Raw genomic sequence first — 56,340 nt, 5'->3', positions numbered from 1 at the left:
GCGCGAGAGACGCCGCAGCGCGCCCGCAATCGTCCGCGCCCGCTCCTGCTCCGGTCCCTCGGGCAGCTCGGCCATGAGGCGCTGGGTCTGGGCCAGGGCGGCCGCGATGGGCGTGCGCAGCTCATGGGCGCTGTTGGCGGCAAAGCCGCGCTCCGCCTCTAGCGCGCCACGCAGCCGTTCCAGCAGCGCGTTCACCGCGCCGGCGACCGGCGCCATCTCCTCGGGCAGTCCCTGCTCTGGCACCGGCGCAAGGTTGCCGCGCCCGCGTTCCGCGATGGCATAGCGAAAGGCGAGCACCGGCTTGAGAGTGAGGCGGAGCGTGAGCCAGACACCGGCGAGCGCGATGGGCACGAGGGCGATGAGCGGCCAGATCAGCGCCATCACCGCCCGCTGCACCGCGGCGGCGCGATGGCTGAGCTCCTCGGCTGCCGTGACGACGATGGTGCCCCGGACCGCGGCTTCGGTATAGGTGCGCAGGCGCGCCGTGGTGTGAAAGCCGGGGGCGAGGCCCGCGGGGATCGCCATCTGCTCCGCATCGCTGGATTGGAGCAGCACGCGGCCTTCGGCATCGCGCACCACATAGGTAATGTATTCCCGGTGCGGGCCAACCGGCGCCATGTGTTGGGCGCCGGCGCCGTCCTCGCGGGAGAGCAGTTCAGAATAAGCGAGCGGCAGCACCCTCTGGGCCACCTCCTGCAGAGCGCTGTCGAACACCTCGTCGATCTCTTGCCGCAGCACCAGCCCCGCCACGGTGGCCGCGGCAAGCCACAGAGCCGCGACCGACAAGGCGAGCCACAGGCCGAGGCGCCGGCTCAGGCTCCACCGCCGCGGCCCGCTCATGCACCGCCTCCGGGTGTGCCGAGGCGATAGCCCATGCCGCGTACGGTCTCGATCACGTCGGCGCCGAGCTTCTTGCGCAGACGGGCCACATAGACCTCGATGGCGTTGCTCTCCACCTCCGCATCGAAGGAATAAAGCCGCTCCTCCAGTTGCGGCTTGGACATGAGCTGGTGCGGCCGCTGGACGAAGGCCTCGAACAGCGCCCATTCCCGCGCCGTGAGGGCGACCGCCTGCCCGGCGCGCCGCACCGAGCGGGCGGCGAGGTCCACCTCGATATTGCCGAGCGTGACCAGCGGGTTGGGATTGCCCGCATAGCGCCGGCCCACCGCGCGGATGCGCGCCGACAGCTCGCACAGGTCGAAGGGCTTCACCAGATAGTCGTCGGCGCCGGCATCGAGGGCGGCGATGCGGTCGGAAATCTGGTCGCGCGCCGTGAGCACCATGACCGGCGTCGCTGCGCCCGCGCTGCGCAGAGTCCTGAGGAAATCGGAGCCGCGCCCGTCGGGGAGCATCAGGTCGAGGAGGATCAGGTCGAAGGCCGCGACATGGACGGCGTCGGCGGCATCGGCGAGGCGCGTCACCCAGTCGGTGCCGTGCCCGTCCGCGACGATCTGGTCGCGCACGGCCACGCCCAGGACGGGATCGTCTTCGATCAGCAAGATACGCATCTGTCACCTCGGCGCGCCGCATGGCAATCTAGCGCGGCCGGAGGTGGAAGGGGCGAGGGAATGCGTCCGGGCGTTCAGCTGGGCGTCAGCTTGGCGTGCTGTTCATGGGCGCCGGGGCGGAAGGAGGATGCGCTGTGAGACGCCCAGGGTTCGCATTTCAGCTTTTCTACGCCAGCCTCTTGGCGGCCAGCCTTGCCGCGACGCCGGCCGCGGCGGATCGCGACTGCAACGTGCCGCTCGCCGACTGGCAGCCGCGCGAGGCGCTGCAGAAGAAGCTGGAGGCCGAAGGCTGGACGGTGCTCTCCATCCGCTCGGACGACGGTTGCTACAAGGTCCGCGCCACCAACGCGCAGGGCGCGCGCCTGAAGGCGAAATTCGACCCCGCACGTCTTGAGCGGGTCCCCGGCCGGGATGAGGACGATTGATCGGGCCGCAGGGATTCGAGCGCTGCAGATCGAAGAGGGCAGGAAGCGATGCTCGCTACTCCCATAGGGCCGCGAAATCATTGAGTCTCCTCCTGTGGTCGCAAACGCTGTTTGAGCGTTGCTGACCCCTAGATGCCGTAATGGGCCGGCGTCTTGCGAGTAGCCATTTTGGGTGGCTGTCCCTCAGAATGATGGTGTTGGAACGGGGTCCGAGGGATCGGCCCCAAGCCTCATGAGAGGAACAGCCATGAACTATTATGCAGGGATCGATGTTTCGCTGAAAGAGAGCAGCGTGTGTGTGGTGGATGCCAAGGGTAAGGTCGTCCGAGAGGTCAAGGTTGCCAGCGAGCCAGAGGTGCTTGTTCGGTTTTTTGGCGGGCTGGGCTTTCCCGTGAGTTGCATTGGGCTTGAGGCGGGGCCCTTATCGCAATGGCTCCGCGCCGGGCTTGTCGTCGCCAGCTTCGAGGTGGTGTTGCTGGAGACGCGCCATGTGAAGGCGGCGCTGTCGGCGATGACGGTGAAGACCGACCGGAAGGACGCGCGCGGGATCGCGCAGCTGCTGCGGATGGGCTGGTATCGGCCGGTTCATGCGAAGTCGATCGACGCCCAGGATACCCGTGCGCTACTCGTTGGCCGCAAGTTGCTGCAGGGCAAGCTGCTCGACGTCGAGCTCAGCATCCGCGGTATCCTGCGCGGCTACGGGCTAAAGGTTGGCGAGGTCAGCCGTGGCCGGTTCGAGGCGCGCATCCGGGAATTGGCGGCGGGCCACGTCATGCTGGAGACGGTGATCGGCGCCATGCTGACCGCACGAGCGACGTTGTGGAGCGAGTTCACGAAGCTGCATCGCCAGATGTTGAAGATCGCACGCGCCGACAGGATTTGCCACCGGCTGATGAGCACGCCCGGGGTCGGCGCGCTCGTCGCCTTGACGTATCGCTCGGCCGTCGATGATCCGACGCGGTTCAGCAAATCCAGTACGGTCGGCGCCTATTTCGGGCTGACACCAAAGAAATATCAGTCCGGCGAGACCGACCGGGATGGCGGTGTCAGCAAAGTCGGCGACGCGATGGTGCGAACCGCGCTCTTCGAGGCAGCGCACATCATGCTGACGCGGGCGACGCGTTTTTCCAGCCTGAAGCGCTGGGCGCTCGGAGTGGCGCAGCGTCGCGGCATGAAGCGCGCCAAGGTCGCTCTCGCGCGCAAACTGGGTGTTGTGCTCCACCGCATGTGGATGGATGCAACCGACTTCCGCTGGGGGGCAACCGCAATGGCGACTTGAGGACAGAAACGTGATGGCGGCGGGTCGACAACAATACCGCCCCTACTGAGGTCCCGTCGCTGGGACGCGGGCTTGGCAAGGTCGTGTGTAGTGCTGTGAATGCTTCGGCAAACCACGCTTCCTAGATTGACCTGCCGGCTCGGGATCTGATGGCATGGTGTGGCGGTCTTCGTGCCGACCACGGACAGAAGCATGATCCTGGCGATGAGATATCGTTCGGAGGGACTTGACGAACGAAGGCCCATTACAGAAGGCTACCCCTTGGAGTGTCCGTTTCGCGGCGCAATCGACGAACGCTTGGTGGGCGCCTCAGGCGGTCTGAAGCAGCACGGCTCGGACCGTCTGACGCCAGTCGGCATGAACGAGCCGGCCCTCGAGCACGCTGGCCTTGAAGTGAAGCGTGCGCGGTGCTCTAATCGTTCTAACCAGCCTCGATGGACGCTTCGCCCCGAAGCTTACTGGCCGCATCGACGACAAGCCGGGCCTCGCCGTCGGAAGCGACGGGATCGCACCATTTGACACCGCGATGCCACGGCTCACCCGCGAGGCTCAGGCACCTCTCGCCATCGCGGATGAAAAAGAGGCGGGGCGTGAAGCCGACGGCGTCATCGTCGGCGGTGGGGATATCCTCCAATGATGCCAGTTGTTCGACACAGGCGATGGCCTCGGCAAGCGAGGTGCATTCCGCCAGCTTGAGCGTGTCCGGGACGCTGTAGGTCCTGTAGACGGGATTGTCCTGCGGATATTCCATTTCGCCAAGGCAGGCGACGCGGAGCGGGAGCTTCCGGGCAGAGGCGAAAGGGCCGATCATCGGCGCGATGACCTGGGGGATCGGGGTGGCGGTAGATACGGGCGTGCGGATTCTTCGCCAGCCAAAGTTCGGCGGCCTCGCGGCTCTCGACGAGGTGCAGCAGCTCGACATTTTCGCCGAGATGCTGGAGCACGTACACCATCCCGATGGCAGGTCGTTCGATCACCTTGAAGATCAGGTCACTGGTGACGGAATGGGTGCGCATCACGGAGCCCGTTGCAGAATAGGTCGGGATTGGCGGCATGAAGCGGTCCCTGGCTGGTTTTCGCTGTCGATGGCCGCGTTCCCCGCCCAATAGCCTCAATTCCGAAGCCATTTTCCGCCTTTCCGGCCACGGCGGACGGACTCCGAGTGTAGTTTCTTGATGTTGTGGGCGGAGCAGTGCAGGCTCCATTCGCCCTTGGTCTCCTGCTCGCCGCGCATCATGAAGCGGTCCGCGCCCTGGGTCTCCTTCATCTGTCCGAACACCGGTTCCACGGTCTGGCCGCGCAGGCGGTAAAGCGCCCGGCCCCGTTTGGTCAACAGCTTGCGCTCCATCCGGTCACGGGCGCTCATGTCCGCAGGACACCGCCCCCGTGGAGGCGGAGCATCACGCATCGCCTTGCGCTGCTTCCAGTCTTTGGTGGTGGCGATCAGGTATTCGCACTCCGCCGTCTGCGCGGCCGCGTTCTCGTCGGACCAGTAGCCCGCGTCGAACAGGCCCACTCCCAGCGCCACCTCGTCGCCGGTCACCGCTTCCATCATGGCCAGGGTCCTGGCGATCATCGGCGCCAGTTGGCGAACGTCGTTGGCCTGGTTCGTCACATCGGGGGCGAGGATGATCTGGTCGTGTCGCGAATGCTGTGGAAATTCCCTGGCGGCGCGCTCCGGGCATGTGGATGCTCGGTTTTTCAGGCGGCGAGGTCAAGGGGCATCGGTTCGATGGGCTGAGAGAGAGTTTCCCAGCCATCAACCTTTCGCATCTGGATCTGGCCGGAGGCGAGCAGCGCCCAGAGTAGCATCGGCACGGTCTCGGCACAGGGCAGGACGGTTTGGGTCTTGATGCGGCGGCGGAATTCCTCGTTCAGGCGCTCGATGGCGTTTGTGGTCCGGGCGGACTTCCATTGCGATGGATCGAGGCGGGTGAAGGTGAAGAGCCGCGCCCCGGCTTCTTCAAGGCTGTCGGCCACCGCCCGGCACTTCAGGCGCCACTTGCGCAGGAAGGCCTTGCGCTTCTTCTCGATCTCGGCCGCGGTCTCGGCGTAGATCATGTCGCGATAATCCTCGGTCAGCTCATCCTGCATGTGCTTCGGGGCGTGGGCCAGGAGGTTGCGGTGCTTGTGAACCGTGCAGCGCTGGATGGACAGGCCGTCGCCCCAGAGCGCCACCAGCGCGGCCTCCAGCCCCGGGGCACCGTCGACGATCACGAATTCGGGCCGCTTCAGGCCGCGTGCGTCCAGATCGTCGAGGAACTGCCGCCAGGCGGCCGTGCTCTCCCCGCCCATGTTTCTGATGGATAACAGCACCTTCTGCCCATCCCGGCGCACGCCGATTGCGGCCAACACCGAGATGTTCGTGGCCTTGCGGTCCAGCCGGGTCTTGATCACGGTGCCGTCGAGGATCAGGCGGACGATGTCCTCATCGGCCAGACTGCGGGCACACCAGGCGTCCCAGTCCACCTTCACCTTGCGCCAAGCGCGGCTGACCACGTCCTTGCTGACGGCCCCCTCGAACAGCCCAAACAGCGCCCGCTTGACGCGCCGGGTGTTGGTGCCAGCAAGATAGACCGCCGCGATCAGCGCCTCGGCCTTCTTCGTCAGCCGCTGATAACGGGGCAGCGCCTTCGACCGCCATTCCGTGACCTTGCCAGTGTCGCCCTCGATCCGGGCGCGCGGCACCCGCACCGTCTCGGTGCCGAACGTGCCGGTGATCTGACGCTCTCGGTGCCCGTGGCGATAGCCTTTCGCGGGACCATCGCCCCGGTCGTACCGAAGGCGGCCGAGAAAGCTGGCGAGTTCCTCTTCGAACACGGCTTCGATGGTCGCACGGACGTTGACCCGCAGCCGCTCCTCGATCGGGTCAAACCCGGCCTCCCCGGCCAGTAGCGCAAAGCTCAAAGTGTCAGTAATCTGGTTCATGGCGTGATCTCCCTGGCGGTTCCAGCCGCCGGTTGGGTGGTTGCAAGTCACCCGGAGATTACGCCGCCTTCAAATTTCCACCACTTCCGAGACACGACCCGACCGCAAGAGCCTGCGCAAAGCGACCGTCCATGCGGACCGCACGGACCTCTCACATGCGGCCGGTGAATGGGCCGCCTCGGTCCGGGAATGGGAAAGCGTGCGATATGGGGAGGGAGCATGACCACCGGGCTGCATGAAGCCGTCTCGGACGATCTCAGCGAGGTTGCGCCCGGCCTGCTGCGCGTACGCGTGCCGCTGCCCTTTCCGCCGAGCGAGGTCAACGCCTGGCTGCTTTCCGGATCGGATGGGTGGACCCTCATCGATTCCGGCATTGACGACGCCCCGACGCGGGCGCTTTTCGCGCGGGTGCTGGCTGATCCGCTGCTCGGCGGACGGCCGGTGGCGCGGCTCCTCGGGACCCATTTCCATCCGGACCATGTGGGGCTGGCGGGTTGGCTCCATGCCCGCACCGGCGCCGACATCCACATGAGCCGCCTGGAGTGGATGCAGGCGCGCCTGCTCCTCAACGAGGATCCCGTGGAGGTGATTCCTCAGCTCGTGGCCCACAACCGGCTGTGCGGCGCGCCCCAGCCGTTCCTGGACCTGGTGGAACGCCGGGGCATGCTTTATCCCAAATGGGTCGGGCCGCTGCCCCGGCGCTATATGCGGGTGAAGGAGGGGGACGAACTGACGCTCGCCGGCAGCGCGTGGCGGGTGATGATCGGCGAAGGCCACGCGCCGGAGATGATCTGCCTCTATTGCGCGGAGAGAGACCTGCTGATCGCGGCGGACCAGATTCTCGCACGAATCTCGCCGCACATTGGGACGCACCCTTCGGACCCATGCGCCGATCCGCTCGGCGCGTTCCTGGGATCGCTCCTTCAGTTCGAGGCGCTGCCCGAAGGCACTCTGGTCCTGCCTTCCCACGGCGACCCGTTCTACGGCCTCCATGGGCGGATCGCCGCGCTCAAGGCGCATCACGACGAGCGGCTGGAACGGCTCATGGACTTTTGCATCGAGCCGCGCACGGTGATGGAGACGCTGGAGGTCCTGTTCCGGCCTCTGCCGCTCGATCAGACCGGCTTCGGGCTCAGCGAGGCTCTGGCGCACTTGCGTCATCTGGTCGTCCGCGGGGAACTGGGGCACGGGATGGACGCGCAAAGGTGGGTGTTTGCCCGGCGCTAAGACACTTCGGAGCAGACACATGCAGTTTGCACGGCAAGCGGCGACAGCTCATGAGGGTTGCATCTTGTCATCCGAGAAGAGCGACCATGCGGCAACGAACAGGGCGACGATCAGCGGGCCGAGGACAAATCCATTCATGCCGATCAGCGAGAGGCCGCCCACCGTGGAAATGAGCACGGCGTAGTCCGGCAGCATGGTACCCTTCCCCACCAAAGCTGGCCGCAGGACGTTGTCCACCGTGCTGATCACCAGCGTGCCGATCGCGAGCAGGATGGCGCCCTTCAGATAGGCGCCGGTCAGCAGCAGATAGGCTGCCGCCGGCACCCAGACCAGTCCGGCGCCCACAGCGGGCAGAAGTGACAGGACGGCCATCAGGACGCCCCACAAGAGCGCGGCCTGGATCCCCAGCATCCCGAAAGTGACCCCTCCTATGGCGCCCTGGATTGCGGCAATGGTGACATTGCCTTTGACCGTGGCCTTCACCACAGAGGTGAACTTCTCGAGCAACTGGTCGGTTTCGTGCGCGCCGAGGGGGCTGGCTTTGCGGATACGGGCGGCAAGGGCTACGCCATCGCGGAACAGGAAGAACAGCAGGTAAAGCATCACCCCGAGGCTGATGATGAACTGGGCCGTGTTCTGCCCGATGATGACCGCCCTGTTGGCGAGGGTCTGGCTGAATTCGAGGAGGAACGATGTCAGCCGGGTCTGGAGCTGAGCCATGTTGCCGAGATCGAGCGCGGCAAGGGCCCTCCAAACGAAGGACGGCAGCACCCCCTGGAGCTGCGCGAGCATTGTGCCTGGATCGAATTCGCGCGTGCCGATGCGGGTGTAGAGGCTGGCGGCTTCGTTGGCGAGGGCGGCGAGGATCAGTGTGCCGGGGATGACGACGACGCAGACGCAGGCCAGGACGCTGAGTGCCGCCGCGAGGTTGCGCCGGCTGCCGAGCCGGTTCTCGAGCCCGCGTTGGAGCGGATCGAACAAGATCGCCAGGATGACCGCCCACAAGATCGCGCCGTAATAGGGCGATAGCAGCCAGAGGAACGCCACCGTCACGAGGACGATGGTGGCGAGAAAGGCGAACTCCTGGATCTTCGTCCGCGACATGAGCGGTACAGGCCCCATGGTTGCAGGTCCCCTATCTCGCCTGTTCCGGCCCGGCATGTCCAAGCAATCAGGGCATTGTCCCGCCTCCCGCCGCTCGGATTTCGCCGCCGGCTCCGAGGTTCCGCGTCCGGCGGCGGGCGTCGAGATCGTACAGGATCGGGACGACGAACACGGCGAGCGCGGTGGACACCACCGTTCCAAAGATCAGTGAGATGGCAAAGCGTGCCGGCGGACGGATGCGATCCGTGAATTCCTGAAAGGTCGGGCCGGCAGTGCGACGGCGGCGCAAGTTGCCGAACTCGCTGCCGAGATGGAAGTTAGCCAGGCGATGGCGTTGCAGTATCCCTCCGACGGCGGCCGTCTTGCGAATTGAGGCTTGGTGGTGAGAATTCGTCTGTATGGACGTCTATACAGACACGCCGATCAGTCGGCTTGAGATCGTTGAGAGCGGCGGCCGGCGGCGCTTCAGCGATGAGGCGAAGCTGCGGATCGTCGAGGAGAGCTATTCGGGTCGACGCCTGGGCTCGACGACGGCCCGCAAATACGGGATCACGCGCACGCAGTTAACGAGTGGCGTGACGCGGCGCGGGCCGGGCGGTTTGGTCCGGCTTCGAGAGCGGGGTTTGTTCCGGCTGTGATCGTGCCGGAGGTCGCGGCGGCGACCCGCCCGCTGATGGCCGACGGCAGCGGCCGGATCGAGATCGTGATGGCTAACGGGCGGCGGGTGCTTGTAGATCGCGATGGCGACGTCGAGGCTCTGATCCGGGTCGTGCAGGCGGGCACAATTACGTGCTCCTTCCGCGCCGACTCCGCATAATCATGGTCGGCGCATAGTTGCGGAAGTCCACCGGCCGCGTCGCCACCATGACCCGGACCGCGCCGCTCGGGCCGATCATGATCTACCCTTCAGCGCGCCGATCACCGCCTCAATGGTGGCCGGTGAAGCTCCGCTCTCGATCGTCACCCTGACCCCGCCGACGTCGACCTCGATGGCCGCCGCGCGGCGTTGCCGAGTGCGCCGCTTCGGCCGTGACCGTGTGGCCGAAGGCTCCGATGCCGGACCAACCTCCGGCGCGACCACCGCCGGCACAAACGCCGGCACCGTCTCCGCCGTCCTCCGCGCCTCGCGGCGCCAGGTGAACAGCTGTTAGGGTGTCAAGCCGTGGCGGCGAGCAACCACCGAGACCACGGCGCCGGGAACGAGAGTCTCTTCCAGGATCCATGCCCGGTCGTCCGCCGTCCAGCGCCGACGCCCCATCGCGCCGTTGATCACCTCGAAGCGCCGGACCTCAACCTCCGGCTCAAGTCTATGGTCAAGCCCAAACACAAAACGATCCTCCAATCAGGATCATCAAACTGCGCTCTCACGCCCGACCTATAAAGGTGCGCCCGGGACGACGCTTACCAAAAATGAGGGCCGTTGGTATTAGGTGGAAACCTGCGGCAGGGTCCCCCTCGACAGACCCTGCCTCAGGTCCGCAGAGCTGTCCTCAAGGCGATGACCTTGCCGTTGACGCTGCGAAACCCGCCCCAACTGGCGTAGGCTCTTCTGGAGACCGCCAATCTGATCCTGCCAAAGTCGGCTGGTCGGCGACCGGCATGACGGCGACTCGGCTCAATCTTGTGCGGGTGCGTTCGGCGGCACGTTGATCTGGAACCACGCGACATACAGCGCCGGAAGAAACAGGAGGGTGAGCACCGTGCCGACGATGATCCCGCCCATCATGGCGTAGGCCATGGGCCCCCAGAATACTTCGCCGGCGATGGGGATGAGTCCGAGGCTCGCGGCGGCGGCCGTCAGCAGGATAGGCCGCATGCGGTTCTCGGTTGCTTCCACGACCGCCTCCCATGGCGGACACCCTTCCCCGCGCAGATGCTCGATCTGCACGATGAGGATCACGGAATTGCGGATAAGGATGCCGATCAGCGCGAGCACGCCGAGAATGGCGACGAAGCCCAGGGGTGCGCCGCTCGGCAGGAGCGCGGCGACGACACCGATCACCGCGAGGGGCGCCACCGCGAAGACGATCACCAGCCGCTGGAAGCTCTGAAGCTGGAGCATCAGGATGGCCGCCATGATGAACAGCATCAGCGGCATCACCGCGAGGATCGGGGCCTGGCTCTTGCCGCTCTCCTCGACGGCACCGCCGATCGCCACGTGATAGCCGGCCGGCAGCTTCGCATTGAAGGCGGCGATCTCGGGCTTCAACTGCTCGACCACCGTGTTGGGCTGGGTCGCATCCAGAATGCCGGCCTTGAGCGTGATGGTGGGAAGCCGCGACCGCCGCCAGATGGTCGGCTGCTCCAGCTCGTAGCGCAACGTGGCCACCGCCGCCAGCGGCACCGGCTGGGTGCCCGATCCGGTCAGCTGCAGGTTGCGCAGGGTTTCGAGGGAATGGCGTTCCCCCGCATTGGCGCGCGCCATGACATTGACCAGATAGATGTCGTCGCGCACCTGCGTGATCGAAGCTCCGTCCAGCACGCTGTTCATGGTTGCGGCGATGTCTTCGGAGGTGACGCCGAGCTGGCGGGCCTTGTCCTGCATCACGTCGACCTTGATGACCCGCGCCGGCTCCATCCAGTCGAAGACCACATTCCCGAGATGCGGGTTGCGTCGGACCACGACGGCGAGTTCGAGCGCTTGGGCGCGGACGGACGCGATATCGGGACCGCTGACGCGGAACTGCACCGGGCGGCCCACCGGCGGGCCGATGTCGAGCAGGTGCACGAAGGCATCGGTGCCAGGAAACGTGGCCTTCAGGTAGTCCTGCAACTCGGCCTTGAGGCGGTCGCGCGCCTCCAGATCCTTGGTGACGATCACGGTCTGCCCGAACGAGACATCCGACGGCTGCACGTCGAAGGTGAGGACGAAGCGCGGCGCGCCGGTCCCCACATAAGTCGACCAGTGATCGAGGCCGGGATTATCCTTCAGCGCCTCCTGCTCGAAGCGCGCCATTTGCGCGCTGGTCTCGGCGATGGAGGCATTCTGGGGCAGGTTCCAGTCCACCACCAGTTCGTTGCGGTCGGAGGACGGGAAGAACTGTTGCTGCACGAAGCCCATGCCGACGACGGAGACGAGGAACACCAGGATTGTCACCGCGATGGTGATCCAGCGCCGGCGCATGCAAAGGTCGAGAACCCGGGAGAACAGGCGGGAGAAGCGTCCCATTTTGTCGTGATGGCTCTTCATCGTCGCCGGCAGGATGGTGACGCCGAGCAGCGGCGTGAACAGCACGGCCACCACCCAGGACACGATCAGCGACACCGCGATGACCACGAACAAGGTGAAGGTGAACTCGCCGGCATTGCTGTTGTTGAGCCCGATGGGAATGAAGCCCGCCACCGTCACCAGCGTTCCGGTCAACATGGGGAAAGCCGTCGACGTATAGACGTGGGTGGCCGCCTTCCGCAGGGTATCGCCGGCTTCGAGCCGCGCCACCATCATCTCCACGGCGATCATGGCATCGTCCACCAGCAGGCCGAGGGCGATGATGAGCGCGCCGAGCGAGATGCGCTGCAGAGAGATGCCGGAACTCGCCATTACCAGGAAGGTGATGGCCAGCACCAGCGGGATCGAGATTGCCACAACGAGCCCCGCCCGCATGCCCAGACTGACGAAGCTGATGGCGAGCACGATGATCACGGCTTCTAACAGGGCCCGAGTGAAGCCGCCCACCGCCTCCTCCACGATCTGCGGCTGGTCCGACACCAGGTGCACGCCGACGCCGATGGGCAGGTCCGCCTCGATCTTCGCCATCTGCGCCTTCAGCGCCTCGCCGAATTCGAGCAGGTTGGCGCCGGCCTTCATGCCGATGGCGAGGCCGATGGCTGGCTCACCGTTGAAACGAAACAGGGAAATGGGCGGGTCAACATAGCCGCGGGTAATGGTGGCGACGTCGGTGAGCGGGAAGAACCGGTCGTTGATCCGCAGATTGATAGCCTTCAGGCTCTCGTCAGAGGTGAACTGGCCGTTCACCCGCACGCTGACGCGCTCGGGACCGGCCTGCAGCACGCCCGACGGCGTGATGGCGTTCTGCGCCTGCAATGAGGACAAGATGGCGCGCTGGTCCAGCCCCAGCGCGGCGAGCTTGCGCGTGGAGAACTCCAGATAGATGACCTCGTCCTGCGCCCCGATGACCTCGACCCGGCCGACACTGGGCACGGTGAGCACCTTGGCGCGCACGTCCTCGACCTGGTCGCGCAGCTCGCGCTGACTCAGCCCGTCGCTCGTGAAGGCGTAGATGTTGCCGAAGACGTCGCCGAACCGGTCGTTGAAGTTCGGCCCGACCACCCCTTGCGGAAAGGACCCCTTGATGTCCCCGATCATGTTGCGCACCAGGACCCAGGTGGGAGGAACGTCCCGGGCCTTCGTGGTGGCGCGCAGATTGACGAAGATCGTCGTCTGGCCCGGCACCGTGATGCTCTTTGTGTAGTCGAGGGATTCGAGTTCCTCAAGCTTCTTCTCGATCCGGTCTGTGACCTGACGCGTGACGTCTTTGGCGGAGGCGCCGGGCCACTGCGCCTGGATCACCATGGTCTTGATGGTGAAGGCGGGATCTTCCTCGCGTCCCAGCTTCAGGTAGGAGAATGCTCCGGCCAGAATGAAGGCGATCATGAAGAACCAGACGAGCGAACGGTGATCGAGCGCCCAGTCGGAGAGATTGAACGGCTTCACGGCTGGGCTTCCTGCTCGATGCGGACCTTTTGGCCGTCGGAAAGAGAGTGGATGCCGGCCGTGACCACTCGCATGCCGGCCTCGACGCCTGAGATCACGCGTCTGCGCCCGTCGCTGACGTCTGCGACTTGGACATGCTGCAGGACGACCGTCTGGCTGGACGCCTCGACGCGCCAGACGAAGGTCTTCCCGTCGCGAACGAAGACGGCGCCCGCCGGCACGAAGAGGGCGATCGCGCGCACGACCGCCGGCTTGGCGGTGATCGTCGTGCCGAGCCGAAAACTGTCCGGCGGTTGGTCGAGCCCGATACGGATACGGCGTGTGCGGGTCGCCGCGTCGGCTTGAGGCGCGATCTCCCGGACCTTGCCGTTGGCGGTGACGGACGCATTGCGTCGCAGGCTCACGATGAACGGGGTTCCGATCCTGAGCTCGCCCACCAGATCCTCGCCCACGTCGATCACGGCCTCGCGCACATCTGGCCGCGCGACGGTGACGATCCGTTCGCCTGGCGCCACCACCTGGCCGACTTCGGCCCCCACCGTCGTGACGACACCGGCGAAGTCCGCCTTCAGCTGCGCATAGCCGAGCTGCTCGCGGGCCTTGACGAGATTGGCCTGAGCCTTCGCCATCGAGGCCTGGGCGGCGGCACGCCCCTGCTCGGACGTCTCGAACGTGGCGCGGCTGGTGGATGCGGTTTCGAGGAGCGTACGCTGACGATCCTCCACACCGGAGGCGTTGGCCAGCTGGGACTGGGCATTGGCGACTTCGGCAACGGCAGAGCGCACGGCGAGCTTGAGCGCGGCATCATCAATCGCCGCGACGACCTGATCCTTCTCCACCCGGTCGCCGACACCGACCGGCCGCGCGACGAGCCGCCCCAGCGAGCGAAAGCTCAGCTCCGTCTTGAACTGGGGCTCGATGGTGCCGACGGTCACAACGTTCCCGGTGGCGACGGGCCTGACGACGGTCGACAAGACCGGCCGCGGAGGCTTAGCCGGCGAGGTCTCTTCGTTGCAGCCGGCGAGGGCGGAACAGGCGACGAGAATGAGGAGGAGCGGCATCTTTTTCACGACCGGCTCTCCGCGTCATATGTAACAATCTGGCCGGGGCTCAGCAGCTTGCCGCCTTCGACAACGACCACATCCCCGGGCGCGAGCCCATGGGAGATCACGATCGTCCCCGTTCCGTAATCATCGACGGTCACCGTCTTCAGGGAGACCGTCTTGCTGGCCCGGTCCAGGCGCCAGACGGCGGGCGTGGCACCCACCGCAGCGAGCGCGCTCCATGGCAGAACGATCCGTTGCTCCGGCTTCCAGGTCGCGGTGCCGGTGACCGGGCTGCCCAGGGTCATCGCCGCAGGCGGGTTCTCGATGGCCACCTTCACGTGCACCGTGCCGGTCTTGGGATCCACGGTCGGCGAGATTTCCCGCACGTGCCCCGTCGCGGTCACCGCAGGATCGGAGACGAGGGCCAGCGCGATCCTGTCGCTCTCCGCTTCCCGGAAGAATGTCTCGTGCACATCGAACACGGCGTCCCTGTCCCCGTCCTGCGCCAGCGTGAAGACCGAAAGCGCCGCCTGCGCCACCTGTCCTGCTTCGAGATTGCGGACGGTGATGACGCCGGCCGCGCTTGCCCGCAGTTCGGTGTAGGTCAGCGCGTCCTTGGCGGTGCCGAGCTGCGCCTTGGCCACCTCGAGTGCGCTTTTAGCGCCGCCCAACGCTTCCTGCGCCTGATCGTAGGCCGCACGCGTGGTGAAGCCCTTGGCGAGGAGCGTCTTCTGCCGCTCGAAATTGGCGGTGGCGACCTTGAGCCGGGATTCGGCTGCTGCGACCGCCGCGGTAGCGGCGGCGAGATCGGCCTGCTGTTCCGTGGGAGCGAGGCGCGCCAGGACGTCGCCGGCCTCAACATGCGCGCCCACGTCCACCAGACGTTCGGTCACCCGCCCGGTCACGCGGAAGGAGAGTTGCGCAAGGGTTCGGGCCTGCACGTCTCCGGTCAGGACGATCGAGATCGTTCTGTCGACCATCTGCACGGTCTGGACGCGAACAAGAATAGGCTGCTTCGCCGTCGCCACGGAGTCCGCGCGGTCGCAGCCCGCCAGGGCTTGCATGAGCACCAACATCAATACCAGCGGCCCTGCGGGTCTCGCAACGGGCCACGCGCTCGACCATCGATCGGAGCGGCGGGCGGGAATGGGGTCGATCATGGATGCAGGCTCACAACAAGGCGCATGCCGAACCGCCTCGTCCCTGGGCGATCCGAACGTTAGGCCTTCGTGGATATTATTGACTAACTCGTAAGTCAATAGATAGATTGGTTTCCGGCGAAACGTCGCGTCGCTTGCATGCGGCCAGGCACGCTCACGAATGGGTAGACAAGCCATGAACGCACCGACCAAGGCCCGGATGCGCCGCAAGGCGGACCGACCGGGCGAAATCCTTGAGGCGGCATTCGAGGAATTCGCCAAGCACGGCTACGCCGCGACCCGGCTCGAAGACGTGGCGAAACGCGTCGGCGTGACCAAGGGCACCATCTATTTCTACTTCGAGACCAAGGAACGCGTCTTCGACGAGATGATCCGTCACGTCTCGCGGCCCATCTTCGACGAGGTGACCAGCTTCGTTGCCGCGCTCGAAGGTCCGTTCGGGGTCCGGCTGCGCGCTCTGCTCGACTTTCTGTTCCGTTTCATCGCCGAGGAGCGCGTGGGCCGAGAGGTGATGCGGTTCCTGATCGCTGAAGGCGCGCGGTTTCCCGATCTCGTCGAGCGCCACCACCGGGAGTTCCTGGTGCCGTTCCTCGAACGCCTGCGCGAGATGATCGCTGCCGGCATCAAAGCCGGGGAGTTTCGCGCCACGCCGGCGCTCCGATACCCCGAGCTCATCTTCAGCCCGGCGCTGCTCCTGAACGTCTGGTGGCTTCTGTTCGACGACCGGCATCAGATCGACGTAAAGATGTTCATCGATGCCCAGTTCGACCTTCTCATGGATGGTCTGTCGATGGGCGGTCTGGAGTCGGAGCCCAAGAGGCTTTCAGCAAAGTTGCCCCGCTCCGGGCGCTCCAAGGCATAGGCATAGGCTCATCGGCCGTCAACATCACGCTGCTGCGGCACGACGCTGACATATGCGAAGCTCCTCGCGCCGATCATGGGCCGGCGCGAGGAGGCATGCATCTATTCAGCGCTCACTTCATGGCGTCGGAAAGGGAGTCGCGGATGGATTGATAGGTCTCGACGACACGCGTGCGCACATCCTCGTAGGCCTGCTTCGCCTTGTCCCATGAGCTCGCACTGGCCTTCTTCAGGCTGGCCGCCCGCGCCTTGAGCTCCTCAACCTTCTTCTCCAGTGCCGCGATCTGCTTGTCAACGGCCGCGCGCTGGTCCTGGGCGAGCTTGCCGGCATCGGCCTTGAGCTTGGAGATGGTGCTTTCCAAGGCCTTCTGGCGGGCTTCGACCTGAGCGAGAAGCACCGCCTTGCGCGTGTCGAAATCGGCGTGGACCTCATCCAGATAGGTATCGACCTCCTTCTGGAAGGTCTTCCAGCTGTCGTCCAGCGACTTGCGGGCGTCGGTGATCTGTGCCGCCGTCCACGTGCGGCTGTTGTCGAGCATCGCCTCGGCCTTGGCCCGATAGGCGTCGCGCGTCTCCTGCAGCTGTTTGACGGCCGCATCCGCCTTCGCCTTCACGGCGCCCTTGAGCTCGGAGGCATTCTTCTCCACGACCAAGACGCTGGCATCCAGTTCGGCAAGCCGCTCCTGCGACCAGGCGATGGCCTGTCGGGTCAGGGACGGATCGGCCGGCACAGTCGTGGAGGAGGGGGCGGCCGCCGGAGCGGGTGCCGGTTTCACCTCAGGAGCCGCGCCCTGTGCTGGCTCGGCCGCAGGAGCAGGGGTGGTCGCGAGGTCTTCTGCGTGGGCGGTGGCCGCCGGCAGGATCGCGATCCAGCCGAACAGCGCGGCACCCATCTTCCAGGCGCGAAAGGGCATCGTATTTCTCCCTGATATTGTCGACGTTTTCGTCAAATGGAACGGGGCGCCGAAAGCCGCGCGCCGCCGGGCGCGCGGATCAGAACAGCTTCGCCAGTGCTTCGGTGATCTTTTTGACGGTCTTTTCGTGAACCGCCTTCGTCTCGGCGATGCCAGCCTTGATCGCCTCCCAGGTCTCTTCGCCCGCGCTCGGTGCCTGGCCGAGCTTCACCTTGGCCTTCTCTGCTCCTTCGCTGAGTCGTGTCATGGCGGCATCGAATTCGATGCTCGCCTTCTCGACGGCGGCTTCAGCCTGCGCCTTCAGACCGTTCAGCGCGCGCTCCCAGGACTTGCGCTGGGCTTCGACCCGCGCGGAGATGGCCTTGCGGGCCACATCGGATTGCTCGCCGGTGGAGGCGAGGAAGGCCTGGAAGGCGGACTCCACTTCCACCCATTCCTCTTCCACGGCCTTCTGCGCTGTCAAGACCGCGCTCTTCGTTTCGTCCGCCTGGGCTTGCAAAGACGCGACCTGCTCCTTCAGCTTGGCTTGGGAGTCGCGCAGGCGGGAGAGCGCCAGATCGGCCTTGCCGCGGGCTGCCTGCTGAAGCTCGCCGGCGGCTTTCTCGGTCTGAGCGACCATGGCGTCGACTTCGTCGAGCCGTTGCTTGGCCCAGGCGATGGTTTCGTGGGCGAACGATTGCTCTGTCATGATCAAACTCCCTAAGTTTACGCGTGGGGGCGTCTTCCCGGCGGGAATTTGGCGTGGCGCTGCGGATTATGGCGTACCGGTCAACAGGTCACTGCGGGTCAGGTCATGGATAAGGACATCGACCATCGCCATGTGCGCCGACTTGAGCTCCGTCCAATCCATGCCACGCAGGAGGATGCCGCGCAGCAGCCGGAATCCGGCCATCCCAGTGACGATGGCGGTCGTGCGGAGCCGGACGGCTTCATCATCAATGGATGCGGGTGCGATCATCCGCACCGCCGCGACGAGTTTTTTCTGAAAGGGGGCAATGGCCTGATCGTGGATGAGCTGGAGGGCTTCGTCATTGTCATAGGCGCAGCGGGCGAAGAAAGAGGCCCAGGTGCGGGGTTCGGCATCGTCGAGCAGGACGCGCAGGTAACCGGTCAGTGCCTTCTCGAGCCGCTCTTCGGGCGAGGCGATGGCGGGATCGTCCAGGATGGCGCAAAGAGCACCTACCCGCATGTGAGCGTAATCGGCGATCTCTCGGGCCGCTTCCATGTAGAGCTCGCGCTTGCCGACGAAATGATAAGGAATGGCGGACAATGTAACATCCGCCGATTTGGCCAGCATGCGCGTGGTGGTTCCCTCGAACCCTACGCGGCCGAAGACATCGATTGCAGCTTCGATCAGCTGCCTTCTCGTTTTCATACTGCGTGATTCATGGCCATTCGCCGACTGACCGGATGTGTACAAGCTCATCGACTATCGCCTTTTGTAAATATAGTATGATCGAACGAACCCTTTATGAAGGGATTCGTTGCAGGCGCAGAGCACCGTTCCGCAGACGACGGCTCCGTCGGTCTGATCCAACCGAGGAGAATGCCCGGCTGAGGTGGGTGAATGGATCTCCTCCAGATGGTCTCACCCTGGCGCGCCTTGATCAGCAAGTGCAAAAAAAGGAAATGCTCCTCGCCATGAAGCCGCCTCGGCGGGGAGGAGCCTCGCCTCATTCCGCAGCCAATTGCGACTTATTGCCCGCCGTCCCCTTGGCAAATCCAAGGCGGCGGGTCCGCGCGGCCGCGACGAGGGATTTGAAGATCCGGCGCGCGAAGGCGCGGTGCTGCAGGAATTCCGGATGGAACTGTACACCTACGCAGAAGGAGCGGGTTTCATGCTCGATGGCCTGGATGAGGCCGTTGGCCTCCGCACCGTTCACCTTGAAGCCTGCGCCCAGATCCTTTACCGCCTGGGTATGGATGGAGTTGACCTCCAGCTGCTCATGACCTGATAACCGCGCCAGCCAGCCATCGGGCGTCAGAAATACGGTCTTGCGGTAAAAGATGCGGCGCAGAAAGCTGGTGGGATAATTCTCTTCATGGTGGCTGAGGTCCGGGTAGAGGGTGCCGCCCTCCAGCACGTTCAGCATCTGCATGCCCCGGCAGACGCCCAGGACTGGAATGTCGTGCTCCAGCGCCGCCTGCGCCCAGGACGCCTCCATGTCGTCGCGGGCGAGGTCGTACCGGTGGCCCGTCTTCGGAGCGCCGCCATAGCGGTTGGGGAAAACATCCGAACCGCCCCCGAACAGCAGGCCATCCACGGAATGAGGGTCGTGGGGAGCCTTCGATGTAATGGCGATCGCCTTGCCCCCTGCCAACCAGATCGCGAAACGCATGGCATGGTAGGCCATCCAATCGCCTTCGTCCGGCTTGGTCACGCCGATGATGGGACGTCCGCCGGCATCGTAGCGACGGGAGGTGGCGGGCCTGCCCGCGCGGCCGGAGTGAGCCTTGTCGGTCGCCTGAGGTGCAGAGTACCGGAACTCCGGTGGCAACTCGCGATGCTTGAGCAGGCTGGACACCACGAACAATATGCCCAGGCCCACGGCGGGATCGTCGTCGAAATCAAGCTCGGAAGGCAGGTCCTTCTGCTCTTCCAGGCGCGTGCGGAACTCCTTGAAGACGCGCGCGCCTTTCGCGGCGGCGCTCGCCGATTCCAATAACTGGTGCGCCGCCGACAGGATTTCCTTGCGTGATGCATGACCGCGGCTTTGCGCCCAGGCTTCCGCGGCGCGTTCCAGATCGGGGTCGGAGGCGGCCAGATCCTCGGCTGCGGAGAGGATCCACGCCCCCGGTGTGCGGGTGCGGTGGCCTTGCAGGACGGCGTGCGGATCGGCCGCCGGCAGCGCGCGGCCCGCCGCCAGCTGGAAGGCCAGCCAGGGGAAATCCACGCCCGAGGACATGGAATGGTAGAGCCCGGCCCAGTAGCGGGGGTTCATCTCGATCATTTTCGGCGGCGTCGATGGGTCGCCGTTCCAGCGAAAGTCGATCTCTCCCACGCCGTTCCATCCTGTCGCCTTGAGCAGGGCGCGGGCCGATGCCCTGAAGGGCGTGTCGTCCACCGTCTCGCGAACGGCGCCGGCACCCGCCTCGTGGGGGAATTGGGCGAGGTTGCGATAAACGACGATCCCCGCCAAATCTCCATGATCGGCGATGATGGAGACACAATAGTCCTCGCCCTCCACCAGTTCCTGCAACAGGATCGGGCGTTCCGGACCTGCGGCCTTCAGATAGGTGTCCAGCGCGGCTCGATCCCTGATCTTTTTCACGCCGCGCCCGCCCACACCGTCGGTCGGCTTGGCGATGAGCGGGAAATCGGTGGCGACGTTCGCGGGCAGACCGTTTCGGAACGTCCCCGGCTCAAGGATGCGGGTGGCGGGACCCGGCAGGCCGGTCTCTTTCAGAAAACGGGCGAAGTGATCCTTGGGCGAGATCATCTCGATGGAGGCGAGGTCCGGTGCCGCGACGCGGATCGCCGGCTCGAAGCGTTCGCGGTATTTGGCAAACAGGCGCGCATCGCGAAAAGCCGGCATCAGCACATAGGGGCGGTCGTCCTCTGGTGCGTATCTGCGCACAGCCTCTTCGAAATCGGCCAGCGCCTGTTCTTCATCCTTCTCGAAAGCGGTGTGAGTGAAATTGTCCATCACATGGCGCGAAAAGGAGAGGACGGTCATGTTCACATCATCGCAGCCGATCACCTCGACCCCATGCTCGTGCAGAGAGCGGGCGATGGCCAACGCCATAAGGCTGCGGCCATAAGTGACGATCACCCGCCCGGCGGATGGAGCTTCGTCGGATAGCGGTACTCCAAGGATGTGGCGGTTGGGCATCCGATCGTTTCCCTCTGAGAACAACGTGCCACAACGAGGCGCGGTTGGGCGGGCCCCGGTCAGTCGGCGAGCGCCCCGCCCGCCAGAGTGAACGGGCTCGACAGGGTCGTGCCCACCGTGTTGAACACGAAGGCGCCGGCACGGCGCAGATCACCGCCCGCGCCGTCTCCGCGGGTCGCCGCGAGCCGCGGATAGAGCCCGGCGAGGCTGGCATAGCGGTCGTGCTTGAGCGGGTCCGAAGTCGTCAGGCTGGAGATGTCGACGATCTCAACGTTCGCCCTCACCGCGGTCTCTTGGACCCGCGGGTCGTCCACATCAAGCGCCCCGACCCGCAGGCGCTCCCCGCCGATCTGGCTCGACACCTTCAGCGCCACGTCGTCCCGCGAGACCAGCACGACCATGGGCGGCGAAAGTGGCCCGATTACCGCCAGCTGCGCATGGAACACGTCCACGTCGATGTCCGGGGCGGCGAGCACTACATCGAGCCGGCCGATGACGGCGCCTTTTCCGGCAAGCCGCAGCTGGCGCAGCGCCTCCATGGTGAGCCAAGCGCCCATGGAATGGGCCAGCACCGTGATGCGCCCGTTCCCCCGATCGCGGACGAGGAGGGTCAGGAGGTCCGCGAGGCCGTCGCGGGAATAGGTGACGGCCTCCTTGTCGGCGACATAGCTCGTCACCTTCGCCTCGGACGGCCATGCGAAGAGGATGGGCACACCGGAGATGTCGGCGTCCGCCGTCATCTGCGCCAGCCGGAAGAGGGCCTCCTGGAAACTTCTGTTGTAGCCGTGGACATAGACCCCCACCTTCCGTCCTCCGGTTGCGAGCCCCGCGGCCGCGACCCGGCGCTCGAACGTGGTGCGGTCGAGCGTGATCTGCTCGACGGTGGCGAAACTCGTCGCGGGATTGGTAGGTCCCTGCGCCCATTCGATCTCGCCGGGCCGATGCCCGGGGGGCACGGAAATCCTGAACGCGGCGAAGTTGAGAGCCGCCGCGCGCCCCGTGGTGAAGTTGTTGCTCTCGGGCGCGCCGCGGGCCCGTGTGGTGGCGACATAGACTGTCACGACCCTTGCACCGGGGACGGAAGCGAACGTGGGGGTGAGCACCTCCGGACCCGGGCGCGGTGCGCAGCCCGCGATCAGGGTCAGCGCCAGGAGCAGGGCCAGCCGCTTCGTCGCAGAGACGAAACGGCCGCTCTCAGGTCTTGTGTTCCCTCCCGGCTCCATCGGCTCTCCCCCGTGTTGGGTCGCAATCAAAAGGTCCGTAGAGCACGGCCGTCAGGTGTGCCTTCCCGCCTCGCCCATCATGCAGGTGATCGCCTCGGTCATACGACGCTCCAGTTCTCCGCCCTGAGGCTCCTGCAGCGGCGCCACCTGCAGAACAGTGCGCATAATGCCGATGCCCACGAGGAAGGCGGCGATCATCGATGCCTCTTGCATTCCCGGCTGGCCCAGCCGTCCGCTCAGAGGCGCGATGAATTCTTCCACGATGAACGCGCGCAGAACGCTCGCCGCCTTCGGGCTGGACAAGGAGCGGATGACGATGTCGAGCGGCCCGACTTCGTCAGGTGACCGCGCGCCGTCGCGTGAAAAGATCTGGCTGGCGAGCACGCGGGCGGGATCGGCGGCGGCATCCGCGAGAATCCGGTCGGCCTGGATCGTCGCCCTGACGGCCTCGGTGAACAGGCGTTCCTTGGAGCCGAAGCAGCGGTGGACGTAGGCGACGTCGACCCCGACGTCGGCCGCGATGTCGCGCAAGCCGGTCTCTTCATAGGAATGCATGGAGAACCGCAGGATCGCAGCCGCCAGGATGCGGTCCCTCGTCGCCATTGCTGGCTTTGTTGCCGATCCGATGAGCATCGCCCCCTCATGGAAAAATGGTTGCTGGCTGTCGCTCCTATGCCTAGGATCGGCCCCGGTCAACCTTGGTTGATCAAGCTCAAGGCGCCGCCGGCGATATCGATCCAGCTTGTTTTTGCGATAGGCGCGCCCTTTGATGGCGAGGAGAGCTGCAATGACGAGCGAGACCACCACGACCGGGATGCAATCGTGGCTGAATCAATTCACGAATGCGGCGCCGGGCCAGTTCGACTGGACCAAGTCGGTCTCCGAGGGGCCGTTCAAGCTCTACGGAGCGTTGTACAAGCAGATGCTCGCTGGCGCGGCGCGCCAGCTGCAGATCCAGGCGGACTACGTCGGGAGACTGGCGGAATGCAAAGACCCGGGGGAGGCGCTCGCCGCCCAGAGCGAGTTGGTGCAGAAATCCGTCGCGTGCTGCGTCGAGAGCGGACAGCAGATCGCGACGGCAATGGGCCAGGGTGTTCCGCAGGCTTCTCAATTAGACGCTTGAGCTGACGTGCTTTCTTCGCGCGACGTGGTTTCCATGGTCGCGCGAAGACGTTTCTGTTCCGCCCTTCGGGACGCGTACTCATTTTCCTGTCCAGGGGACAGTGCGATGTCCGGTTTCGCGTTCTTTCAATTCGCGTCCTTTCAACAGGAAGGCGGAGTACGGCGGAGGCCGTTGGACCCCACGCCGTTTATGAGCTCCGAATTTCAACGAGAGCCCCCGACCCCATGACCTCGACCCGGAAGCTTCTGATTTTCGCAACCCTCGCCGTGATCATGGCCGGCGGAGGGTATTGGGGGTGGCAGACGTTTTTCAACAAGAGTCTGCCTGACGGCATCGCCAGCGGAAACGGGCGCATCGAGGCGACCGAGATCGATGTGTCCACCAAGATCCCAGGCCGCATCAGGGACATCCTTGTGGACGAAGGCGACTTCGTCGAGGCCGGCCAGATGCTTGCCCGCATGGACACGGAGCAGCTCGAAGCTCAGCGCCGACAGGCACAGGCTCAGCTCCAGCGGGCCTTGATCGGCATCGACACCGCCAAGAGCCTCGTCACCCAGCGCGAGGCCGAACGCCGCGCCGCGATCGCCACCATCGCCCAGCGCAACGCCGAGCTCGACGCTGCGGACCGCAAGCTCGCGCGATCGAGCCAGCTCGTGAAGACCAATGCTGTGTCCCAGCAGGTGTTCGACGACGACCGGGCGAGCGCCGAGGGCGCCAAGGCCGCCGTGGCCGCCGCCGAGGCCCAGCTCGCCGCCAGCGAGGCCGGGATCAGCACCGCGAAGGCGCTCATTGTCGACGCCGAAGCGGCAGTGGACGCGGCGCGCGCGGCCATCGACAGCATCACCGCCGACATCAATGACGGCGTGCTGAGGTCCCCCCGCGCCGGACGCGTCCAGTATCGTGTCGCCCAGCCCGGTGAGGTCTTGTCCGCGGGCGGGCGGGTGCTCAACCTCGTGGATCTCGGCGACGTGCACATGACCTTCTTCCTCCCCACCGTCCAGGCCGGGCGGGTCGCCCTTGGCGCGGAGGTCCGGCTCGTGCTCGATGCGGCGCCGCAATACGTCATTCCGGCCAAGGCTACCTTTGTGGCGGACGTCGCCCAGTTCACGCCCAAGACGGTGGAGACGGAGGAGGAGCGCCTCAAGCTCATGTTCCGGATCAAGGCGCAGATTCCGCCGGAGCTGCTGACGAAATACATCCAGCAGGTGAAGACCGGCCTGCCCGGCATGGCCTATGTGCGGCTTGATCCGAACGTGGAATGGCCGGCCCGGCTCCAGCAGGGCCTCCTGCAATGAGCCCCTCGGAGGAAGCCGGCACGCCTCCCGCACCCGTCCGGTCCGTGGTGTCCGTGCAGGCGGTCTCCCTCTCCTACGGCAAGACCCGGGCGCTGGACGGGGTAAGCCTCGATGTTCCCGCCGGCCGCATGATCGGCCTCATCGGGCCGGACGGGGTCGGCAAGTCGAGCCTGCTGTCGCTGATCGCCGGAGCACGGGTCATCCAGCAGGGACGCATCACGGTGCTGGGCGGGGACATGGCCGACGCCCGGCACCGGCGCACCACCTGCCCGCAGATCGCCTACATGCCGCAAGGCCTCGGCAAGAACCTCTACCCCACTTTGTCGGTGTTCGAGAACGTGGACTTCTTCGGCCGCCTGTTCGGGCAGGGCCGGGCCGAGCGGGAGCGCCGGATCGGCGAATTGCTGCAGAGCACCGGCCTTGCCCCCTTCGCCGACCGACCGGCGGGCAAATTGTCCGGAGGCATGAAGCAGAAACTCGGCCTGTGCTGCGCCCTGATCCATGATCCGGACCTGCTCATCCTCGACGAGCCCACCACCGGCGTCGACCCCCTGTCGCGGCGCCAGTTCTGGGAGCTGATCGAGACCATCCGCGCCGGCCGGCCGGGCATGAGCGTGATCGTCGCCACCGCCTACATGGAGGAGGCCGCCCGCTTTGACTGGCTGGTGGCCATGGATGCCGGCAAAGTGCTCGCCACCGGCGCGCCCGCGGATCTCCTGGCGAAGACCGGGGCCGCCAACCTCGACGCCGCTTTCATAGCCTTGCTTCCTGAAGAAGAGCGCGCGGGGCACCGGGAAGTGGTCATTCCGCCTCGCCCGGAGGGCGCGGACGGGGAGATCGCCATCGAGGCCGAGCATCTCACCATGCGCTTCGGCGACTTCACCGCGGTGGACGACGTGAGCTTCCGCATCGCCCGCGGCGAGATCTTCGGCTTCCTCGGCTCCAATGGCTGCGGCAAGACCACCACCATGAAGATGCTCACGGGCCTTCTGCCGGCGACCGAAGGCAAGGCCCGCCTGTTCGGGCAGGAGGTGGACCCGGACGACTTGGCGGTGCGCCGGCGGGTCGGCTACATGTCCCAGGCCTTCTCGCTCTACACGGAGCTGACGGTCCGGCAGAATCTCGACCTGCACGCCCGCCTGTTCGGCTTGGCCCCGAAGGCGATCCCGGCGCGGATCGCCGAGATGGTGCGGCGCTTCGATCTTGCCGACGTCACCGACGCGCTGCCGGACGCCCTGCCGCTCGGCATCCGCCAGCGCCTTTCGCTGGCGGTGGCCATGATCCACGCGCCCGACATGCTGATCCTCGACGAGCCCACCTCGGGCGTCGATCCCATCGCCCGCGACGGCTTCTGGCAGATCCTCTCGGACCTTTCCCGCAAGGACAACGTGACCATCTTCGTCTCCACCCACTTCATGAACGAGGCGGAGCTGTGCGACCGCATCTCGCTCATGCACGCGGGCAAGGTGCTGGTCAGCGACCGTCCGGCGGCGATCATCGAGACGCGCGGCGCCAAGGACCTGGAAGAAGCCTTCATCGCCTATCTGGAAGACGCCATCGGCACCAAGGCGGCTCCCGCCGCGCCGCCGGAGCATCAGCCTGTGTCGGCGACGAGCGACCGCGCAGAGGAATGGGCCGGCAAGGTGGCCACTGACGGCGGCACCAAATTCAGCCTGCGCCGCATGTTCGCCTATACCCGCCGCGAGGCGCTGGAGCTGCGGCGGGACCCGATCCGCGCCGCCCTCGCCATCCTGGGGAGCGTGCTCCTGATGCTCGTGGTGGGCTACGGCATCAACCTGGACGTGGAAAACCTTTCCTTCGCCGTGCTCGACCGCGACGACACTACGGTGAGCCGCGACTACGTGCTTCAGATCGCCGGCTCGCGCTATTTCACGCAGAAGGCGCCCATCACCGACTACGCCGACCTCGACCGGCGCATGCGCAGCGGCGAGCTCAGCCTCGCCATCGAGATCCCCCCCGGCTTTGCGCGTGACGCCGCGCATGGGCGCAAGGTGCAGGTCGCCGCCTGGATCGACGGCGCCATGCCGGTCCGGGCGGAGACCGTGCAGGGCTACGTGCAGGGCATCCATGCGAGCTGGCTCACCCAGAAGGCGCGCGAGCTCTACGGCAAGTCCGCCACCGTCGGCGATTTCCAGCTGCAGATCCGCTACCGATACAATCCAGGCGTCGAGAGCCTGGTCGCCATGGCTCCGGCAGTGATCCCGCTGCTCCTGATGATGATCCCGGCGATGCTGGCGGTGCTCAGCGTGGTGCGCGAGAAGGAATTGGGATCGATCATCAACTTCTACGTGACGCCAGTGACCCGGCTCGAATTCCTCGTCGGCAAGCAGCTGCCCTACGTAGCCCTCGCCATGCTGAACTTCCTGATGCTGACGGCGGTCGCCGTCTTCATCTTCCGTGTGCCCTTCACCGGCAGCTTCCTCACTTTCACCTTCGGTGCGCTACTCTACGTCATCATCGCCACCGGGATGGGGCTCGTGATCTCCACCTTCATGAGCAGCCAGATCGCCGCCATCTTCGGCACCTCCCTCATCACCCTCATCCCGGCGGTGCAGTTCTCGGGGATGACCGACCCGGTCTCCTCCCTCCAGGGCGCCGGGGCGTTCATCGGGCGCATCTACCCCACCACCTATTTCATGGTCATCGCCCGCGGCACCTTCTCGAAGGCCCTCGATTTCGCCGACCTGTGGAGCGCGTTCGTGCCGCTCCTCATCACCGTGCCCGTGCTGCTGTGCCTCGGGGCCGTCCTCCTCAAGAAACAGGCGACGTGAGCCATGCGCGCCGCCAACGTCCTCCAGCTCGGCATCAAGGAGCTGCGCGGCCTCGTCCGCGATCCCGTGCTGCTGTTCCTGATCGTCTATGCCTTCACGGTCTCCATCTATACGGCGTCGAGGGCGATGCCGGAGACGCTGAACCGGGCCGCCATCGGCATCGTGGACGAGGACCAGTCCCCGGTGTCGGTGCGCATCTCCACCGCTTTCTATCCTCCCTACTTCACCCCGCCGCAGCTGATCACGCCGCAGGAGATGGACGCCCGCATGGATGCGGGCCTCGACACCTTCGCCCTCGACATCCCGCTCGACTTCCAGCGCGATCTCCTGGCCGGCCGCGCCCCCACCATCCAGCTCAACATCGACGCCACCCGCATGACCCAGGCCTTCACCGGTGGCGGATATGTCCAATCCATCGTCTCCAGCGAGGTGAGCGAGTTCCTCAACCGCTATCGCCGCGCCTCTGACGTGCCCGTGGACCTCGTGCTGCGCTCTCGCTTCAACGCCGAATTGAACAAGAGCTGGTTCGGCGCCATCACCAACGTTATTTCCCACATCACCATGCTGTCCATCATTCTCACCGGCGCCGCCCTCATCCGCGAGCGCGAGCACGGCACCATCGAGCATCTCCTGGTGATGCCGGTGACGCCGACCGAGATCATGGTGAGCAAGATCTGGTCCATGGGGCTCGTGGTGCTTGTGGCCACCTCTTTTTCCTTGACAGTGGTCGTGCAGGGGTTTCTCGCCGTGCCCATCCAGGGCTCCCTTGCCTTGTTCCTGGCAGGCACCGCCCTCCAGCTCTTCGCCACCACGTCGCTGGGCATCTTCCTGGCGACGGTCGCCGGCTCCATGCCGCAGTTCGGCCTGCTGCTGATGATGGTGCTGCTGCCCCTGCAGGTGCTCTCCGGCGGCGTCACCCCGCGCGAGAGCATGCCGGAGATCATCCAGGTCATCATGTATGCAGCGCCCAACACGCACTTCGTCATGCTGGCTCAGGCCATCCTGTTCCGTGGCGCCGGGCTCGACGTGGTGTGGCCCCAATTGCTGGCCCTCGCCGGCATCGGCACGGTCCTGTTCCTCTTCTCGCTCCAGCGCTTCCGGGCCTTCCTGCGGTGAGGGGCGGGGGCTTTCGCCCCTATCCCTGCGGGGAAGCCCGGCCGAGGGTCTTCCTCGCCACCGCATAGCCCTCGGCCTGATTGGCCTTGATGGCCAGGTCGGAAAAATCGTAGTCGCGGGACGAGTGTTCTCCCGCCTGGCCTGCGCGCACGAACCGCGTGATGGTCGTCGCCGCGCCGTCCCCCATGAGCTGGATGTAGGCCGGAATGCGCTTGATCCGTCCACTCTCCTCTGGCTCGAGCCGAGCGAGGATATGGTCGATGAGCCGGCGATAGGCTTCGACGGTTTCGCGATGGCGCAGGTCGCTGTGCACCCGCTCCGCATAGACGATCTCGTCGCGCCGGGCGAGGACCTCCAGCATATTGGTCGGCAGCGCCCTCTCACCCGAGAACAGATCGACGACGAACACCCTTTTCCCGTCGGGGCCGCAGCGGTCGATGACGAGGTCGAGCGGCGAGTTGCTGATGATGCCGCCGTCCCAATAGGCCTTGCCGTCGACCATGGTCCAGGGAAAGCCCGGCGGCAGGCTGCCGCTCGCCAGCACATGGTCCGGGGTCAGGTCGTCCACGTAGCTGTCGAACACGTCGAGGGTCGCCGTCATCACGTTCACGGCGCTGACGAGAAGGCGCACGGGACTGTCCTTGAGCGCGGCGAAGTCGACATATTTGGCGAGCAGCGCTTTCATGGGCGTCGTGTCGTAGCAGCTGGTCCAGTTCGCCGCCCAGTCCGCAGGGCCGTAGGGCGGCAGGCCCCAGCGCGGGGTGAAGAAGTTGGGCACGCCCAGCGTCAGGATTCTCGTCGCCGCTGCCGCACGCCTGAGTTCGGGGAAGGGGACGTTGGGCGTCGTCACGGCAAGGTCCGCCCAGAACGCTTCGAGGGCCTGCGCGGCGTGGCGGGGATTGCCGGCGATGACGGCGCCGTTCAGGGCACCGATGGAGACGCCCGCGACGATGTCCGGGAAGATCCCCTCTTCCTCCAGGGCCTTCACGACGCCGCATTCGAACGCGCCCAGGGCACCGCCGCCCTGGAGGATCAGCGCCGTCTGCGTCGGGATGCGGTCGAGGACGAACGCATCCTCATGCAGGCGCTCCTTCACATCGCCCAGGCCAACCCGATAGCGGATCAGGCCCTCGGCCACGCGCGTCTCGTCGGCGGGACGCCCCACCGAGAACAAGGCGCGCGGCACGTCGCCCTTCAGGTAGAACAGCGCGAAGGATCCCTGGTCGAGGGCGCCGCGAGCGACCCGGGCATCCGCCTCTTCCGTCGCGCCGAGCACGTTGAAGCCGATGTCGCCCACTTCGCAGAAGAAATAGGAGACCTCGTCGTAGCGCAGCCGGCGGCCCATCATGTTGCGCGCGGCGAGCCGCCCCTGCTTCACGGCGTTGTCCCAATGCTCGATGTGCCGGCGGCGGGCGAACACGGGATCATAGAAGGTGGTGACGTCGCCGGCGGCGAAGACGTTCGGGGCGCTCGTGCGCAGCAAAGCGTCCACCACCACGTAGCCGCCCTCGAGGGCGATGGCGCTGCCGGCGAGAAATTCCGTGGCCGGAGCGACGCCGATGCTGACCACCACGAGGTCGCACGCCACGTGACGGCCGGCGGCCGTCTCCACCTCCTGAACGCGCTCCCGGCCGCGCAGCACGGCGGCGGTGTCGTTCAGGATCACGGTGGCGCCGCGGCCTTCGGCATAGCGTTCGAAGTAGCTGGAGAGATCGGGGGCTTCGAGATGCCGCAGCAGCACCGGCCCCTGCTCGATGATCGTCACCTTGAGGCCGGCGTCCAGGAGCGACATGGCGATCTCCATGCCGAGGAAGCTGCCGCCGAGCACGACCGCGTGCTTTGCCTGCGTGATGGCGGCCCGGATGGCATCCGCATCGGTCTTGCGGCGCAGGCTGAAGACGCCGGGGAGCGACGCGCCGGGAACCGTGAGCGGCTTGGGCGCCGCGCCGGTGGCGATGAGGAGCTGGCCATAGCCGATCTCCTCCCCGCGCGCCGTGGTGACGGTCTGCTTTGCCGTATCCACGCCGACCACCCGTGCGCCGAGGGCAAGCTCGATTCTGTGCTCGCCATAGAAGCTTTCCGGGTGGACGAAGATCCGCGCCTCGCCTTCGGTTCCGGTCAAAAGGTGCTTGGAGAGCGGCGGATGGTGATAGGGCGGCACATCCTCGGCCGAGAGGATCACGATCGACCCCGTCGCGCCCTCGGCGCGCAAGGTCTGCGCCGCGACCGCGCTCGCGAGCCCGCCGCCCACGAGCAGGAAATCGACGTGCCGTGACGCCGGACGATCAGCCCCGGCACTCTCCCTCTGCTCTGTCATCAGGTGCTCCTCGATCGGACGCCGGCCGACCCCATTCAAAGCGTTCGCGATCCGGCCAAATTGCTCAGCATTCGCCTACGCCCTCCCCTACAACCAGCGGGGGGCGATTTCCGCGACCCGCAGCGTATCGGACCGATCACCTCCCGGAAGACATTTCATCACAAGTCCCGAACAACCGGATCACATGTGGAATCCTGCCTCACCTCAATGTTCCTAAATTCCATTCGATTGGAGGCTGTTACAGGATCGCCACTGGGCATCAGACAGCATCTCGTGGGTGCCGCGGCCTCTACTCCTCGCGTCAGCTCGCCCGCGCCTGCGAAGAGCGGGTCCATGTCATGGCGGTGACCGGCCTGAACCGGCCCGACGTCCGCACCATCGCGGCGTTCCGCAAGCGCCACCTCGTCGCCCTGTCGGAGTTGTTCGTGCAGGTGTTGCATCTGTGCCGGGCAGCCGGGCTGGTGCAGTTCGGTCATGTGGCGGTGGACGGGACGAAGCTGAAGGCGAATGCCTCCCGCCACAAGGCCATGAGCTATGGCGGACGAAGACGGTCGAACCGGCTCTGGCGGCTGTTTAGTCCCGGCATTTGGTGGGCCGGCTTGGCCTGCTCACCCCCTCCGTCCTCGGGACGCACTCTCATCGTCCGAGATACTTGATGAGCGCCGCGATCCCGAGGACGACCAGCACCAGGATCAGGAGGCTGAACAGCCACATTCCCCACATGCCGGAGCCCATCATACCGTCGAAATTCATCATGATTCCCTCCCTGGAGCCGGACCCGCCTCTGCATTCCAAGAACGAGGACGCCTCAGCCGAGCGGCGTGCGCCGCAGGCGCAGGGCATTGGCGATGACGCTGACCGATGACAGCGCCATGGCCGCGGCGGCGATGATGGGCGACAGCAGAAGCCCGAACAGGGGATAGAGCACGCCCGCCGCCACCGGTATGCCCGCCGCATTGTAGATGAAGGCAAAGAACAGGTTCTGGCGGATGTTGCTCATGGTGGCGTGACTCAGCTGCCGGGCGCGGGCGATGCCCTGAAGATCGCCTTTCAGCAGGGTCACGCCGGCGCTCTCGATGGCGACGTCGGTGCCCGTTCCCATGGCGACGCCGACATCCGCCGCGGCGAGCGCGGGCGCGTCGTTCACGCCGTCGCCTGCCATGGCGACGATGCGGCCTTCCTGGCGCAGCCGGGCAACCACCTGCGCCTTGTTCTCCGGCAGGACCTCCGCCTCCACCTCGTCGATGCCGAGGCGGCGCGCCACCGCCTGCGCGGTGGTCCTGTTGTCGCCGGTGAGCATGACGACGCGGACCCCGGCTGCCCTGAGGGCCGCCAAGGCGGCGGGCGTCGTCGCCTTGACCGGGTCGGCGATGGCGATGAGGCCACCGACGCGCCCGTCGACGGCGACGAAGATCACGGTGGCGCCGTCGCCGCGCAGCGCCTCGGCCTCGGCCGAAAGGGCCGAAAGGTCCACGCCCGCCTCGCCCATGATGCGATGGCTGCCGATGACGAGCTTGCGGCCGTCCACGCTCCCGGTCACACCCTTGCCCACGGGACTATCGAAATCCTGGGCCTCGCCGAGGGGCAGGCCCCGCTCCTGTGCCGCCGCCACGATGGCCGTTGCGAGCGGGTGCTCGCTCGCCCGCTCGAGCGTCGCCGCAAGCCGCAGGAACGCGTCCTCTTCCAGTCCGCCGGCCGTCCTCAGGGCGACCACCTTCGGCTTGCCTTCCGTCAGGGTGCCGGTCTTGTCCACCACCAGCGTGTCCACCTTCTCGAACCGCTCCAGCGCCTCGGCGTTCTTGATGAGCACGCCCATGGATGCGCCGCGGCCGACGCCCACCATGATGGACATGGGGGTCGCCAGCCCGAGCGCGCAGGGGCAGGCGATGATGAGCACCGCCACGGCGGCGATCAGCCCGTGGGCGAAGCGCGGCTCCGGTCCGAAGACGCCCCACGCCGCGAAGGCGAGGACCGCGATGGCGATCACCACCGGCACGAACCAGCCGGAGACCTCGTCGGCCAGCCGCTGGATCGGCGCGCGCGAGCGTTGCGCCTCCGCCACCATGTGGACGATCTGCGCCAGCATGGTGTCCCGCCCCACCTTGCCGGCGCGCATGACGAAGCCGCCGCTCTGGTTGAGCGTGCCGCCGATGAGCCTGGCGCCCACTTCCTTGGTGACCGGCATGGACTCGCCGGTGATCATGGATTCGTCCACGGAGCTGCGCCCTTCGACCAGTTCGCCGTCCACCGGCACCTTCTCGCCGGGGCGCACCCGCAGGCGGTCGCCGACGGTGACGATTTCGAGGGCCACGTCCTCGTCCGTTCCGTCGTCGCGCACGCGGCGCGCGGTCTTGGGCGCGAGGTCGAGCAGGGCGCGGATGGCACCGCCGGTCTGCTCGCGGGCGCGCAGTTCCAGCACCTGCCCCAGCAGCACCAGCACGGTGATGACGGCGGCGGCCTCGAAATAGATGGCCACCGATCCGTCGGTGGCGCGGAAGGTGGCGGGGAAGATCTGCGGCGCGAAGGTCGCCACCACGCTGTAGGCCCACGCCACGCCCGTGCCCATGGCAATCAGCGTGAACATGTTGAGGCGGCGCGTGACCAGAGATTGCCACGCGCGGGTGAAGAACGGCCATCCCGCCCAGAGCACCACCGGTGTGGCCAGCAGGAACTGGATCCAGTTGGAGGCCTGGGCACCCAGCAGCATGTGGAGGTTGGTGAGGTGCCCGCCCATCTCCAGAGCCAGGACCGGCACGGCAAGGACGAGGCCGACCCAGAACCGCCGCGTCATGTCGAGAAGCTCGGCGCTGGGGCCGGTCTCGCCTGTCGTCACCTCTGGTTCGAGCGTCATGCCGCAGATCGGGCAGTTGCCGGGCCCGACCTGCCGGATCTGGGGGTGCATGGGGCAGGTATAGATCACGCCCTTCGGCTGCTCCCTGGCGGGGCGGGAGCGAGCTTCCGTCGCCACATAGGCGGTGGGTGCCGCCTCGAATGTGTCGTGGCATTTCGCGGAGCAGAAGAAATAGGTCTTGCCGCCGTATTCCGACCGGAGCCCGGCGGTGGCCGGGTTCACCTCCATCCCGCAAACGGGGTCCTTGACCGTCTCCGCGGGCGAGCTTCCGGTCCCGATGTGCGGGTGATCCACAGGGGCATGATGATGATGGCCGGCGTGCGCGTCATGCTCAGTCATGAGGACCGTCTCCGGAGGAAGGGACGTATGGGGATGAAATTGCGATACGAGGGAGAAAGGCGGGAACGCGCCGGGCGTAATCGTCCCACAGGGGCCCGAACTCGGCGCGGGCAGCCGCTTCCTCCTGCCGCGCCAGTCGGACATAGACCCAGACCAGGATCGGGAAGATGGCGAGCGTGACCAGCGTCGGCCACTGCAGCAGGAAGCCGAACATGATGACGACGAAGGCGGCGTACTGGGGATGCCGGACCCGCGCGTACGGGCCTTCGGTCGCAAGGCGATGATCGCGCTGGGCCGCATAAAGCACGTTCCAGCTTACCGCGAGCAGCCAGAAGCCGCCGAAGATCAGAATGGTGCTGAGGATGTGGAACGGCTCGAAATGGGGATTCACGCGCCACCCGAACAGGGTCTCGAGCAGATGACCGGCGTCGTGGGACCAGAAATCGACGCCGGGGAACTGCCGGCCGAGCCATCCCGACAGGAGGTAGATGGTCAGCGGAAACCCATACATCTCGGTGAACAGGGCGACGACGAAGGCCGAGAACGCCCCGAGGGTGCGCCAGTCCCGCGGCGTCCTGAGCCGGGTGAAGCTCGCGGCGAACAGGATGAAGACCACCGAGTTGAGGATGACGAGGCCCCACAGGCCGTAGGCCGGCGTTTCGGTCATCGGACATCCCCTTCGGGCCCCGGCCCCGGCCTGCTCCGTGAGTGTCCCGCATGGTGGCCATGGCCGTGATGCATGAACATGTGCATCAGCGGGCAGGCGAGCAGCAGGAGGAAGGGCAGGTATCCCAGCGCATGGGCACGATGCTCCGAGAGCAACAGGAAGCCCGCCGCGAGAAGAAAGCCGATGGCGACGATGCCGCCAGGCGAGCGCCAGAATCCTCGGTGCCGGACTTGCGCGCCGTTGTCGTTGCCGGGTCGCGGCATATGGCTGGTGTCGTCATGCAAGGACATATGATCCTCCCGCCTGCTCGAGGCGGACCGGCCGCGTTCATGCCGATCCGCCCAAGGGCTCGATCCTCACCTGGACTCGACGCTCACATGGTCACGATGCTCACATGGGCCCCATTCCGCCCGGCATCATGAGTTGGTCCGCCGTGCGCTTCTGTGCCTCGTCGAACGACGCGTAGAGCGGCCCGAGCGCGGCCTTGAGGCGCCGTACCGCTTCGAGACGGGCGACAAGCATGCGCTCGTGACCGTCGATCCGCTGCAGCACGGTCGGGGCGCCGCCGCCCTGCGCGGCCATCATCATCTCCTGCATGTCGCCCATCATGGCGCGGTTGGCCTTGAGCGCCTCCGTGAACGCACTCCACAAGGGCTGCTGGGCGTCGGTGATCTTCAGTTCGGCCTTCAGGAAGGCGATGCGCCCTGTGATCCGGCCGGGATCCATCATCTGGCCCATCCCCATGGCGCCGGCGGCGGCTCCGCCCATCATCCCCATGCCGGCCCCTGTGTTTCCGCCTCCCATCATGCCCATGCCACCCTGACCCATCATCCCCATCATGCCTTGAGGACCACCGGGTGCCGGGGCGGCTTGAGGCGGCTGCGGCGTGGGCGTGACCGCCAAGGGCGCCGTGGGTTGGGGCGCAGCAGGCTGGGCCTCCGGCGGATGGTGCGCGTCCTCGGCGAAGCCCGGCGTAGCAAGCAGCAGCGCGCTGGCGAGCATCAGATTGTGAAACGTCGTCATGGTCAGTTCCCTCTTGTTGCTGCGGCGCGGCTGATGCCCGCCGCCTGGAAATCCAAACCGCTCCGTGTGTCTTGCGGCCTTGTGTTCTCGCTCCTGTCCTGTGGTTCCATATCGACCGGGCGGGTACTGCCCGCGCCGCTGTAGAGCTCGTCGAAGGCGCGCTCCCACACCGCGTCCCGCAGGCGCCGTCCCTGTGCGATCGCCTCGGTGACACGGGAGAAGATGTGTTCCTCCTGCACCTTGAAGGGATTGTCCGGTGCGGCCGGATGCCGGTCCGCAGCGAGTTGCGTCGCAAGCCAGCGGACACCGTGCATCCAGGGCAGGAAGCCTTCCGACAGGAGGTGCCGGCTCGTGCGCATGGGATGCAGCGTCTCCAGCAGCGCCGCAGACCATGGCGTCGTCAGTGTCTGCACCCAGGGGCTAACGAAAGTGCTGTAGAAGGCTTCGTTGCGCTCGGAGAGGTCGCGCACGCGCTCGAAGGCATCGTCCTGCCGGGGGAAGCGGATGTCGCAGACCTCACGCGCCTCGAAGTGGACAGCGTAGCCACCGTCGCGGCAATCGGGATCGCCCGAGGGATTGTCGATCTTCATCTCGTAGAGACCGGGCGGAAGGGCCTCGATCCGCGGCAGGCTCTGCAGGATCGCCCGGTGCTCGAGCCGCGCGACCTTGGCGGAAACGAAGATGCCGAGATGCCCGACATGGCGGTTGACGAGATAGACGATGCGCTGGCCCGCCGCCTTCAGGTCGTCGGTGTCGCGGTACACGACCGGTATCCAGCCAAGCGCTTGATGGGGCGGGGTGATGTCGTCGCCATAGGAGGCGAAGATCACGAGCGGGTTGCGGATGCGCCTGAGGTCCGCATGGCACCCCGCGCAGATGCGCAGGCGCCCCTCCTCGAGCCGGTTGCCGACGAAGAGGTTCTCGACGATGGCGAGGATCTCCTCGCGGCTCAGGAAGTAGTAGCCGCCCCACCAGCGCTCGAAGGCGAGGAACCGCTCCCGCTCCGTGTCCATGTGGGCATAGAGGTTCGCGTACTTCTCCCACACCGCCTCGGGCTTCAGCCCTTCGAAGTTCTGCACCAGGAAGGCGCCATCGAAGCGGCCGTCCCCGAGGTCGGCGAGGAGATGCGTCAGCCATGCGCCGCCCTCGAAGCCCGCCGCGATGCGCATCGGGTTGATGCCGCTCTCGCCGGCCCAGTAGGACAGAGGGGTCCCGTTGAGAACGACGGGACCCGTCAGCCCCGCGCAGTCCGCGGCGAGCAGCGTCACCGCCCAGCCGGCCTGGCAATTCCCGTAGAGCACGGGCGCGGCGCCGGAATGGCGGCGTGACACCTCCTCGACGAACCGCCGCAGCACGTGAAGCACGTCGGCGAGCGTCTGCCCTGCGGCAGGCTCGGGATAGAAGGTGACGAAATAGACGGGATGCCCCTGATGCAGGGCGAGGCCGACCTCGGAGTCCTGCCTGAAGCCGCCGATCCCCGGTCCGTGGCCGGCCCGCGGATCGAGGATCACCACCGGCGGCTTGGCCGCGTCCAGGCAATCGTCCAGGCATTGATCTCCAACGCGGGTCACGCGCAGGAGCGCATAGTTTGTCGGATGCTCAAACCGGCGGGCATCGAGCAGGACTTCATAGTCGAAGTCGAGCAGCGGCGGCTTTCCGGCGCGCTCGTGCGCCAGCATGTTGTCGGCCCTTTGGCGAAGCGTGTCCCAGAACTGGATCCAACGCTCGGCCGCGTCCCTGCCATAGGACAGGGCATCGCGAGCGAAAGTTCCTGGGTCGCTGGAGAAGGCGCCCCCCTGGGCATTGCGGGTTTGCTGCGAGGCTCCGGTGCCCGTCGGTCCGGATTGCCCGAGCGCAGCCGTGCCGGCCATAGGCTCGGCAAGCGTGTCGCGACCATACATGGAAAGGTCCTCGTTTCCCCATCGGCACGAGGCCGACGCTGATTTCGGGGGCATCTTCCGGCGCGTCGACGCGCCGGCCCCCTCAATGGGTGTCACTTCGCGCGTCCGCCTCACGCCTGAAATGCGTTGAGACCGCTATCAGCTCTGGAAACGCGGGGGATCGAGGCCGGGCAAGACCGCCAGGCCGTCCCCGGCCTGGTTGGCGAGATCAAAGGGCTGTCGCACAAAGACCAGATCCAGAACGTGCAGGTCCGCGCCGTCGGCCACGGGCACATAGACGCTGTAGGAGACGCTGCAGCATTTTCCGTGGTCAGCGGTTTGGGTCGACTCGTCCGAATGATGATCCGCGGGATCAGGCGAGGCGATCTGGTGCGGATGATCCGCCGCAGCGGCGTATGCCGAATCCTCGTCGTGGCACGGTGCGGAATAGGCGCTGGCGATGGGTGCGAACAGCATGGCCATTGCCACCAGAATTGCTGGTAGCACTTTCACCCACTCCGCTGCGGAACTGAGCCTGAGCATGTGCCTCATCGCCTCACCGGCGAACTATGCCTCATCGTAGGTGCGCATGAAAGGACCGCCTTGAGCAGGATCAACGTGGGCGCTGACGGGGTCGCGGGCGCATTGGTTCCCGCTGCACCCCGATCAGCTTAGGCTATGCCCGCCAACCCTGGTGCATAATCCGGACTAGAGCCCCGAATACGTGGAAGACCAGGCGGCCGCCGGATGTCGTGGTGTTGATGTTCTCGGTGATAAAGCGAAAGCCTTGCAAGGGATTTTCGTGTGACTGCCGAGGACCAGCGTCGAAGCTTTTTTACATGACGCCAAAATGGTCCTTGCCATTTGCGGCGTCACCCGTAATTTGCAACGTGATATGATGCTTTCGCTTCGCTCATTCGCGATTCTTCTGACCGTGCTCGCCTTTTCGGTGACAAGCACGGGTTGGGGCATTGCGAGCAGCTTGATGGTATCGAGCGGTGGGAAAGGGCACCACGCCCCGATCGAGACCAGCCATTCCAGCGGATCGCATGAGCACGGCGACGGCGACCTCGCCCAGAATTCCGCTTGTCTGGAAGCAGACGGCTCGGCCTGCGCGGCCAAACATCAGCACGGCGATGAATCCAACTCCTGCTGCGCCATGGCCTGCCACACGGCAATTCCCGCCAGTGCATGCGCTATGGCGATCATCGCTTTTGTGCGGACCATCGATCATCCGTCGCTCGAGGCGGGTGTAAAGGGATCGTCCGCGACGCGCCTCGAGCGCCCGCCGAGATCCGCCGACGTCTGATCGTCGGCCGACTCCCTTCACGACCTCTGATCGCTGACGGACAAGATCCGTCTCCGTTTCCGTCCTCGGGTTTCTGCCGACGGCCTTCGCCGCTGCGTCTCCGCAGCCGCTGAAGATCGCTGTTCGATGCCGCGCAGCCATGCCGCTCTGGCCGACTGGGCCGATTCCGAGGATCTCCATGAAACCTGTCTTGCTGACGGCCTTCGCCGTCGCTCTGTCCGCATGTTCCGGACCGCCCGCGATCGAGGTGGGGCCGAACCCATCCGATGCGAGTTCGAGCGTGAAGCCCTTGCGCTACGCGCCCGTCACCGCGGGAACGGTCGATTACCGTCCGGTTGATCCGAAACCCTGGATCGAGCGCAATGAGCGCGTCGCTCCCAAGACGGGGGGCGAATGATGGCGCTCACAATCGATAGCCAGGCGAAGCCTCTTGCAGCGCCGCCTTGGAAGCGGCTTGTCGCGATCGGCGCCGTCGCCACGACACTGGGTGGCTGCGTAACCTTCACGCCCGACGGCGGCATGAGCCCGGTGTCGGCGGAGGTCTCGGCCGCGATCGGCAAGGACACCGTGAAGATCGTGTCATCGGCCGAGGCGTCCGCGGTCCAGAGCCGCGTCAAGGCACTCCTGACCAAGCCCTTGACCGCGGACGGCGCCGTCCAGCTTGCGCTCATCAACAATCGCGGTCTTCAGGCCGAGTACAATGCGCTCGGCATTTCCGAGGCCGCCTTCGTCGAGGCCAGCCTGCCGCCAAATCCGGTCATCGGGGTCGAGCGGCTTTCCACCGGTGCTTCGCTGGATATCGAACGTCGCGTGGTCGCCAACATCCTGGCGCTCCTGACACTTCCGGCCCGCAGCGACATCGCCAGGACGCAATTCGAAGCCGCCCGGCAGAAAGCAATCGAGGCAACCTTCCGCACTGCGGCGGAGACCCGCCGCGCCTATTACCGCGCTGTGGCGTCGCGGCAGACCGCGTCCTTCCTCGAGCAGGCACGGGTTTCCGCCGACGCGGCCGCCGACCTCACGCGCAAGCTCGGCGAAACCGGCGCCGCGAAGAAACTCGACCAGGCGCGAGCGAGTTCCTTCTACGCAGAGGTGTCCAACGAGCTTGCCCAGGCTCGATTGAAGGTCGGGACGGACCGCGAGGCCCTGACCCGCATCCTGGGCCTGTGGGGGCCCGACGTCGACTACAGATTGCCGGGTCAGCTCCCGGGCATGCCCCGCATCCAGACGGCACAGCAGGTCGAAGTCGATGCCATTCGAAAGCGCGTCGATCTCATCGCGGCGCGCCTCGAGCTCGATGCCATGGCCAAGACCCTCGGGCTGACCGAGGCGACGCGGTTCATCTCCATGCTCGATGGTGGCTGGCGCGGCAACTACGAGCGATCGACCGTGGACGGCGTACGGGAGAGCTCGTCGCCGCGCGGCTTCGAGCTCGAAATCCAGATCCCGATCTTCGACGGCGGCGAAGTCAACGTGCGCCGATCGCGGGAGACTTACATGCAGGCGGTCAACCGCCTGATGGAAAAAGCCATCAACGTGCGCTCGGAAGCGCGCGCGGCCTATCTCACCTATCGCGGCAGCTACGACATCGCCCGCCAGTATCAGAACAGCATTCTGCCGCTACGCCGGACGATCAACGAGCAGGCCCTGCTCGAATACAACGGCATGCTGATCGACGTCTTCGAGCTTCTGACGACGGCGCGGGAAAGCATCGCCACCAACGTCGCGGCGATCTCCGCCAAGCGCGACTTCTTCATCGCCACCGTGGACTTCGAGACCGCGATCATCGGCGGAGGCAGTTCAGCCGGCTCGGCTGGCGAAGGCTCCGTCATGGCAGCGGCCGCCGAAGGCGGCGTGAACTGACCCGAGAAAGGAGACCATCATGACGATCTCACGTCGAAATTTCCTCGGCGCCTCCGGTGGCATGGCACTGATCAGCGCAAGCGCCGTCTCAGGCCGCGCCCAGGCGGCCGCGATCCCCGAAGCCGCCACCATGAAGGAGGCGGTCATGCAGCCACCGCTCGTTCCGACGAGCGGTCCGGACTACCAGCCCGTCGTCACGCTCAATGGCTGGACCCTGCCCTGGCGGATGAACGGCGACTGGAAGGAGTTCCATCTCGTCGCCGAACCGGTCGTGCGCGAGTTCTCGCCGGGCATGGTCGGCCATCTGTGGGGCTATAATGGCCAGTCGCCCGGACCGACGATCGAGGCGGTCGAGGGCGACAAGGTCCGCATCTTCGTCACCAACAAGCTGCCGGAACACACCACCATCCACTGGCATGGCCAGTTGCTGCCGAGCGGCATGGATGGGGTCGGTGGGCTGACCCAACCGCATATCAAGCCGGGCAAGACCTTCGTCTACGAGTTTCAGCTCCAGAAGAGCGGGACCTTCATGTACCACCCTCATGCCGACGAGATGGTCCAGATGGCCATGGGCATGATGGGCTTCTTCGTGGTGCATCCGAAGGATCCCGCATTTCGCCGCGTCGACCGGGACTTCGTGTTCCTGATGGCTGCCTACGACATCGATCCCGGCACCTATGTTCCGAAGGTCGCCGAGATGACCAACTTCAACATGTGGACCTGGAACACTCGGGTCTTCCCCGGCATCGACCACATCGTTGCCGGCAAGGGCGAGAAGGTCCGCATCCGTTTCGGCAATCTCACCATGACGAACCACCCCATCCACATGCACGGCTACGACTTCAAGGTGTCGTGCACCGATGGGGGCTGGGTGCCGGAGGCGGCGGCCTGGCCCGAGGTCACCATCGACTGCGCCGTTGGGCAGATGCGCGCCTTCGATTTCGTCGCCGACAAGCCCGGCGATTGGGCGATCCACTGCCACAAGTCGCATCACACTATGAACGCCATGGGCCACGACGTGCGCAACTTCATCGGGGTCGACAAGAAGGAATTCGCCAAGAAAGTCCGCAAGCTCGTCCCCGACTACATGCCGATGGGCACGGCGGGCATGGCGGACATGGGCGAGATGGAGATGCCGCTGCCCGACAACACCCTGCCGATGATGACGGGCTTCGCCCAGTTCGGTGCGGTCGAAATGGGCGGCATGTTCTCAGTCGTCAAAGTGCGCGAGGGGCTCGCATCCGGCGACTACAAGGATCCGGGTTGGTTCAAGCACCCGGAAGGTACGGTCGCCTTCGAGTGGAAGGGTGAGCCTAAAAAGGCCGAACGGGCACCGTCCCCCGCGTTCGACAAGACGAAGACTGCCGAGTTCAACGTCGTGAAACCCGGCGTCAAATCCCCCCACGACAATCACTAAGAAGGAATTCTAAATGAAGACGAGAATTTTGGTCGCCGCTCTCGCGGCCCTATCGCTCTCGACGGCCGCTCTGGCGGACGCTGGCCACTCCCATGGCGATGAGCGTGCGTATGGCGAACCCGGCGATCCGAAGAAGTCGGGCCGAGTCGTCCAGGTCACTATGCGCGAAGCGGACGGGAAAATGGAATTCATCCCGAACCGGCTCGAAATCCGCAAGGGAGAACAGGTGAAGTTCGTCCTCCGTAACAACGGCGAGCTCGACCACGAAATCGTCCTTGCCACTCTGGACGAAAATCTCAAACACGCCGTCGAAATGGCGAAGAACCCCGACATGGAGCACGACGATCCCAACGCTAAGCGTCTCGCTCCGAAGAAGACGGGGGAGATTGTGTGGAAGTTTACGAAGGCAGGCGAGTTCGACTTTTCCTGTCTGATCCCGGGTCACCGAGAAGCCGGCATGTTCGGCAAGATTGTCGTCAAGTGACCGAGCCGAAGAGAAAGAGCAGAATGATGCGCAAATTCATGATGGCAGCTGCGATCTCGGCGTTCTCTACCGTCGCCTTGGCACAGACCGCGCCGGTCGACGGGCAAGTCACCAAGATCGACCAGGCCCAGGGCAAGATCACGCTCAAGCATGGGCCGATCAAGAACCTCGACATGGACGGCATGACCATGGTGTTCGCCGTCGCCGACCCGGCCATGCTGAAAGCGGTCAAGGTCGGCGACAAGGTGAAGTTCGAGGCCGATCGGGTGAGCGGCCGTCTGACGGTCACCAAGATCGCCAAGGCGAACTAACATCTCGCTATCCCGGGGAGCGCTGCAGCGCTCCCCGTCCCCGGAGGACCACCCGATGAACATGGATCGCAGACGCGTGCTCCTGCTCGCTGGCGCGACGCTGCTCGCGCCAGCGGCTGCCAGGGCCGCCGGCCAACCTTTGGTCACGGTCTACAAGGATCCGTCCTGCGCCTGTTGCGGGGCCTGGATCGACCACATCGCGAAGGCCGGCTTTTCCACGAAGATAGTCGAGGAGCCAAGGATGAACGCAATCAAAGTTCGCTTTGGGATTCCCTCGGCGCTCTGGTCCTGCCACACAGCCGAGGTCGAAAACTACCTTCTCGAAGGCCATGTTCCAGCCACGGCTTTGATCCGGCTCCTGGCTACTCGGCCGTCCGTGAGCGGAATTGCCGTTGCCGGCATGCCGGTGGGATCGCCGGGCATGGACGTTGCCGGGATGGAACCGGAGACCTACGACGTGATGGCTTTCGGTTCCGAAACGCCGAGCCTGTTCATGCGCTTCCACGGCACCAGCCCGATTCCGAATTGAGCGCACAGCCATGGACGAACAAGCGGGGTGCCTTCGGAAGGCAGGCCGGCTAACCAGCACGGTTCTGATCGCACGCCCTGCACCGGCCTATTACGGCATCTAGAGATCGTCGATCATGCGGATCTGGACGCGCGCGATTTCGACGACGGTGGAAACTATAAGTTTCCGCATGCCGTCGCCCTGGCCGAAGTGTGGCGTTTCGGCCCACCGCCACTCCTGTCCGACGTCCTGGCGAGCCAGCTCACAATGGTAGCGACCCCCGGCGTCGAAGAGATCGGCGAGGAGGATGTTGCCAGAGTCCTCGCGTTGCCGGCAGAAAGGCTCCTGCTTCCGGAATTGCCCGCTCTGAAGCGCATGCGCAGGCTCAACGAGGGGCATCGTCCGACAACCGGCCCGCGCCCAGGCGATGCCAACTACATGGTCGAGCGGTCGGGACACGGCGCGGCTTCGACCTATGCATTCAGGTTCGGGAAGCGAAACCTCTTCAAGATCGGCCACGCGGAAGATGTGCAGGGTCGGCTCGCGGCAGTAAACCAACATGGCCCGGTCGAGGTCCTCAACGAACAGTGTTCCGTTTATCTGACGCACCGCTGGCCGACGTCCGTCGACGTTTACGACATGGAGCAGCGTCTCCTCAAGCACATGGAGGCGCGACCCGGCGGTTTCGAGCGCGTGCAGTGCTCGGAAGGCGATCTCTCATCGGCATGGGCATCCGCTCTCATCTCGGACTATTTGACGGGCGCGATCCTGTTGGCGGTCGGTGTGCTGGTTATCAGCACGATCGACAATTTCCTACGGCCGGCCTTGGTCGGAAGAGAAACGCGTTTGCCGGACTACGTCGTCCTCATATCGACGGTTGGCGGCCTCTCGTTAATCGGCATGAATGGCTTCGTCATCGGTCCTCTGATCGCGGCGTTGTTTGTTGCCGACTGGTCGCCGTTCACCGAGGAGCAGCTGCATTCTTGAATCCGTCGGGCCAATGGATATGAAGGATGCAATCCTTCTGGAAATTGCCACGGAACTGGCCACGCTCGGCAACGACCTCGTGTTCTTCGTCCCCGTCGCGACTGTGACCGGCTTCGTCCATCTCGTCGAAGAGCGCCCTTCGTCATTGAAGCGGTATGGCCGACTTGGCATAGATAGGGCGCCAAGAGAAGTCCCGTATTGCAATCCTTCGCGGATGCGTATCGTTGCGGCATGCCCGTCACACCCACCGACCCGATCATCGATGAGCCGTACCGGCAGACTGCCGAAGAAGTCGCCGCCGCCTTGAAGACGCAGCCGCAGTCCGGCCTCGGCCCGACGGAGGCGGCGCGGCGCCTAGCGCTCTATGGCCGCAACGAGCTGGACGCGGTGCCGCCGCGTCCGCAATGGCTGAAGTTCCTCGAGCAATTCACCGATGTGCTGGTGCTTCTGCTGCTCGCCGCGGCGACGATTTCCGCTGCGATCTGGCTGCAGGAGCGCGACACGGCGCTGCCCTACGAGGCGCTGGCGATCTTCGCGATCGTGATTCTCAACGCGCTGATGGGCTACATTCAAGAGGCTCGGGCCGAGCGCGCCGCCGCGGCCCTGCGGCAACTGTCCGCCACACATTCGAGCGTCATCCGCGACGGCGACAGACGGAGCATCCCGGCGGCCGAGCTCGTGCCCGGAGACATCGTCCTCGTTGCGGAAGGCGATACCATTCCGGCCGATGCGCGGCTGATCGAATCCGCCTCCCTGCAGACGGTGGAGGCCGCCCTCACCGGCGAGAGCCTGCCGGTTTCGAAGGACGTCGCGCCCGTCACCGGCACGCCCGAGCTCGGCGACCAGCACGATATGGTCTTCAGTGGGACCAATGCGGTCTACGGACATGGCCGCGCCGTCGTTACCGCGACCGGAACGCGGACCGCCATGGGGCGCATCGCCGGCATGCTGGAAAAAGCCCCGGACGAGATCACGCCGCTGCAGCGGGAGCTCGACCGCGTCGGCAAAGCGCTGGCGGTCACCGTTGTCCTGATCGCCATCGCGATGATCGGCACCATCTTCCTTGTCAGCGATGTCCGCGGCTTCTCGGAAATATTCGACGTGCTGATCCTCGGCGTCGCCCTTGCCGTCGCCGCGGTGCCGGAAGGATTGCCGGCGGTGGTCACCGCCGTGCTGTCGCTCGGCATGCAGCGCCTGGCGAAGAACAAGGCGATAATTCGCCGCCTCGTCGCGGTGGAGACGCTCGGCTCGGCGACCGTCATCGCCTCCGACAAGACCGGGACGCTGACCCGGAACGAGATGACGGTGCGCCGGGTCGTGACGGCGAGCGGCGCCGCGAACCTGTCCGGGACCGGATACGCGCCGCACGGAGATGTGGAGTTCGTCGGCATGCCATCGCCCGGCGAGACCTTGCAGTTCGAGCTTGCGCGCGCGCTGACGGCCGCCGAGCGGGCCAATAATGCGATTCTGCAGCAGCGCGACGGCAACTGGTCCGTCCAGGGGGACCCGACGGAGGGGGCCCTGATCGTTGCGGCGCGCAAGGCCGGCCTGCTTGCCGAGACCCTCGATGCACGCTTCGCAAGGGTCGGCGAGGTGCCGTTTTCCTCCGAACGCAAATTGATGAGCACGGTCCACACCGATGCCGAGCGGCCCGAGCGTCTGATCGCCGTGACCAAGGGCGCGCCGGATATTCTGCTCGCGCACTGCACCGATGAACTTGTCGGCCGGGACGCCGTCGTACTCACCGATGCGCGCCGGGCCGAGATCATGGCGAGCAACGACGCACTCGCCCAGGAGGCGCTGCGCACGCTTGGCGTCGCCTTCCGCCTGCTGCCGGCCGACCATTCCGACCGTGACGCCTTCGAGGAGGATGTGGAGCACGATCTCGTCTTCATCGGCCTGATCGGCATGATCGACCCGCCGCGCCAGGAAGCGCGCGAGGCGGTGACGCGGGCGCAGGCTGCGGGCATCCGCTCCATCATGATCACCGGCGATCATCCCGTGACCGCGGGGATCATCGCCGCCGAGCTTGGCATCACCTCGGGAGGCCGCGCCGTCACCGGCGCAGAGCTCGCGGCCATGACCGAGGTGGAACTGGACCGAACGGTTCAGGAGGTTTCCGTCTATGCGCGGGTCAATCCTGAGCACAAGCTGCGGATTGTCAAAGCGCTGCAGCGCGCGGGTGAGACGGTGGCGATGACGGGCGACGGCGTCAACGATGCCCCCGCGCTGAAGGCCGCCGATATCGGCGTCGCTATGGGGATCACCGGCACCGACGTCTCCAAGGAAGCGGCCGACATGGTGCTGGCGGACGACAATTTCGCCACCATCGTCGCTGCCATCGAAGAGGGGCGGGCGATCTTCTCCAACATCAGGAAGTTTCTGCGCTACCTCCTGTCGTCGAATATCGGGGAGGTCATGACGATGTTCTTCGGCATTCTCCTCGCCGACATGATCGGACTGACCGGCGCTGCGACCGGAGGCGTCGTGCTCCCGCTCCTGGCGACGCAGATACTGTGGATCAATCTGGTCACCGACGGTGCGCCGGCGCTGGCTCTCGGTGTCGATCCCGCCGACGACGATGTGATGCGCCGGCCGCCACGCCCGCGCGGCGAAGGCGTGATCACGGGCCGGATGTGGGGTGGCATTTTCCTTGTCGGCGCGATCATGGCGGTCGGCACGCTGCTCGTGCTCGACGCCGCGCTGCCTGGAGGAATGATCGAAGGCACGGGCACGCTCGCCTATGGCCAGACCATGGCCTTCACCACTCTGGTGATGTTCCAGCTCTTCAACGTCTTCAATGCGCGCTCCGACAATCGCAGCGCATTCCATGGCCTCTTCACGAACCACTGGCTCTGGGGGGCCGTTGTGCTTTCGCTGCTGCTGCACGCTTTCGTGGTCTATACGCCCGTCCTGCAGGAGGCGTTCTCGACCGTCAGCCTGGGCGCTGGAGACTGGCTGTTCTGTGCCGCGGTGTCGAGTTCGGTGCTGTGGCTGTGCGAGTTGAGCAAGATCGCGACGCGAAGGATTGGCGGGGACACGATATCCGCCGGCGTCTCCGAACGATCAGCATGATCGCGGGTGGCCTGATCGATCGGGAAAGCGCGCGATGGAGGCCCCGCCCCATGGGGGATCCCCACCTGTCCCGCGCTGATCGCCGCCTCGGCGGCGGCGCGCTGAAGTGAGCGAGGATATCCTGATCGTTCGGCCATCGCCCATCGGCAACCATGGCCTTGATCAGGGCGATCTCCCAGCGTTCGAGCTTATTGCCCCCTGCGCACCGGCATCGCCGTCATTCCCCGTCTGTCTCGTCATCGGCCCTTGGCACGTCCCCGGTCTCACGGCGGCGGTGACGCCGGCCGGTCATATGTCGCCGAGAAGATGGTATCGGCGAGCCATCGCTTGAATTCAGGATTGTCGCTGAACTGTTTGAACAGTTCCGTGTCGTCCTTCATCAACCCAATGATGACGCTCCCGAGCGCCTTGTCGTGTTCAATGCGAGCGTTCTGCTTGTCTAAGTTCTGCTTTGCATTCTGATAGGCGGCGTTCGCGGCCACCTTGTTCGGAATCTCGTTTGCGATCAGTTGCCGGATGCGGTCGCCGTCCTCCCAGGCGATGTTCCCGAACAGATCGTTGAAACCGCGAATGATATTGGACAGCCGGTCGAGTTCAGGGTCCGCCTTGTGGCCGCCGCCATCGGTGGGAACAGGGTCGATCTCGGCATCTTGATCCGCCAATTGCACCCGCTGCGCGGCCTGCTTCTCGACCCGGTAGCTATCCATGTCGATCGCTTCGAGAATGCCCTTTGAGAGGTCCTCCTCCCGCGGAGCCGGCAGCTTGGGCGCGAGGAAATTCTGGAAGATCGAGAGTTTTTCCCATTCGGCGTTCGTGAACGGCAGGATGGCCGAGATGAAGGCGTACGTCCGGGCGAAGGCTTTCGCCTTGCCCTTGAAATCAACCTGCCCGTCTTCGACATAGAGGGCCTGTCGGCGCTCACCGCTGCGCGTATTCTCGTCAATATCGTGGGCACCATAGTCCGGCAGCCCTGACCCGACTTCGCAGTGGAACGCCTATCGACCGCCTTGGACAGAGCCGCACCTTGATGTGCTTTGAAATGTGCATATATTGTGCATGACACAAGCGAGGTTCTGCCATGGCCCAGGCTCAGCTAGCTCACACTGCAATGGTTTCCGGCTTCGTCGACAGCCTTCAGGAGCCCCGGACGCCCTATATCTCGCCGAAGCGCCTGTCTAAGGCACTCGGCGTCAACGTTGCCAACCTAGCCCAGCTCACCGGCGTTCATCGCAACACCTTGCGCAACCCCTCTTCCGAGCGGCTGCAGGGACGGATGCGCGAAATGGTGAAGGTGATCTCGGCAACCACGGAACTCACCGGGGATATCGACAAGGCGATTTATTGGTACCGGAACGAGCCGATCGCCGATTATGGGCATCGCACGGCGGCTGAGCTCGTGGCCGATGGCCAGGTAGAGGCGGTGCTGGCCTTCATCCGCGATCTCGAGAACGGAGCCCGTGGGTGAAGATCGCCCGCCTCGGTCCGGACGAGATATTCCACCGCTATCTAACACCTAAATGGGCGTTCGTGCCGACGAGCGGCGCGGGTGCCGCTATAGATGGTGGCCGGTTTAACCGGCCCGGCGTCGAGGCTCTTTATCTCTCCCGCGCGCCGCAGACAGCCCTTGAAGAATACCGGCAAGGCGCCAGCATCACGCCGCCGGCAACCCTTGCCGCCTACACGGTCACGCTCGGCGAAGTCGCGGATCTGTCCCAAGGATTCGATCCGAGCGTCTGGGATGACGCCTGGAAGGACTGGGATTGTGCGTGGCGCTGCATTGCCCGCATCGACGGAAAAGTCCCCCCATCCTGGAAGCTCGCTGATCGAGTGATCACTGCCGGGCTTCGCGGCATCCTGTTTCCCTCACTTCGCCATGCCGGCGGCACCAACCTGATGATCTTTCCAGCCAATCTTCTCGCTGACGACACGGTCATGGTCCACGATCCCGATCATCGGCTGCCGCAGGACCAATCATCGTGGTCCTAGGCTAAACGGTCAGAAGACCGGCGAGAGCTTTCAGCTCTCCTCGTCGGCCTCAACCTCCTCCGGCTCCCCGTCGTCCGTATCGCCCGCCATGAGCCCGAGCGGGATATCCCCCGCAAGCAGCATGTCCTTGCTGAGCAGGCCGGCATCCTCGAGCGCCTCCATGTCCGGCAGGTCGCGCAGCGTGTCGAAGCCGAAATGCGAGAGGAATTCCCTGGTCGTCACATAGGTGTAGGGCGCCCCCGGCTGGGGCGAGCGCGGACCGGCGGCGAGGAAGCCGAGCCGCCGCAGGTGACCAATGGTATCGCGGCTGATCTCGCGGCCGAAGAACTGGCTGAGCTCGCCACGGGTGATCGGCTGGAAATACGCCACACACAGCAGCACCAGCGCCTCGGACTGCGACAGTGGCTTGGGATCGTCCGTACCGAGACCGGTGGCCACCTGGATCGCCTCGGCAAAGTTCTTGCGGGTGCGGTGCTGCCAGCCGCCGGCGACCGCCACCAGCTCATAGGGCCGGCCGCGCAGCTCGGCGCGGATGTCGTCGATAAGCAAATCGAGGCTGCAGTCGCGGCCGACCACCCGGGCGAGTACCTCGCGGGGCACCGGCTCGGGCGCGGCAAAGATCACCGCTTCGACCCGGCCCATCCATTCGCGCCAGCGCAGCTCCGCTGGCAGGTGCGCCAGCTCGGTGTCGAATGGTTCGGATGCGCGCGGGCGGCGGGCCATGTCACAGCCCGTAGAGCTTGAAGCTGGAGCGGCCGGAGAGCTCGCGCACGGCGCCGAGCGCGACCAGCCGGTCAAACAGCCGGCGCGCCGCGAAGCGGGAGAGCGCGGCGGTCTGCAAGGTGCCGGGGACGACGTCGTCGTCCAACAGCCGGCGCACCGCGTCGCCGGCGCCCTTGGCGCGCAGCTTCGGCACCACGGCGTCGAGGCGGGCGGCGCGCGGCGCAATCTCGGCGGCCAGCCGGCAAGCGCGGGCGGCGCCCTGAGCAACGGCGACACAGACGGCGGCATCGAGGCCGTCGCCGTCCGCTGGGAAGCCCCCTCCCCTGCTCGCCCGGCGCGGCCCGCCGGCGTCGGCCATCAGCAGCGGCACCGACAGCGGCCAGCGCAGCCGCAGCGCCAGCACCTGGTCGGCCAACCACCAGCCGAGCAGCCGGGCGCCCGGCTGCGCCGTCTCGACGGCGCGGACCATCGCCGCGGCGGCCAGCGGCGCCGGCCGGCCGGCGGCGAGTTGCCGATCGATCTCGTCCGGAAGCGACGCAAGCTCCGCGCTCCAGCTGAGGCCCAGCAGCGTGCACACCGACTGGAGCGCCGTGGTGTCGACGCCGGGTGAGCACTCCGCCAGGCGCCGCCACGCCGCCAGCATTCGCCCCGCGGGCCCGGGATCGCCATCGGCCGGGCGCAGATACCATGCGTCCCGGAGCATGCTTTCATCCTCCGCTCGCCCGGCCTGGCGGGCGGCCGCCGCGGCGCAGATCAGCGCCAGCCGGGCGCGCCAGGCGCCAGCCCAAGACGGGTTCGCGCGCACCAGATTATCCAACGCATTCAATGCCGCGCCGGCCAGAAACGCGGCCTCGGCCGGGTCCGCCACCGCGCCGCGCGGCACCGCCCAGCCCGGCACGGCCGGCACGGTCCAGGGCGCTCCGGAGGCGGGAATCGACGCGAAATCCATGTGCGCACCTTATCTGCGCTGTGCGGTTTTTCCTATAGAGACTGGCATTAAGCGCACGCCCTGTCGCAAACAATTAACGACCGATAATGTTGTATTATCGTTCGTTTTTCTCCTTATAGAGAGAGTCCAGCGAACCCGGCCGAAATGGCCCTTATTCGCTGGAAAATGGACTGCTTGACCCGTCGGACTCGCCGCCTATATAGCTAGACAGTCTAGCTAGGAGACCACAGAAATGGAATGGCCGCTACAGGACGCCAAGAACCAGTTCTCCAAGGTGGTGCAGAAGGCCCGCACCGAGGGACCGCAGATCGTCACGCTGCGCGGCGAGCGTGCCGCCGTGGTGCTCTCGGCCGCCGACTACGATGCGCTGCGCGCCAACCGGCCGAGCCTGGTCGACGATCTGCTCTCCGGGCCGGCTTGGGACGAGGATTTCGCCGAGGCGGTCGAAACGCGCACCAGCGCCCCGAGCCGCGGCGTCGCGCTCTGATGTACCTGGTCGACACCAACATCATCTCGGAGGCCCGTCGCGGCTCGCCGCAGGCGACCTCCTGGCTGCGCGGCGTGGATCCGCTCAGCGTCCATCTCAGCACCCTGACCCTCGGCGAGATCATGCGCGGCATCGCCTTGAAGCAAAGGTCGGACCCGAAGGCCGCGGGCCACCTCGCCGAGTGGCTGCGCAAGATCCGCCACGATCATGCCGAGCGCATCCTGCCGGTCACCGACCCGATCTCGGTCGAGTGCGGGCGGATCGTTGCGATCCGCCCGCGCGGCGACATCGACGGGCTGATCGCGGCGACGGCCATCGTCCACGACCTCATTCTCGTCACCCACAATGTCGCTGACTTCGAGGACACTGGCGCGTCGGTGATCAATCCATGGGAGGCAAGCACATGACATCTGGGCCATCCGACGGCGCCACCCTGACGACCGACGACGACGCGCCGGCGCAGATCGTCGGTCGGGTGACAGGAGTCGCCGAGAATCCCTCCCCTGCCCTCCCCGCACATCTTGAGCGCCTCACCGAACGGGCGCGGGACTATGTCGATGCGGCGAGCTCGGCGAACACCCGCCGGGCCTATGACGCCGATTGGAAGCATTTCTCCGGCTGGTGCCGGCGGCAGGGCCTCGAGCTGTTCCCGCCCTCCCCTCAGGTGGTCGGGCTCTACATCACAGCTTGTGCCTCTGGCGCCGCCATTCCGGGGGGCAAGCCGAACGCGGTCTCGACCATCGAGCGGCGGCTGTCGGCCCTTAGCTGGAATTTTGTCCAGCGCGGCACGCCGCTCGACCGCGCCGATCGTCATATCGCCACCGTGCTGGCCGGCATCCGCAATACCCATGGCCGTCCGCCGGTGCAGAAGGAAGCTGTGCTTCCCGAGAACGTCATCGCCATGCTCGAGACGCTTGAGCGAGGCACGCTGCGCGGCCTGCGCGACCGCGCCATGCTGCTGCTCGGCTTTGCCGGTGGCTTGCGGCGGTCCGAAATCGTCGCGCTCGATGCCGGTCGCGATCAGACCGAGGACGGCCGCGGCTGGGTCGAGTTCCTCGACGATGGGATGCTGCTTACTCTGCGCGGCAAGAACGGCTGGCGCGAGGTCGAGATCGGTCGCGGCTCGTCGGACTCCACCTGCCCGGTCGTCGCGGTCCAGACCTGGCTCAAGCTGGCGAAGATCGGTCACGGACCCCTGTTCCGCCGGGTCACCGGCCAGGGCAAGGACGTCGGTCCGGATCGTCTCACTGACCAGCAGGTGGCGCGGTTGGTCAAGCGCACCGCGCTCGCCGCCGGCGTGCGGGCGGATCTCACCGAGGGCGAGCGGGAGTTGAAATTCTCCGGCCATTCGCTGCGCGCCGGTCTCGCCTCCTCGGCCGAGGTCGACGAGCGCTACGTGCAGAAGCAGCTCGGCCACGCCTCGGCCGAAATGACGCGGCGCTACCAGCGCCGCCGCGACCGCTTCCGCGTCAACCTCACCAAGGCGGCCGGACTATAGGCGGCAAGCCCGAAGGCGGCTGCGAGCCCCCTCCCCTCTCAGCGATCTGCAGGCATCATTCGCTTCGTGGGACGCTGACGTGCGCCTGGCCGCGGGCGAGCGCGACGAAGCGACGTTTGACCTCATCAAACAGCGCCGGCGGGATGGCCCCGTAGTAGCCGCTATCGCTGTCGACAGGCCGCAGGTCCGGGCCCGGCCCGGCCACACGAAGCGGTTGCTCTCGTTCAAGACGATCCAGGAGCGTTCGTCGTCGAACCGAAGCCGCAGCTTGACCGGTCTCGGAATCTCAATGGCATCATCGGGGCCGGCCTGCGGACTATGAGTGATCGGCAGCACACGAACAATCGGCGAGCCGTCTTCCTCCGTCGTGACGATCGCCAGCACGAGGCACGGTCTATCCTTGTCGCCCTCTTCGCGGCCTTCGATATGTTGGCGATGCCAAAGGTACGAATAGCGAAAAACGCAGCCTATCCGAACGTCAGTCGGCAGCATGCGGACCGAGCTCGGCGTTGAGATCCTCGTGGCCAGGTTCCATCTCCGACCGCTCGACCGCCGCGATCTCGACGTCGCTCAACTCGACCGTACGCTGAACCCGCCGATCACGCTTGGACAACCGGATGAAATCCTCATAGGCTATCAAAACGGTGCGCGGGCGCCCATTCTTGGTGATGATCACCGGCTCGCGCACGGCGGCATCCTGATAGGCGCCGAAGTTCTTCGAGACCTCACCGGCGGTAACGGTCGCGGTCATGGCCAATCTCCAATGTTCTGTAATATACAGAAATCCCGGTAATCCCGCAAGGCGCAGCGGAACGACGGTGCCGCCTTCTCAAGCCCGCTTCTTGTCGCGCTTTCGGCTGCCGATCAGGGCCATCAGCATCGGACCAAGGGAGAACCCTCCGGCTTGTGCCTTTTTCGTCAAATCGCGGATGTAGCCACCGGCGCTGTTGATCGCGGCGCCGCGCTGCAGGATCGCCGCAACCACCACAGCAGCCTGAACTTCGCCCATAACGGTCCGCGCCTCCTCCCAGGCGCTCGGACTGATCCCCAGCACGGGCCGGACCACGGCAACGGTTGCCATAAAATCCCGCCAGTTCGAAATCCCTGTCTTGGCGTAGTCGCAAATATCGGGACAAGCCTCGAGAACCATCCCCAAGGGGTAGCACCCTTCCGGCATCCGCGGCGTTTGGGGTTCTGGCACTGCCCTCTCCCCCCTCTCTTCTCGGAGAGTAGGTTCAAGTTCAATTAGGAAGTCTGATTTTGAATTTTGTTTGTGATGCTCAAATGTGGACTCATTGGCGCTCATTTTCTCTGTTTTTGTATGGGCTTCCAGCAACATAAGGATCTCATCCGCCAGTAGGGTGAGTTCCTCGGCGATCGGCTCGAGCTCTGTTAGTGTGGCACTCCGCGGAATCCGAGCCATGATGGCGCGGAAGAGCCCGTGGATCTCTGTCCAGTCGCTCGGCCCCTGCCCTGCCCGCGTCGTCGGCACCCCCTCCTCCAGGCCCGTCGCGATCATCTTCGCAATGTCACGCCGGCAAATGGTGATGCGTTCACGCACGAGCTTCAGCTCGCGCTCGGCCGCCAGGATCGCCTCGGCAATCCGTTCGAACTCTTCGGCGCGCGCTACGAGCGGCCCGAGATCGAACCCAAAGGCCATCGCTACCTCGCCATCGCGGCCCTTGCGGGCGTAGCGCTTCCCGTTCGGACTATCGCGGCGGATGATGAGCCCGGCGTCAACCAGGACGGCCAGGTGCTTGCGCAAGGTTGATGCCGGCATGCCGTGCGCCCGCCGCGCCAGCTGATCGTTCGAGGGAAAGACGATCAGGTCTTCGCCCGTCAGCATGGTCTCTGGATGAAACGTCAGCAGCGCGTTTAGCACCGACAATGCGCGTTCGGACACACCGAGCGTGACTCTGGCAATGCAGAGCGTCTGATAGACGTGCCATTTGTGAACCGCCTTTTCAGGCGGCCGTGACTTTGCGATCGCCTGGTTCGCCACATGGGCGAGCGTCAGCGTTCGCCGCCCAAAGGGCGTCGTCGATAGATGTGGTTCCACGTTCTTTCACCTTCGATGAGGCAAAAGAAATCCGCTCGCCGAAAATCGACGCCTAAAACGCTTGACAGTGATTCGCGGAAATGTGATTCTTTGGGTGCTTAGATCAAAGAAAAGGCTTCCGCGCGGCGACGTTCGGGGGCTTTTTTCTTTTGCGGTTTAATCTCCTTGATTGCGGACCTTCGTCTCCTTGAAGTCGCGATAAAGCGTCTCGAGGTTGGACGAAATGAATTGGCCGAACTCACTCGCATCTTTCGACGTGAGCGAGAGGCTGAAGGTTTTTCCGGTGTTACGATAACTGGCGGCCACCATCTGGTCGTCGGGAGCCCATGCTCCTGATCCGCGATCGTGGGCTGATTTGCGCGCCACTTTGCGTACACGCTTCAGCTCCGTGAGGAGATGGTTGAAGCGTTCTGTGCCTTCGAGCGCTTGGAAGTCATTTGTCCCAACCAATTCGCCCGCGAACTCCGCGTTCTTAGGGTGAGCGAGAAGCTTCTTGAGCTCCTCCCATCGGTCTCGACCAACAGACTTCGCCGCTCCAATCGCATCGATCACCGCGGAAGGCACCGACTCCACCACGGACAACATCCTCGACAGCAACGTGTCGTCGATGCTCAGGGCCGATTTAATCGTTTCCTTGCTCTGCCCCATGCTGAGCAACTTCGCGGCAAACAGCGCCTTTTCCATAAAGGACAGGTTTGCGCGGCGGGAGTTCTCCTGCCCTTGGGCAACGATGTGAGCGATCGCCTCGAGGTTCTTCACGACTGCTCGAACAGGGATACCAAGCTCTTTGGCAGCCCGGGTTCGACGATGCCCGAAGACAATCATAAACCGACCGTCTACCTCGGGGTGAGGTCGCACGAGGATTGGCTGCAGTTGACCTTCCTTTTCTATCCCCCGCTTGAGCAGGGCGAATTCTTCCTCGTCATCCTCAATACGGTCGGAGACAAAGGATCCATCGACCAAATTCGGATCAAGGCTGACGACGGCTTCGCCAGCAATCATCTTCTTGGCGTTCTCAGCCATTTCCTCAATCGACAGCATCATCGAGCGCGATGCGCCGCGACTGGCATATTCGGACCTAGCTTCGTGACCGGCGTT

General features: G+C 65.5%; 52 protein-coding genes and 6 pseudogenes (2 of these 58 running past the window's edge). 25 read left to right on the top strand and 33 right to left on the bottom strand.

Going from position 1 to position 56,340, the window contains the following annotated elements; genetic code table 11:
* A protein-coding gene (locus V5F63_RS25195; protein WP_394103079.1) for a sensor histidine kinase crosses the window boundary here: on the bottom strand, window positions 1-840 show its 5' portion. Its footprint begins 507 nt before the window's first position; the window shows 840 of its 1,347 coding nt (coding positions 1-840); it begins with the start codon at window positions 838-840; its stop codon lies off the left edge, out of view.
* A complete protein-coding gene (locus V5F63_RS25190) occupies window positions 837-1,508 on the bottom strand; it encodes a response regulator transcription factor (protein WP_394103078.1) in 672 nt (223 codons plus the stop codon). The genes V5F63_RS25195 and V5F63_RS25190 overlap by 4 nt, the downstream gene beginning before the upstream one ends.
* Before the next feature lie 134 nt (window positions 1,509-1,642).
* On the opposite strand from V5F63_RS25190, the gene V5F63_RS25185 reads away from it, so the two are divergent.
* Window positions 1,643-1,933, top strand: coding sequence for a PepSY domain-containing protein (locus V5F63_RS25185; RefSeq protein WP_348841944.1), 291 nt, complete (start codon window positions 1,643-1,645; stop codon window positions 1,931-1,933).
* A gap of 247 nt (window positions 1,934-2,180) precedes the next feature.
* On the top strand, window positions 2,181-3,212 hold the full coding sequence (locus tag V5F63_RS25180) for an IS110 family RNA-guided transposase (RefSeq protein WP_394103077.1): 1,032 nt from the start codon (window positions 2,181-2,183) through the stop codon (window positions 3,210-3,212).
* A gap of 421 nt (window positions 3,213-3,633) precedes the next feature.
* Here the strand turns inward: V5F63_RS25180 and V5F63_RS25175 are convergent, their stop codons facing one another.
* From V5F63_RS25175 to V5F63_RS25160, 4 genes and pseudogenes are all read right to left on the bottom strand, one after another.
* Entirely contained in the window at window positions 3,634-3,963 is a 330-nt protein-coding gene (locus tag V5F63_RS25175) for a hypothetical protein (protein WP_394103076.1), read from the bottom strand.
* Between the two features lie 157 nt (window positions 3,964-4,120).
* Window positions 4,121-4,228, bottom strand: a pseudogene (locus V5F63_RS25170) (UCP036055 family protein); the annotation flags it as partial.
* A gap of 95 nt (window positions 4,229-4,323) precedes the next feature.
* Window positions 4,324-4,788, bottom strand: a complete 465-nt coding sequence (locus V5F63_RS25165; protein WP_509210857.1) for a transposase — start codon at window positions 4,786-4,788, stop codon at window positions 4,324-4,326.
* A 125-nt stretch (window positions 4,789-4,913) separates the two neighbouring features.
* Window positions 4,914-6,140, bottom strand: a complete 1,227-nt coding sequence (locus V5F63_RS25160; protein ID WP_509210843.1) for an IS256 family transposase — start codon at window positions 6,138-6,140, stop codon at window positions 4,914-4,916.
* A gap of 219 nt (window positions 6,141-6,359) precedes the next feature.
* Between V5F63_RS25160 and V5F63_RS25155 the strand changes: the two genes are divergently transcribed.
* On the top strand, window positions 6,360-7,367 hold the full coding sequence (locus tag V5F63_RS25155; protein ID WP_509210842.1) for an MBL fold metallo-hydrolase: 1,008 nt from the start codon (window positions 6,360-6,362) through the stop codon (window positions 7,365-7,367).
* Window positions 7,368-7,415: 48 nt separating this feature from the next.
* Here the strand turns inward: V5F63_RS25155 and V5F63_RS25150 are convergent, their stop codons facing one another.
* Window positions 7,416-8,471, bottom strand: a complete 1,056-nt coding sequence (locus tag V5F63_RS25150) for an AI-2E family transporter (protein WP_509210856.1) — start codon at window positions 8,469-8,471, stop codon at window positions 7,416-7,418.
* Between the two features lie 67 nt (window positions 8,472-8,538).
* Window positions 8,539-8,760 (bottom strand): hypothetical protein, encoded by a 222-nt coding sequence (locus V5F63_RS25145; RefSeq protein ID WP_157048312.1) that lies wholly within the window; start codon window positions 8,758-8,760, stop codon window positions 8,539-8,541.
* Between the two features lie 109 nt (window positions 8,761-8,869).
* Between V5F63_RS25145 and V5F63_RS25140 the strand changes: the two genes are divergently transcribed.
* Both V5F63_RS25140 and V5F63_RS25135 read left to right on the top strand, forming a co-directional pair.
* Entirely contained in the window at window positions 8,870-9,109 is a 240-nt protein-coding gene (locus V5F63_RS25140; protein WP_394103227.1) for a transposase, read from the top strand.
* Entirely contained in the window at window positions 9,106-9,288 is a 183-nt protein-coding gene (locus V5F63_RS25135) for a hypothetical protein (protein ID WP_348841882.1), read from the top strand. The genes V5F63_RS25140 and V5F63_RS25135 overlap by 4 nt, the downstream gene beginning before the upstream one ends.
* A gap of 330 nt (window positions 9,289-9,618) precedes the next feature.
* Here V5F63_RS25135 and V5F63_RS25130 read toward each other — a convergent pair whose 3' ends face one another.
* From V5F63_RS25130 to V5F63_RS25115, 4 genes are all read right to left on the bottom strand, one after another.
* Entirely contained in the window at window positions 9,619-9,729 is a 111-nt protein-coding gene (locus tag V5F63_RS25130; protein ID WP_394103175.1) for a transposase, read from the bottom strand.
* A 357-nt stretch (window positions 9,730-10,086) separates the two neighbouring features.
* Entirely contained in the window at window positions 10,087-13,146 is a 3,060-nt protein-coding gene (locus V5F63_RS25125) for an efflux RND transporter permease subunit (protein WP_394103172.1), read from the bottom strand.
* Window positions 13,143-14,207: an efflux RND transporter periplasmic adaptor subunit gene (locus V5F63_RS25120; protein ID WP_394103174.1), complete on the bottom strand. Its 1,065-nt coding sequence runs from the start codon at window positions 14,205-14,207 to the stop codon at window positions 13,143-13,145. The genes V5F63_RS25125 and V5F63_RS25120 overlap by 4 nt, the downstream gene beginning before the upstream one ends.
* Window positions 14,208-14,212: 5 nt before the next feature.
* Window positions 14,213-15,352, bottom strand: a complete 1,140-nt coding sequence (locus V5F63_RS25115; RefSeq protein WP_348841880.1) for an efflux RND transporter periplasmic adaptor subunit — start codon at window positions 15,350-15,352, stop codon at window positions 14,213-14,215.
* A 175-nt stretch (window positions 15,353-15,527) separates the two neighbouring features.
* Between V5F63_RS25115 and V5F63_RS25110 the strand changes: the two genes are divergently transcribed.
* Window positions 15,528-16,214: a TetR/AcrR family transcriptional regulator gene (locus V5F63_RS25110; RefSeq protein ID WP_394103171.1), complete on the top strand. Its 687-nt coding sequence runs from the start codon at window positions 15,528-15,530 to the stop codon at window positions 16,212-16,214.
* 112 nt (window positions 16,215-16,326) lie between these two features.
* Here the strand turns inward: V5F63_RS25110 and V5F63_RS25105 are convergent, their stop codons facing one another.
* The 6 genes from V5F63_RS25105 to V5F63_RS25080 all read right to left on the bottom strand — a co-directional run bounded on the left by V5F63_RS25105 (window position 16,327) and on the right by V5F63_RS25080 (window position 22,990).
* Window positions 16,327-17,127, bottom strand: a complete 801-nt coding sequence (locus tag V5F63_RS25105; protein ID WP_394103170.1) for a hypothetical protein — start codon at window positions 17,125-17,127, stop codon at window positions 16,327-16,329.
* Between the two features lie 79 nt (window positions 17,128-17,206).
* Window positions 17,207-17,815 carry a sll1863 family stress response protein gene (locus V5F63_RS25100; protein WP_394103173.1) on the bottom strand — a complete coding sequence of 203 codons (609 nt, stop codon included), beginning with the start codon at window positions 17,813-17,815 and terminating at the stop codon, window positions 17,207-17,209.
* A gap of 66 nt (window positions 17,816-17,881) precedes the next feature.
* On the bottom strand, window positions 17,882-18,553 hold the full coding sequence (locus tag V5F63_RS25095) for a CerR family C-terminal domain-containing protein (protein ID WP_394103169.1): 672 nt from the start codon (window positions 18,551-18,553) through the stop codon (window positions 17,882-17,884).
* 247 nt (window positions 18,554-18,800) lie between these two features.
* On the bottom strand, window positions 18,801-20,960 hold the full coding sequence (locus V5F63_RS25090; protein WP_394103168.1) for a gamma-glutamyl-gamma-aminobutyrate hydrolase family protein: 2,160 nt from the start codon (window positions 20,958-20,960) through the stop codon (window positions 18,801-18,803).
* A 59-nt stretch (window positions 20,961-21,019) separates the two neighbouring features.
* Window positions 21,020-22,183 carry an alpha/beta hydrolase gene (locus V5F63_RS25085; RefSeq protein WP_394103167.1) on the bottom strand — a complete coding sequence of 388 codons (1,164 nt, stop codon included), beginning with the start codon at window positions 22,181-22,183 and terminating at the stop codon, window positions 21,020-21,022.
* 51 nt (window positions 22,184-22,234) lie between these two features.
* Complete coding sequence (locus tag V5F63_RS25080; protein ID WP_394103166.1) at window positions 22,235-22,990, bottom strand: TetR/AcrR family transcriptional regulator; 756 nt, start codon at window positions 22,988-22,990, stop codon at window positions 22,235-22,237.
* Between V5F63_RS25080 and V5F63_RS25075 the strand changes: the two genes are divergently transcribed.
* The 4 genes from V5F63_RS25075 to V5F63_RS25060 all read left to right on the top strand — a co-directional run bounded on the left by V5F63_RS25075 (window position 22,971) and on the right by V5F63_RS25060 (window position 28,509).
* A complete protein-coding gene (locus V5F63_RS25075) occupies window positions 22,971-23,306 on the top strand; it encodes a phasin family protein (RefSeq protein ID WP_011993027.1) in 336 nt (111 codons plus the stop codon). The genes V5F63_RS25080 and V5F63_RS25075 overlap by 20 nt on opposite strands.
* Window positions 23,307-23,530: 224 nt before the next feature.
* Window positions 23,531-24,601, top strand: coding sequence for an HlyD family secretion protein (locus V5F63_RS25070; RefSeq protein ID WP_394103165.1), 1,071 nt, complete (start codon window positions 23,531-23,533; stop codon window positions 24,599-24,601).
* Window positions 24,598-27,393 carry a ribosome-associated ATPase/putative transporter RbbA gene (gene rbbA, locus V5F63_RS25065; protein ID WP_394103164.1) on the top strand — a complete coding sequence of 932 codons (2,796 nt, stop codon included), beginning with the start codon at window positions 24,598-24,600 and terminating at the stop codon, window positions 27,391-27,393. The genes V5F63_RS25070 and rbbA overlap by 4 nt, the downstream gene beginning before the upstream one ends.
* A gap of 3 nt (window positions 27,394-27,396) precedes the next feature.
* Window positions 27,397-28,509, top strand: a complete 1,113-nt coding sequence (locus tag V5F63_RS25060; RefSeq protein WP_394103163.1) for an ABC transporter permease — start codon at window positions 27,397-27,399, stop codon at window positions 28,507-28,509.
* 19 nt (window positions 28,510-28,528) lie between these two features.
* Here the strand turns inward: V5F63_RS25060 and V5F63_RS25055 are convergent, their stop codons facing one another.
* Window positions 28,529-30,826 carry an FAD-dependent oxidoreductase gene (locus V5F63_RS25055; RefSeq protein WP_011993023.1) on the bottom strand — a complete coding sequence of 766 codons (2,298 nt, stop codon included), beginning with the start codon at window positions 30,824-30,826 and terminating at the stop codon, window positions 28,529-28,531.
* 281 nt (window positions 30,827-31,107) lie between these two features.
* On the opposite strand from V5F63_RS25055, the pseudogene V5F63_RS25050 reads away from it, so the two are divergent.
* A pseudogene (locus tag V5F63_RS25050) lies at window positions 31,108-31,397 on the top strand (transposase); the annotation flags it as partial.
* 237 nt (window positions 31,398-31,634) lie between these two features.
* Here V5F63_RS25050 and V5F63_RS25045 read toward each other — a convergent pair.
* The 7 genes and pseudogenes from V5F63_RS25045 to V5F63_RS25015 form a co-directional block, all read right to left on the bottom strand.
* A complete protein-coding gene (locus V5F63_RS25045; RefSeq protein ID WP_394103162.1) occupies window positions 31,635-34,016 on the bottom strand; it encodes a heavy metal translocating P-type ATPase in 2,382 nt (793 codons plus the stop codon).
* Window positions 34,009-34,683, bottom strand: a complete 675-nt coding sequence (locus tag V5F63_RS25040) for a methyltransferase family protein (RefSeq protein ID WP_394103161.1) — start codon at window positions 34,681-34,683, stop codon at window positions 34,009-34,011. The genes V5F63_RS25045 and V5F63_RS25040 overlap by 8 nt, the downstream gene beginning before the upstream one ends.
* Entirely contained in the window at window positions 34,680-34,973 is a 294-nt protein-coding gene (locus tag V5F63_RS25035) for a DUF2933 domain-containing protein (protein ID WP_348841867.1), read from the bottom strand. The genes V5F63_RS25040 and V5F63_RS25035 overlap by 4 nt, the downstream gene beginning before the upstream one ends.
* 100 nt (window positions 34,974-35,073) lie before the next feature.
* A complete protein-coding gene (locus V5F63_RS25030; protein WP_348841866.1) occupies window positions 35,074-35,706 on the bottom strand; it encodes a Spy/CpxP family protein refolding chaperone in 633 nt (210 codons plus the stop codon).
* A 2-nt stretch (window positions 35,707-35,708) separates the two neighbouring features.
* Window positions 35,709-37,607: a DUF3141 domain-containing protein gene (locus V5F63_RS25025; protein WP_394103160.1), complete on the bottom strand. Its 1,899-nt coding sequence runs from the start codon at window positions 37,605-37,607 to the stop codon at window positions 35,709-35,711.
* Between the two features lie 138 nt (window positions 37,608-37,745).
* Window positions 37,746-38,129, bottom strand: coding sequence for a hypothetical protein (locus tag V5F63_RS25020; protein WP_394103159.1), 384 nt, complete (start codon window positions 38,127-38,129; stop codon window positions 37,746-37,748).
* Window positions 38,130-38,295: 166 nt separating this feature from the next.
* A pseudogene (locus V5F63_RS25015) lies at window positions 38,296-38,373 on the bottom strand (recombinase family protein); the annotation flags it as partial.
* 63 nt (window positions 38,374-38,436) lie between these two features.
* On the opposite strand from V5F63_RS25015, the gene V5F63_RS25010 reads away from it, so the two are divergent.
* The 9 genes and pseudogenes from V5F63_RS25010 to V5F63_RS24970 all read left to right on the top strand — a co-directional run bounded on the left by V5F63_RS25010 (window position 38,437) and on the right by V5F63_RS24970 (window position 47,540).
* Entirely contained in the window at window positions 38,437-38,895 is a 459-nt protein-coding gene (locus V5F63_RS25010; RefSeq protein WP_394103158.1) for a hypothetical protein, read from the top strand.
* 178 nt (window positions 38,896-39,073) lie between these two features.
* The gene (locus tag V5F63_RS25005) at window positions 39,074-39,292 is read left to right on the top strand and encodes a hypothetical protein (protein WP_394103157.1); all 219 of its coding nucleotides are present in this window, start codon (window positions 39,074-39,076) and stop codon (window positions 39,290-39,292) included.
* Window positions 39,292-40,758: a TolC family protein gene (locus V5F63_RS25000; protein ID WP_509210855.1), complete on the top strand. Its 1,467-nt coding sequence runs from the start codon at window positions 39,292-39,294 to the stop codon at window positions 40,756-40,758. Before V5F63_RS25005 ends, V5F63_RS25000 begins: the two co-directional genes overlap by 1 nt.
* A 19-nt stretch (window positions 40,759-40,777) precedes the next feature.
* Complete coding sequence (locus tag V5F63_RS24995) at window positions 40,778-42,175, top strand: multicopper oxidase domain-containing protein (RefSeq protein WP_509210853.1); 1,398 nt, start codon at window positions 40,778-40,780, stop codon at window positions 42,173-42,175.
* Window positions 42,176-42,188: 13 nt separating this feature from the next.
* Window positions 42,189-42,659 carry a cupredoxin domain-containing protein gene (locus V5F63_RS24990; protein WP_394040858.1) on the top strand — a complete coding sequence of 157 codons (471 nt, stop codon included), beginning with the start codon at window positions 42,189-42,191 and terminating at the stop codon, window positions 42,657-42,659.
* A 26-nt stretch (window positions 42,660-42,685) separates the two neighbouring features.
* Entirely contained in the window at window positions 42,686-42,970 is a 285-nt protein-coding gene (locus tag V5F63_RS24985) for a copper-binding protein (RefSeq protein ID WP_509210854.1), read from the top strand.
* A gap of 55 nt (window positions 42,971-43,025) precedes the next feature.
* Window positions 43,026-43,499, top strand: a complete 474-nt coding sequence (locus V5F63_RS24980) for a DUF411 domain-containing protein (RefSeq protein ID WP_394102988.1) — start codon at window positions 43,026-43,028, stop codon at window positions 43,497-43,499.
* Between the two features lie 726 nt (window positions 43,500-44,225).
* Window positions 44,226-44,465 (top strand): annotated as a pseudogene (locus tag V5F63_RS24975) (AI-2E family transporter); the annotation flags it as partial.
* Window positions 44,466-44,696: 231 nt separating this feature from the next.
* Window positions 44,697-47,540 (top strand): cation-translocating P-type ATPase, encoded by a 2,844-nt coding sequence (locus V5F63_RS24970; RefSeq protein ID WP_394102990.1) that lies wholly within the window; start codon window positions 44,697-44,699, stop codon window positions 47,538-47,540.
* 263 nt (window positions 47,541-47,803) lie between these two features.
* Here the strand turns inward: V5F63_RS24970 and V5F63_RS24965 are convergent.
* Window positions 47,804-48,436: pseudogene (locus V5F63_RS24965) on the bottom strand (type I restriction endonuclease subunit R); the annotation flags it as partial.
* A gap of 182 nt (window positions 48,437-48,618) precedes the next feature.
* On the opposite strand from V5F63_RS24965, the gene V5F63_RS24960 reads away from it, so the two are divergent.
* On the top strand, window positions 48,619-49,005 hold the full coding sequence (locus V5F63_RS24960; protein ID WP_011993008.1) for a hypothetical protein: 387 nt from the start codon (window positions 48,619-48,621) through the stop codon (window positions 49,003-49,005).
* Complete coding sequence (locus V5F63_RS24955; protein WP_394025543.1) at window positions 49,002-49,526, top strand: RES family NAD+ phosphorylase; 525 nt, start codon at window positions 49,002-49,004, stop codon at window positions 49,524-49,526. Before V5F63_RS24960 ends, V5F63_RS24955 begins: the two co-directional genes overlap by 4 nt.
* A gap of 30 nt (window positions 49,527-49,556) precedes the next feature.
* Here V5F63_RS24955 and scpB read toward each other — a convergent pair whose 3' ends face one another.
* Both scpB and V5F63_RS24945 read right to left on the bottom strand, forming a co-directional pair.
* Window positions 49,557-50,249: an SMC-Scp complex subunit ScpB gene (scpB, locus tag V5F63_RS24950; protein WP_394025544.1), complete on the bottom strand. Its 693-nt coding sequence runs from the start codon at window positions 50,247-50,249 to the stop codon at window positions 49,557-49,559.
* Window position 50,250: 1 nt separating this feature from the next.
* Window positions 50,251-51,198, bottom strand: a complete 948-nt coding sequence (locus V5F63_RS24945; protein ID WP_394102987.1) for a DUF1403 family protein — start codon at window positions 51,196-51,198, stop codon at window positions 50,251-50,253.
* Window positions 51,199-51,430: 232 nt separating this feature from the next.
* Here V5F63_RS24945 and V5F63_RS24940 point away from each other — a divergent pair, with 232 nt between their 5' ends.
* Genes V5F63_RS24940 through V5F63_RS24930 form a run of 3 tightly spaced genes read left to right on the top strand, consistent with a single transcriptional unit; the run spans window position 51,431 to window position 53,183 of the window.
* Window positions 51,431-51,685, top strand: coding sequence for a type II toxin-antitoxin system Phd/YefM family antitoxin (locus V5F63_RS24940; RefSeq protein ID WP_394102986.1), 255 nt, complete (start codon window positions 51,431-51,433; stop codon window positions 51,683-51,685).
* Window positions 51,685-52,092 carry a type II toxin-antitoxin system VapC family toxin gene (locus tag V5F63_RS24935; protein ID WP_394102985.1) on the top strand — a complete coding sequence of 136 codons (408 nt, stop codon included), beginning with the start codon at window positions 51,685-51,687 and terminating at the stop codon, window positions 52,090-52,092. The genes V5F63_RS24940 and V5F63_RS24935 overlap by 1 nt, the downstream gene beginning before the upstream one ends.
* Window positions 52,089-53,183, top strand: a complete 1,095-nt coding sequence (locus V5F63_RS24930; RefSeq protein WP_394102984.1) for a site-specific integrase — start codon at window positions 52,089-52,091, stop codon at window positions 53,181-53,183. Before V5F63_RS24935 ends, V5F63_RS24930 begins: the two co-directional genes overlap by 4 nt.
* Window positions 53,184-53,238: 55 nt before the next feature.
* On the opposite strand, the pseudogene V5F63_RS24925 reads toward V5F63_RS24930, so the two are convergent.
* The 4 genes and pseudogenes from V5F63_RS24925 to repB form a co-directional block, all read right to left on the bottom strand.
* A pseudogene (locus V5F63_RS24925) lies at window positions 53,239-53,675 on the bottom strand (plasmid maintenance toxin (PemK-like)).
* The gene (locus V5F63_RS24920; protein ID WP_394102983.1) at window positions 53,662-53,934 is read right to left on the bottom strand and encodes a type II toxin-antitoxin system Phd/YefM family antitoxin; all 273 of its coding nucleotides are present in this window, start codon (window positions 53,932-53,934) and stop codon (window positions 53,662-53,664) included. The pseudogene V5F63_RS24925 and the gene V5F63_RS24920 overlap by 14 nt, the downstream one beginning before the upstream one ends.
* A gap of 78 nt (window positions 53,935-54,012) precedes the next feature.
* Window positions 54,013-55,242, bottom strand: a complete 1,230-nt coding sequence (gene repC, locus V5F63_RS24915) for a plasmid replication protein RepC (protein WP_394102982.1) — start codon at window positions 55,240-55,242, stop codon at window positions 54,013-54,015.
* 156 nt (window positions 55,243-55,398) lie between these two features.
* Window positions 55,399-56,340, bottom strand: partial view of a plasmid partitioning protein RepB gene (repB, locus tag V5F63_RS24910; protein WP_394102981.1) — the 3' portion only. The gene runs 48 nt beyond the window's last position; the window shows 942 of its 990 coding nt (coding positions 49-990); its start codon lies off the right edge, out of view; its stop codon occupies window positions 55,399-55,401.

The organism is Xanthobacter wiegelii (genome assembly GCF_043193855.2).
Lineage (GTDB): Bacteria > Pseudomonadota > Alphaproteobacteria > Rhizobiales > Xanthobacteraceae > Xanthobacter > Xanthobacter flavus_A.
This window is presented reverse-complemented; position numbering and strand designations above follow the sequence as displayed.

Coding starts and splice junctions, on each gene's coding strand:
- V5F63_RS25190 (WP_394103078.1), bottom strand. CDS start 1,508: ATGCGTATCTTGCTGATCGAAGACGATCCCGTCCTGGGCGTGGCCGTG.
- V5F63_RS25180 (WP_394103077.1), top strand. CDS start 2,181: ATGAACTATTATGCAGGGATCGATGTTTCGCTGAAAGAGAGCAGCGTG.
- V5F63_RS25175 (WP_394103076.1), bottom strand. CDS start 3,963: ATGGAATATCCGCAGGACAATCCCGTCTACAGGACCTACAGCGTCCCG.
- V5F63_RS25165 (WP_509210857.1), bottom strand. CDS start 4,788: ATGATCGCCAGGACCCTGGCCATGATGGAAGCGGTGACCGGCGACGAG.
- V5F63_RS25160 (WP_509210843.1), bottom strand. CDS start 6,140: ATGAACCAGATTACTGACACTTTGAGCTTTGCGCTACTGGCCGGGGAG.
- V5F63_RS25155 (WP_509210842.1), top strand. CDS start 6,360: ATGACCACCGGGCTGCATGAAGCCGTCTCGGACGATCTCAGCGAGGTT.
- V5F63_RS25150 (WP_509210856.1), bottom strand. CDS start 8,471: ATGTCGCGGACGAAGATCCAGGAGTTCGCCTTTCTCGCCACCATCGTC.
- V5F63_RS25140 (WP_394103227.1), top strand. CDS start 8,870: ATGGACGTCTATACAGACACGCCGATCAGTCGGCTTGAGATCGTTGAG.
- V5F63_RS25130 (WP_394103175.1), bottom strand. CDS start 9,729: ATGGGGCGTCGGCGCTGGACGGCGGACGACCGGGCATGGATCCTGGAA.
- V5F63_RS25120 (WP_394103174.1), bottom strand. CDS start 14,207: ATGCCGCTCCTCCTCATTCTCGTCGCCTGTTCCGCCCTCGCCGGCTGC.
- V5F63_RS25115 (WP_348841880.1), bottom strand. CDS start 15,352: ATGATCGACCCCATTCCCGCCCGCCGCTCCGATCGATGGTCGAGCGCG.
- V5F63_RS25110 (WP_394103171.1), top strand. CDS start 15,528: ATGAACGCACCGACCAAGGCCCGGATGCGCCGCAAGGCGGACCGACCG.
- V5F63_RS25105 (WP_394103170.1), bottom strand. CDS start 17,127: ATGCCCTTTCGCGCCTGGAAGATGGGTGCCGCGCTGTTCGGCTGGATC.
- V5F63_RS25100 (WP_394103173.1), bottom strand. CDS start 17,815: ATGACAGAGCAATCGTTCGCCCACGAAACCATCGCCTGGGCCAAGCAA.
- V5F63_RS25095 (WP_394103169.1), bottom strand. CDS start 18,553: ATGAGCTTGTACACATCCGGTCAGTCGGCGAATGGCCATGAATCACGC.
- V5F63_RS25090 (WP_394103168.1), bottom strand. CDS start 20,960: ATGCCCAACCGCCACATCCTTGGAGTACCGCTATCCGACGAAGCTCCA.
- V5F63_RS25085 (WP_394103167.1), bottom strand. CDS start 22,183: ATGGAGCCGGGAGGGAACACAAGACCTGAGAGCGGCCGTTTCGTCTCT.
- V5F63_RS25075 (WP_011993027.1), top strand. CDS start 22,971: ATGACGAGCGAGACCACCACGACCGGGATGCAATCGTGGCTGAATCAA.
- V5F63_RS25070 (WP_394103165.1), top strand. CDS start 23,531: ATGACCTCGACCCGGAAGCTTCTGATTTTCGCAACCCTCGCCGTGATC.
- rbbA (WP_394103164.1), top strand. CDS start 24,598: ATGAGCCCCTCGGAGGAAGCCGGCACGCCTCCCGCACCCGTCCGGTCC.
- V5F63_RS25060 (WP_394103163.1), top strand. CDS start 27,397: ATGCGCGCCGCCAACGTCCTCCAGCTCGGCATCAAGGAGCTGCGCGGC.
- V5F63_RS25055 (WP_011993023.1), bottom strand. CDS start 30,826: ATGACAGAGCAGAGGGAGAGTGCCGGGGCTGATCGTCCGGCGTCACGG.
- V5F63_RS25045 (WP_394103162.1), bottom strand. CDS start 34,016: ATGACTGAGCATGACGCGCACGCCGGCCATCATCATCATGCCCCTGTG.
- V5F63_RS25040 (WP_394103161.1), bottom strand. CDS start 34,683: ATGACCGAAACGCCGGCCTACGGCCTGTGGGGCCTCGTCATCCTCAAC.
- V5F63_RS25035 (WP_348841867.1), bottom strand. CDS start 34,973: ATGTCCTTGCATGACGACACCAGCCATATGCCGCGACCCGGCAACGAC.
- V5F63_RS25030 (WP_348841866.1), bottom strand. CDS start 35,706: ATGACGACGTTTCACAATCTGATGCTCGCCAGCGCGCTGCTGCTTGCT.
- V5F63_RS25025 (WP_394103160.1), bottom strand. CDS start 37,607: ATGTATGGTCGCGACACGCTTGCCGAGCCTATGGCCGGCACGGCTGCG.
- V5F63_RS25020 (WP_394103159.1), bottom strand. CDS start 38,129: ATGCTCAGGCTCAGTTCCGCAGCGGAGTGGGTGAAAGTGCTACCAGCA.
- V5F63_RS25010 (WP_394103158.1), top strand. CDS start 38,437: ATGGTCCTTGCCATTTGCGGCGTCACCCGTAATTTGCAACGTGATATG.
- V5F63_RS25005 (WP_394103157.1), top strand. CDS start 39,074: ATGAAACCTGTCTTGCTGACGGCCTTCGCCGTCGCTCTGTCCGCATGT.
- V5F63_RS25000 (WP_509210855.1), top strand. CDS start 39,292: ATGGCGCTCACAATCGATAGCCAGGCGAAGCCTCTTGCAGCGCCGCCT.
- V5F63_RS24995 (WP_509210853.1), top strand. CDS start 40,778: ATGACGATCTCACGTCGAAATTTCCTCGGCGCCTCCGGTGGCATGGCA.
- V5F63_RS24990 (WP_394040858.1), top strand. CDS start 42,189: ATGAAGACGAGAATTTTGGTCGCCGCTCTCGCGGCCCTATCGCTCTCG.
- V5F63_RS24985 (WP_509210854.1), top strand. CDS start 42,686: ATGCGCAAATTCATGATGGCAGCTGCGATCTCGGCGTTCTCTACCGTC.
- V5F63_RS24980 (WP_394102988.1), top strand. CDS start 43,026: ATGAACATGGATCGCAGACGCGTGCTCCTGCTCGCTGGCGCGACGCTG.
- V5F63_RS24970 (WP_394102990.1), top strand. CDS start 44,697: ATGCCCGTCACACCCACCGACCCGATCATCGATGAGCCGTACCGGCAG.
- V5F63_RS24960 (WP_011993008.1), top strand. CDS start 48,619: ATGGCCCAGGCTCAGCTAGCTCACACTGCAATGGTTTCCGGCTTCGTC.
- scpB (WP_394025544.1), bottom strand. CDS start 50,249: ATGGCCCGCCGCCCGCGCGCATCCGAACCATTCGACACCGAGCTGGCG.
- V5F63_RS24945 (WP_394102987.1), bottom strand. CDS start 51,198: ATGGATTTCGCGTCGATTCCCGCCTCCGGAGCGCCCTGGACCGTGCCG.
- V5F63_RS24940 (WP_394102986.1), top strand. CDS start 51,431: ATGGAATGGCCGCTACAGGACGCCAAGAACCAGTTCTCCAAGGTGGTG.
- V5F63_RS24935 (WP_394102985.1), top strand. CDS start 51,685: ATGTACCTGGTCGACACCAACATCATCTCGGAGGCCCGTCGCGGCTCG.
- V5F63_RS24930 (WP_394102984.1), top strand. CDS start 52,089: ATGACATCTGGGCCATCCGACGGCGCCACCCTGACGACCGACGACGAC.
- V5F63_RS24920 (WP_394102983.1), bottom strand. CDS start 53,934: ATGACCGCGACCGTTACCGCCGGTGAGGTCTCGAAGAACTTCGGCGCC.